The organism is Candidatus Coatesbacteria bacterium, assembly GCA_014728225.1.
In the GTDB taxonomy this organism is placed as follows: Bacteria; RBG-13-66-14; RBG-13-66-14; order RBG-13-66-14; family RBG-13-66-14; genus WJLX01.
Genome location: WJLX01000101.1, coordinates 1 through 50,114 on the forward strand (window position 1 = coordinate 1; position 50,114 = coordinate 50,114).

General features: G+C 66.6%; 43 protein-coding genes and 2 tRNA genes. 13 read left to right on the forward strand and 32 right to left on the reverse strand.

Annotated features, from left to right (window positions below; translation table 11 throughout):
* Positions 1-376: 376 nt before the first annotated feature.
* The gene (locus GF399_06975) at positions 377-586 is read right to left on the reverse strand and encodes a cold shock domain protein CspD (GenBank protein MBD3400058.1); all 210 of its coding nucleotides are present in this window, start codon (positions 584-586) and stop codon (positions 377-379) included.
* Between the two features lie 397 nt (positions 587-983).
* Here GF399_06975 and GF399_06980 point away from each other — a divergent pair, with 397 nt between their 5' ends.
* The 4 genes from GF399_06980 to GF399_06995 all read left to right on the forward strand — a co-directional run bounded on the left by GF399_06980 (position 984) and on the right by GF399_06995 (position 5,894).
* Positions 984-2,648, forward strand: a complete 1,665-nt coding sequence (locus GF399_06980; GenBank protein ID MBD3400059.1) for a formate--tetrahydrofolate ligase — start codon at positions 984-986, stop codon at positions 2,646-2,648.
* Between the two features lie 36 nt (positions 2,649-2,684).
* Entirely contained in the window at positions 2,685-3,455 is a 771-nt protein-coding gene (locus GF399_06985) for a hypothetical protein (protein MBD3400060.1), read from the forward strand.
* 277 nt (positions 3,456-3,732) lie between these two features.
* Complete coding sequence (locus GF399_06990; protein MBD3400061.1) at positions 3,733-4,383, forward strand: hypothetical protein; 651 nt, start codon at positions 3,733-3,735, stop codon at positions 4,381-4,383.
* A complete protein-coding gene (locus GF399_06995; GenBank protein ID MBD3400062.1) occupies positions 4,383-5,894 on the forward strand; it encodes a hypothetical protein in 1,512 nt (503 codons plus the stop codon). Before GF399_06990 ends, GF399_06995 begins: the two co-directional genes overlap by 1 nt.
* Positions 5,895-6,056: 162 nt before the next feature.
* Here the strand turns inward: GF399_06995 and GF399_07000 are convergent, their stop codons facing one another.
* The 6 genes from GF399_07000 to GF399_07025 all read right to left on the reverse strand — a co-directional run bounded on the left by GF399_07000 (position 6,057) and on the right by GF399_07025 (position 12,384).
* Positions 6,057-7,604, reverse strand: a complete 1,548-nt coding sequence (locus tag GF399_07000) for an FAD-dependent oxidoreductase (GenBank protein MBD3400063.1) — start codon at positions 7,602-7,604, stop codon at positions 6,057-6,059.
* A 127-nt stretch (positions 7,605-7,731) separates the two neighbouring features.
* Positions 7,732-8,787 (reverse strand): 23S rRNA (adenine(2503)-C(2))-methyltransferase RlmN, encoded by a 1,056-nt coding sequence (gene rlmN / locus GF399_07005; protein MBD3400064.1) that lies wholly within the window; start codon positions 8,785-8,787, stop codon positions 7,732-7,734.
* Between the two features lie 680 nt (positions 8,788-9,467).
* Positions 9,468-10,802 carry a DUF1015 family protein gene (locus tag GF399_07010; GenBank protein MBD3400065.1) on the reverse strand — a complete coding sequence of 445 codons (1,335 nt, stop codon included), beginning with the start codon at positions 10,800-10,802 and terminating at the stop codon, positions 9,468-9,470.
* Positions 10,803-11,359: 557 nt separating this feature from the next.
* Positions 11,360-11,436, reverse strand: a tRNA-Val gene (locus GF399_07015).
* Complete coding sequence (locus tag GF399_07020; GenBank protein MBD3400066.1) at positions 11,427-11,909, reverse strand: hypothetical protein; 483 nt, start codon at positions 11,907-11,909, stop codon at positions 11,427-11,429. Before GF399_07020 ends, GF399_07015 begins: the two co-directional genes overlap by 10 nt.
* 398 nt (positions 11,910-12,307) lie before the next feature.
* Positions 12,308-12,384 (reverse strand) — tRNA-Ile (locus tag GF399_07025).
* 211 nt (positions 12,385-12,595) lie between these two features.
* Here GF399_07025 and GF399_07030 point away from each other — a divergent pair.
* The 7 genes from GF399_07030 to GF399_07060 all read left to right on the forward strand — a co-directional run bounded on the left by GF399_07030 (position 12,596) and on the right by GF399_07060 (position 18,360).
* The gene (locus GF399_07030; protein MBD3400067.1) at positions 12,596-13,279 is read left to right on the forward strand and encodes a 50S ribosomal protein L25; all 684 of its coding nucleotides are present in this window, start codon (positions 12,596-12,598) and stop codon (positions 13,277-13,279) included.
* A gap of 3 nt (positions 13,280-13,282) precedes the next feature.
* Positions 13,283-13,867: an aminoacyl-tRNA hydrolase gene (locus tag GF399_07035; GenBank protein MBD3400068.1), complete on the forward strand. Its 585-nt coding sequence runs from the start codon at positions 13,283-13,285 to the stop codon at positions 13,865-13,867.
* Between the two features lie 326 nt (positions 13,868-14,193).
* Positions 14,194-16,263 carry a sodium-translocating pyrophosphatase gene (locus GF399_07040; GenBank protein MBD3400069.1) on the forward strand — a complete coding sequence of 690 codons (2,070 nt, stop codon included), beginning with the start codon at positions 14,194-14,196 and terminating at the stop codon, positions 16,261-16,263.
* Positions 16,264-16,373: 110 nt separating this feature from the next.
* Complete coding sequence (gene rpsF, locus GF399_07045; protein MBD3400070.1) at positions 16,374-16,721, forward strand: 30S ribosomal protein S6; 348 nt, start codon at positions 16,374-16,376, stop codon at positions 16,719-16,721.
* Between the two features lie 28 nt (positions 16,722-16,749).
* Positions 16,750-17,208, forward strand: a complete 459-nt coding sequence (ssb, locus tag GF399_07050; GenBank protein ID MBD3400071.1) for a single-stranded DNA-binding protein — start codon at positions 16,750-16,752, stop codon at positions 17,206-17,208.
* 12 nt (positions 17,209-17,220) lie between these two features.
* Positions 17,221-17,475, forward strand: coding sequence for a 30S ribosomal protein S18 (rpsR, locus tag GF399_07055; GenBank protein ID MBD3400072.1), 255 nt, complete (start codon positions 17,221-17,223; stop codon positions 17,473-17,475).
* A 102-nt stretch (positions 17,476-17,577) separates the two neighbouring features.
* Positions 17,578-18,360 (forward strand): 50S ribosomal protein L9, encoded by a 783-nt coding sequence (locus GF399_07060; GenBank protein ID MBD3400073.1) that lies wholly within the window; start codon positions 17,578-17,580, stop codon positions 18,358-18,360.
* A 656-nt stretch (positions 18,361-19,016) separates the two neighbouring features.
* Here the strand turns inward: GF399_07060 and GF399_07065 are convergent.
* The 24 genes from GF399_07065 to GF399_07180 form a co-directional block, all read right to left on the reverse strand.
* Positions 19,017-19,736, reverse strand: coding sequence for a rhomboid family intramembrane serine protease (locus GF399_07065; protein MBD3400074.1), 720 nt, complete (start codon positions 19,734-19,736; stop codon positions 19,017-19,019).
* A complete protein-coding gene (locus GF399_07070; protein ID MBD3400075.1) occupies positions 19,733-20,662 on the reverse strand; it encodes a hypothetical protein in 930 nt (309 codons plus the stop codon). The genes GF399_07065 and GF399_07070 overlap by 4 nt, the downstream gene beginning before the upstream one ends.
* Before the next feature lie 154 nt (positions 20,663-20,816).
* On the reverse strand, positions 20,817-21,218 hold the full coding sequence (locus tag GF399_07075; GenBank protein ID MBD3400076.1) for a hypothetical protein: 402 nt from the start codon (positions 21,216-21,218) through the stop codon (positions 20,817-20,819).
* Entirely contained in the window at positions 21,211-21,588 is a 378-nt protein-coding gene (locus GF399_07080) for a hypothetical protein (GenBank protein MBD3400077.1), read from the reverse strand. The genes GF399_07075 and GF399_07080 overlap by 8 nt, the downstream gene beginning before the upstream one ends.
* A 7-nt stretch (positions 21,589-21,595) precedes the next feature.
* The gene (gene cheB / locus GF399_07085) at positions 21,596-22,738 is read right to left on the reverse strand and encodes a chemotaxis-specific protein-glutamate methyltransferase CheB (protein MBD3400078.1); all 1,143 of its coding nucleotides are present in this window, start codon (positions 22,736-22,738) and stop codon (positions 21,596-21,598) included.
* A 218-nt stretch (positions 22,739-22,956) separates the two neighbouring features.
* Positions 22,957-26,130, reverse strand: a complete 3,174-nt coding sequence (locus GF399_07090; GenBank protein ID MBD3400079.1) for a response regulator — start codon at positions 26,128-26,130, stop codon at positions 22,957-22,959.
* A complete protein-coding gene (locus GF399_07095; protein MBD3400080.1) occupies positions 26,123-26,710 on the reverse strand; it encodes a hypothetical protein in 588 nt (195 codons plus the stop codon). Before GF399_07095 ends, GF399_07090 begins: the two co-directional genes overlap by 8 nt.
* Positions 26,530-27,405 carry a hypothetical protein gene (locus GF399_07100; GenBank protein ID MBD3400081.1) on the reverse strand — a complete coding sequence of 292 codons (876 nt, stop codon included), beginning with the start codon at positions 27,403-27,405 and terminating at the stop codon, positions 26,530-26,532. Before GF399_07100 ends, GF399_07095 begins: the two co-directional genes overlap by 181 nt.
* Before the next feature lie 11 nt (positions 27,406-27,416).
* Positions 27,417-29,711: a HAMP domain-containing protein gene (locus GF399_07105; protein MBD3400082.1), complete on the reverse strand. Its 2,295-nt coding sequence runs from the start codon at positions 29,709-29,711 to the stop codon at positions 27,417-27,419.
* A 162-nt stretch (positions 29,712-29,873) separates the two neighbouring features.
* Entirely contained in the window at positions 29,874-31,016 is a 1,143-nt protein-coding gene (locus tag GF399_07110; GenBank protein MBD3400083.1) for a hypothetical protein, read from the reverse strand.
* Between the two features lie 97 nt (positions 31,017-31,113).
* A complete protein-coding gene (locus GF399_07115; protein MBD3400084.1) occupies positions 31,114-32,169 on the reverse strand; it encodes a hypothetical protein in 1,056 nt (351 codons plus the stop codon).
* Between the two features lie 40 nt (positions 32,170-32,209).
* A complete protein-coding gene (locus tag GF399_07120) occupies positions 32,210-32,662 on the reverse strand; it encodes a hypothetical protein (GenBank protein MBD3400085.1) in 453 nt (150 codons plus the stop codon).
* A gap of 243 nt (positions 32,663-32,905) precedes the next feature.
* Entirely contained in the window at positions 32,906-33,268 is a 363-nt protein-coding gene (locus GF399_07125) for a response regulator (GenBank protein MBD3400086.1), read from the reverse strand.
* A gap of 312 nt (positions 33,269-33,580) precedes the next feature.
* Positions 33,581-33,739: a hypothetical protein gene (locus tag GF399_07130; GenBank protein ID MBD3400087.1), complete on the reverse strand. Its 159-nt coding sequence runs from the start codon at positions 33,737-33,739 to the stop codon at positions 33,581-33,583.
* 41 nt (positions 33,740-33,780) lie between these two features.
* Positions 33,781-34,932, reverse strand: coding sequence for a response regulator (locus GF399_07135; protein MBD3400088.1), 1,152 nt, complete (start codon positions 34,930-34,932; stop codon positions 33,781-33,783).
* Positions 34,933-35,809: 877 nt separating this feature from the next.
* Complete coding sequence (locus GF399_07140; protein ID MBD3400089.1) at positions 35,810-38,239, reverse strand: hypothetical protein; 2,430 nt, start codon at positions 38,237-38,239, stop codon at positions 35,810-35,812.
* A gap of 723 nt (positions 38,240-38,962) precedes the next feature.
* Entirely contained in the window at positions 38,963-39,799 is an 837-nt protein-coding gene (locus tag GF399_07145) for an acetyl-CoA carboxylase carboxyltransferase subunit beta (GenBank protein MBD3400090.1), read from the reverse strand.
* Positions 39,800-39,819: 20 nt separating this feature from the next.
* Complete coding sequence (locus tag GF399_07150) at positions 39,820-40,701, reverse strand: hypothetical protein (protein MBD3400091.1); 882 nt, start codon at positions 40,699-40,701, stop codon at positions 39,820-39,822.
* Positions 40,698-41,645, reverse strand: a complete 948-nt coding sequence (gene fba / locus GF399_07155) for a class II fructose-1,6-bisphosphate aldolase (GenBank protein ID MBD3400092.1) — start codon at positions 41,643-41,645, stop codon at positions 40,698-40,700. The genes GF399_07150 and fba overlap by 4 nt, the downstream gene beginning before the upstream one ends.
* 404 nt (positions 41,646-42,049) lie before the next feature.
* Positions 42,050-43,093: an NUDIX domain-containing protein gene (locus tag GF399_07160; GenBank protein MBD3400093.1), complete on the reverse strand. Its 1,044-nt coding sequence runs from the start codon at positions 43,091-43,093 to the stop codon at positions 42,050-42,052.
* 141 nt (positions 43,094-43,234) lie between these two features.
* Positions 43,235-44,269: an aminotransferase class I/II-fold pyridoxal phosphate-dependent enzyme gene (locus GF399_07165; protein MBD3400094.1), complete on the reverse strand. Its 1,035-nt coding sequence runs from the start codon at positions 44,267-44,269 to the stop codon at positions 43,235-43,237.
* Positions 44,256-44,936 (reverse strand): hypothetical protein, encoded by a 681-nt coding sequence (locus tag GF399_07170; GenBank protein ID MBD3400095.1) that lies wholly within the window; start codon positions 44,934-44,936, stop codon positions 44,256-44,258. Before GF399_07170 ends, GF399_07165 begins: the two co-directional genes overlap by 14 nt.
* Positions 44,875-45,591 (reverse strand): hypothetical protein, encoded by a 717-nt coding sequence (locus GF399_07175; protein MBD3400096.1) that lies wholly within the window; start codon positions 45,589-45,591, stop codon positions 44,875-44,877. Before GF399_07175 ends, GF399_07170 begins: the two co-directional genes overlap by 62 nt.
* Positions 45,588-47,246 carry a DUF1957 domain-containing protein gene (locus GF399_07180; GenBank protein MBD3400097.1) on the reverse strand — a complete coding sequence of 553 codons (1,659 nt, stop codon included), beginning with the start codon at positions 47,244-47,246 and terminating at the stop codon, positions 45,588-45,590. The genes GF399_07175 and GF399_07180 overlap by 4 nt, the downstream gene beginning before the upstream one ends.
* Before the next feature lie 193 nt (positions 47,247-47,439).
* Here GF399_07180 and GF399_07185 point away from each other — a divergent pair, with 193 nt between their 5' ends.
* Together GF399_07185 and GF399_07190 are read left to right on the forward strand one after the other, a co-directional pair.
* Entirely contained in the window at positions 47,440-47,919 is a 480-nt protein-coding gene (locus GF399_07185) for a hypothetical protein (protein MBD3400098.1), read from the forward strand.
* Positions 47,920-48,112: 193 nt separating this feature from the next.
* Positions 48,113-48,637, forward strand: coding sequence for an NUDIX domain-containing protein (locus GF399_07190; GenBank protein MBD3400099.1), 525 nt, complete (start codon positions 48,113-48,115; stop codon positions 48,635-48,637).
* Between the two features lie 223 nt (positions 48,638-48,860).
* Here the strand turns inward: GF399_07190 and GF399_07195 are convergent, their stop codons facing one another.
* Positions 48,861-49,841, reverse strand: coding sequence for a hypothetical protein (locus GF399_07195; protein MBD3400100.1), 981 nt, complete (start codon positions 49,839-49,841; stop codon positions 48,861-48,863).
* Positions 49,842-50,114: the final 273 nt, after the last annotated feature.

Below are 50,114 nucleotides of genomic sequence, written 5' to 3' on the forward strand. Positions count from 1 at the left end.
AGTTTCTTATAGACCCGCCGGCCGTCGGCGTAGCGGTGTAGCTGGTCGGGTCGAGCGCGGCCCGGCGAGCGGCGGCTCGGACGGTCGGGTCGCCGAGCCGGAACAGACGGGCTATCTCACTTATGCGCCCCTCGGCGCAGCTCTAGTGATAGCGGTTGTTGCACCTGGGACGGTTGGCGTGCCGCTCCCGCGACCCGCTCTTCCCCACCACATTGCCCCCCTCGATCGGTGGCGGGACAGCAGACCCGTTCACGACGCTGGAAGACCCCAACTGCAACAGCTGATGTTCATCTTCTGTGATGATCCCACATGATGATCCCAAATGAAATGAGGGCCGGGAAAACCCGGCCCTCTCGGTATGTGACCTGTCGTGGTTCTACGGCTGCTCGGACAGGCGGGTTACGTCGGCGGCCTGCAGGCCCTTGGGACCCTGCTGGACCTCGAACTCAACCTCTTCGCCTTCGAGGAGCGAACGACGGCCGGTGCCGTTGATGGCGCTGTAGTGGACGAACACATCGGGGCCATCGGGCTGCTGGATGAAACCGTAGCCTTTGGCGTCGTTGAACCACTTGACGGTACCACGCATTCTGGAAATCCTTTCCTTGCGCATCGCGTGTTTTTGGTTTTCGGTCTTTGGTGACCGTGCGATGCCGTTCTTGCGATCCCCGCTCAAACGTCTCCCGCCACGGACTTAGGATGTGGGGGATGAGGGGGATGTTCCACACGGGAACCTTGGAATACTAGCAGCCCGACCGAGCCAGGTCAAGGAAAAAGCACGTTTTTCGTCGTCGATGCCCGGATCGACCCGCTTTGAGCCCGCCGGGCACCGGATAACCGGGCCAAAATAGAGCGAGATTATCCCTGATATGTGGCGCGTTTTTTTCTATACTGGGTAACGTCGGATAAGTTGACCTCGAGCTTCACCCCGCCTCCCGCGCCGCGGATTCGGGAATACCCCCCGTAAGGAGTTGTTAATGAGCGAGATACCCGCAGATATCGAGATAGCCCATCGCGCTAGGCCCCTGCCGATCGTCGAGGTGGCCGACAAGCTGGGGCTGGCCCCCGAAGACCTGGACCTCTACGGCAACGACAAGTGCAAAGTGCACCTGGACACCCTGGAGAAGCGACGTCGCGGCGTCGGCAACCTGGTGTTGGTCTCGGCGATCACCCCGACACCGGCCGGCGAGGGCAAGACGACGACGACCATCGGCCTGACCCAGGGTTTGACCAAGCTGGGTAAAAACGCCTGCTGCGCCATCCGCGAGCCCTCCCTCGGGCCGATCTTCGGCATCAAGGGCGGCGCCGCCGGCGGCGGCTACTCCCAGGTCCTGCCGATGGAGGACATCAACCTCCACTTCACCGGCGATTTCCACGCCATCACCGCGGCGCACAACCTGCTGGCGGCGTCCCTCGACAACTACCTCCACCGGCGCCACGACGACATCGACCCCCGCACGGTGACCTACCGCCGGGTGCTGGACATGAACGACCGCGCCCTGCGCGACATCATCATCGGCCTGGGCGGACGCAAACAAGGCGTACCCCGGGAGACGGGCTTCGACATCACCGCGGCCAGCGAGCTGATGGCCATCCTCTGTCTGGCCCAGGACTTCGGCGACCTCAAGGGCCGCATCGAGCAGATGTTCATCGGTATGACCTACAAGCGCGAGCGGGTGCTGGCCAAACAGATCGGCGTCTCCGGGGCGATGGCCATGCTGCTCAAGGACGCCATCAAACCCAACCTGGTGCAGACCCTGGAGGGCGGACCGGCCTTCATCCACGGCGGACCCTTCGCCAACATCGCCCACGGCTGCAACTCCGTGCTGGCCACCCGAATGGCCCTGGCCTTCAGCGACTGGGCGATCACCGAGGCCGGTTTCGGCTTCGATCTGGGCGCGGAGAAATTCTTCGACATCAAATGCGTCGGCGGCGGCTTCTACCCCAGCATCGTCGTGCTGGTGGCCACCTGCCGGGCGCTGAAGATGCACGGCGGCGTCAAGAAGAAGGAGCTCGACGAGCCCAACCCCGACGCCGTGGCCGCCGGGCTGCCCAACCTCGAGAAGCATCTCGAGAACATCGGCAAGTTCCGCCTGCCCACCGTGGTCTGTCTCAACCGCTTCGCCTACGACACCGACGAGGAACTGCAGATCGTGCTGGACTTCTGCCGTGAAAAAAACGTCCCCGCGGCGATCGGCGACGGTTTCGCCAAGGGCGGCGACGGCATGCGCGAGCTGGCCCAGCTCGTCGTCGACCACGCCGAGGACTGCAAGAACCTCTTCCGCCCGCTCTACAAATGGGACTGGCCGTTGAAGAAGAAGATCTTCACCATCGCCCACGAAGTCTACGGCGCCGAGCACGTCGACTACACCAAACAGGCGCGTATCGACCTCAAGTACATCAAGAAATTCGGCTACGACAAGCTGCCGGTCTGTATCGCCAAGACCCAGAACTCGCTCTCCGACAACCCCAAGCTCCTGGGGCGCCCCAAGGACTTCGTCGTCACGGTGCGCGAGATCGAGATCGCCGCCGGCGCCGGCTTCGTCATCCCGTTGACCGGCGACATCCTGCGGATGCCCGGATTGTCCAAGCATCCGGCGGCCAACGACATGGACATCGACTCCCGGGGCAACATCAGCGGTCTGTTCTAGACCGCGCCCGCCCCTGACGCCTCCCCGGAGTGACCCATGGCCCGATACAACAGCGCAATGCGCCGGGTGGTCCGCCGCCGCCTGTGGAGTGACGAGAAGAAGAAAAAACGCCGCACCGCCGTCTTCAGCGGACTGATGATCGTCTGGATGGGCGGCTACATGTCCTTCATCTTCCTGGAGACACTCTGGATCGCCATCGGACTGGCGTCCGCCTGGATCGTCATCTTCCTCGTCGTCGTATTGGGCGACTACGCCGACCGCCTCTTCGTCATCCGCGCCCTGTTCGAGGAGGCCGGGGAACGCTGGGAGAAGTTCTGCGAGGAGGTCGGGGATCCGCCGATCAAGGCCCGGGTGGGCGAAGCCTTCCCCCTGGTCATCGAGCACTACGCCACCATCCGCCAAAGGCTGGGTGAGATCGACGATCTGCCCGCCGACCTCGACGACGTCGTCGACGAGGTCGAGGCCGACGCCCTGGCGCTGGCCCGGGAATGGTTGCGGATGGACAAGGTCTTTCTCCTCTACCAACGCGGCAAGGACATCAACTCCGAACCACTGCAGGGCAAGGCCCGGCAGTTGATGGCCCTGCTGGGCAAGCGGACCGTCGAGTTTACCGTCCTGCTCGAACGCCTCGTCGAGGCCCTCAACCGCCTCGAAGCCTTCGAGCTCGACAGCGAGGTGGCCGTCGAGTTCGGCACCGCGACGGGCCGTTCCGACTTCGGCTTCGTCGAGCACTTCGTCAGCGAGCTGCGCGATTGGAGCGCCTGCCTGACCCGGGCCCAGGAGGAGCTGACCCGGGAGAAGTTCTAGCGCGGGAGACCGTTGAAAACCCAACCCCGCCGAATCTCCCGAACCCGACGCCCGGAACCGGCACGGTTTTTGCAGCCCCGGAACCGCCGGGACGGGTTACGGGTTGCGACCCCGCAAAAACCGTGCCGGTTCCGGGCGTCCAGCGGATCCCGCTCCGTGGAGCCGCTCGTCGGGTTTTCAACGGTCTCCCGCGCCGCTGCCGATCGTCGAGCCGGCTGACGACGTCGGGTTAAATCATCCACTCCGAATACGGACACTCACTGATAAGGGAGGAAGAATGGCGCAGATGGAAGGCTCGGCCCATGCCGAGACGATCGAATACTACCGCTTGACCCTGGAGGCGCGCAAGCGCGACCCTCACGCCGAGCGGGCGGCCCGGATCGACGCCGAGACCCTGGAGATGGTCCGCGAGACGCCGGACCTGCTCGAGATGAACAAGGCCTTCATGGAGGGCGGGCTGGCCTTTCGCTTGACGAGGGCCATCGCCGTCGACGGCGCCCTCTACCAGGCGGCTATCCACCGCAAACTGGGCCAGGAGGAGCTGGCCGAGCACTGGGAACGCCGTGCCAAGGCGCTGGAGTGTGCCGAGGACTACGCCGCCGTCGACGGGATCGCCGAGGAGTGGGGCAAGGAGGAGGGCGCCCTGCGTGAGCGCGACGAGCGGTTCAAGATCATCGTTGACGAGGGTCTGGAGGCCGTACTCAACCTCAGCGCCGGCGAGCCGGGGAGCAAGCTGGGCGAGCTGCAGCGCACCAAGCTGGAGGCCAACCTGAAGGAGTTGCGCGAACGGGCCCCCGGAATGCGTTTTCCGGACCTCCTGACTCTGCCCTTTGTTCGTGACCGGTTGCCCTGGGACGACGCGGCCCTGCGCAAGCTGAGCGAGCTGTTCGAGGGTGTCAACCGTGACGAGTTTGGGGGTGAGTACTGATGGATCCGGCAGTCAAGCAGATGATCGACGGCATGCGGATGGGCATCGACGCCCAGGCGGGCAACGTCAACGATCCGGAGCTGTTGGAGCGGGCCTACGGGATCATCGACAAGATGGAGGCCCTGGCCGCCGAGGGCGGCGACGCCGCCGAGTTCCAGCAGAAGTCCCAGGGTTTGATGACCGAGTACGGCCAGGTGATGAGCGAGTTGGCCACGGCTCAGACCGCCGGCATGGAGCAGCAGATCGAGAACGCCGAGAAGATGGCCGAGGAGCTGGAACCCGTCGATCTCGAGACCCTGGACATCACCGACCTGTCCATCGTCGTCAAGCCCCACCGGATGATCTACGATTCCCAGGTCAAGAACAACCCCAACGTCCCGCATCAACGGGCGGCCTACGAGGCCCTCTTCGCCCTGGCCGAGGAGTGCGCCACCATCCCGGAGTTCAACCGCCGCAGCCTGGCCGAGGGGCATCAACACCACCTCGGGCTCTCCTCGACCTGGGACGCCAACCTGCAGTCCCTCGAGCATGAAATCAAGTATCAGCAACCCGAGATGATCACCTGGGCCCTCAACGCCCTGGAGAAGACGCGGGACTACCCCTCGCCGGAGAACATCAGCTACGCCCTGACCGAGTTAGCCCTGGTCAACGAGCAGCGGATGGCCCGGCGGCGCAACGCCATCCTGCCCTTCACCTGCTTCACCGATGCCCTGGGCGAGTATCTGCTCTGGCCCCATATGCACACCGAGGAGCAGCGCCGGAAGATCCACCGTCTGCTCGAGTTCTCCCGGGAGCTGACGGGTTGGGAGATGGACGAGGCCTTCTATCGTCCATACGTCCGCCGGCGCACCGAAACCGGTCAGGACAAGATCGCCGCGGAGCAGGGCCCCGATTATCTGGGCCTGACGCAGTTGCTGCGTGCCGGCTGGCACCTCGACGCCAAGTACAGTCCCGAGGAGCGCAAGGCCTTCGGGAGTCTGGACGATGTTCCTCCGCCGGACCCCCTGCCCTACCCCTACCGGACCGGCCCAGTGGGTGGTGTCGAGTTGGTTCTCTCGCAACCGGCCTTCGCCCTGCCCTTCGACGAGGCCTACACCGTCCGACTGACGATCACCAATCACGCCGTCGAGCCGCGAACCCTGGATGTCGCCAAGGGGTTGCGTTGCTGGCTGTTCGACGACAGCGGCGAGGTGACCGTCAACCGTCTGCCCGTCGAGCCGCCCGCCGAACTGGCCCCCGGGGCGAATCACGTCGTCGAGGGCGATTTGTACGCCTGGGGCTTGACCCGGGTGGAGGGGCTGCGGCTGGTGGCTTTCGACGTCGGCATCCCCGGCGGGCACGGCTGCGATCTGGCGGAGAAGCATTCCGATCCCGGGCAGTTGAGCCCCTTCACCATTGCGAACTACGTGCTGCAGCCCTTCGACGGTGGGACGGCCACGGCGCCGGCCTTCGTCATGCCCCACCGCCCGGTGCCCGGGTACCCCTTCCCCGTTCCGCTGACCGGGTTGTAGGGAGGGCCGAATGCGAGTACACGGCCGGGTCGGTCGGCCCGGCCGTGCAGCTTCGCTGGGGCGGGATTCGTTAACAACGTCAGGCGGCCCCGCGGGCCGCCGCGAATGAATAAAGCACGGCCGGGTTGCTTCCCGGCCGCCGTTCGATCACACGGTTGATCCTTATTCCGGAGCCTCCTCGGCGCGGAAGGTCTTGCCGTCGCGCTTGCAGAGGATCATCGCCAGGTGGCGGCCGTCGGAGGCCGCGGGGGGCAGTCCGCCGCCGGGGTTGACCCACTGGCCGATCAGGCGGAAGTTCCTCAGCCCGGCCAGGGTCTTGGGCATCTTCATGTTCAGCGCCCGGGGGGTGAACTTCCAGCCCTCCATCGAGCCCTGCCAGTTGTTGGTGTAGCGCTTGAAGGTCAGTGGGGTGGCCACGTCGGTCATCTCGATCTTGCCCGAGATACCGGGGAAGCGCTCCTCGAGACGCTGAACGACCTCGAGGGCTACCTCCTCCTTGGCCTCGCGGTAGGCCTGTTTATCCTCGGCTCTGTTCTTCCACCAGTCGTAGCTGGAGTAGAACATGGTCTTGACGCTGGCGGCGCCCGGAGGGGCCAGGGTGGGGTCGAAGTTCTCGATCGCGACGTGGAGTTGTTCGAAGGTTCGACCGGCGACCACGAGGGGTCGGCTGGGGGTGAAGATGATCCCGTCGGTCAGCGGCGGGATGTCGGCGAAGGTGTCGCGCACGCCCAGGCCGACGAAGACCAGGGGCTCGAAGATCGGCAGCTCCTCGAAGTAGCGCTTCTGTTCCTCGCTGACATAGCGGTCGTTGAGCAGCTCGAAGAAGGTGGAATGGGCGTCGCCGGCGCCGACGATAAAATCTCCGCGCTGCTCGGAGCCGTCGGCCAGCCTGAGGCCGACGGCGGTGTCGTTCTCGATGAGGATCTCGTTCACCCGGCTGTTGTAGGCGATCTCGCCGCCCAGGTCGGTATAGCGACGCTCGATGGCCCGGGCGAAGTCCAGTGAGCCGCCGATGGGATAACCGGTGTTGCCGGCGTGCATCCCGGCCAGAGTCAGCGGCAGGCCGAGGGCGGTCAGGTCGGGCGGGAAGATGTCGCGCAGCGCCGCCCGCAGGTGAGGATTGGTGAAGCGCCGGGCGTACTCGCCCTGACTGATTTTATAGAAGGGCTTGAAGGCCCCCATCACCGGCATCATCCGGAAAAAGCCGCCCAGCTTGCGGAAGGGTCCACGCAGCTCCGGCGGAATCAACACGTCGTCGTCCTTCATCTTCAGCGCGGCCATCTTGCGGATCGAGCCGGCCAGCTCGTCGATGAGCGCGGCGTCCTCGGGGCCGATGCGCTTGAACTCCGCGGCCAGGCGGTCCGGGTCGACGTAGAAGTTGATTTGCCGGCCGTCGGGCAGCTCGTAGCGGGCGAAGGCGTCGTAGAAGACGATCTCGCGGCCCTGGAGGGCGCCCAGCTCGCGCCAGATGCGGTAGAAGGGCGAACCCGGCGCCGCCCCGACCAGCCAGTGGATACAGCCGTCGACGGTGTAGCCCCGGCGCTCCCAGGAGGTGCAGAGCCCGCCAGGCTTGTCGTGCAGTTCGAAGATGGTGACGTCGTAGCCGTTCATCCGCAGGTAGCAGCCCGCCGACAACCCGGCGATCCCGGCGCCGATGATCAGGACCCTGTTGGTGGCCATTTCTGGTGGTTCCCCCGGTTGACCGAACATCTGTTCGGCTGATGTTTCAACAAGTTAGGACAAAAAGACTGAAATTAGTGTCCGCCTACCGAACAACCGTTCGGTTCGTGCGGCTCGCTAAGCTCGGATGCAAAAATAGTCCCGCAGTCGGAAAAACTCAAGGGTCGTCGAGGCTTTTTTCGCGCATCAGTTGACCGCAGGCGGCGGCGATATCCGCCCCCTGGGAGCGCCGCAGATTGGCCGCATAGGCCCCCCGGCGGGTGATTTCCAGAAAACGCTCGACGGCGGCGGCCGGCGGAGGCTCGAAGGGCAGGCCGGGCACCGGGTTGTAGACGATCAGGTTGAGCTTGTGCGGGATACCGTGGAGCTTTTTTACCAACGCCTGGGCCTGGGTCGGGCCGTCGTTGACTCCGCCGAGCAGGACGTACTCGAAAGTGATCCGCCGGTCCGTGGCGTCGTAGTACTCGCGGCAGGCGGCCAGTAGCTCAGCCAGGGGGAAGCGGCGGTTGATCGGCATCAGTTCGTCGCGCAGCTCGTCCGTCGGGGCGTTGAGACTGACGGCCAGCTTGACCTTCAGCGCTTCGGCGGCCAGGCGGCGAATCCCCGCCGGGACCCCCGCCGTCGAAACGGTGATCCGCCGGGCGCCCAGCTCGAGGGGGCCCAGCAGCAGCCGCAGGGCCTTCAGCGTGGCGCTGTAGTTGAGCAGGGGCTCGCCCTGACCCATCAGGACGACGTTGCGCACAGCCGCCTCCTGTTTACGCAGCAGCAGGACCTGGGCGGCGATCTCGTGACCCGCCAGCTTGCGGGTCAGCCCGAGTTGCGCCGTGGCGCAGAAGGCACAGCCCAGGGGGCAGCCCGACATCGTCGACAGGCAGGCCGTGCGGTAGGTCGTCCCGTCTTCGCCGCCCCGGGGCATCGAGACGCATTCCGTGCGCGCCCCGTCGGGGTACTCGAGCAGCAGCTTCAGCGTGCCGTCGGCGGAGCGGGCCTCGTCGATCACCCGGGGCAGGGCGGTGGAGTAGCGTCGCTCCAGCTCGGCCCGCAGGCCCCGGGAGAGGTTGTGCATCGCGGCGAAGGACTCCGCCCCGGCCGTCCACAGCCAGCGCCGCAGTTGCTGAACACGGAAGGCGCGCTCGCCCAATTCGCCCAGCAGTTTGGTCAGCTCGGCGGTCCCCAGGGCGCGGATGTCCGGTTTGTCATCCATGCCGACCATGATAGCAGACGGGACGCCCGGCGTCAGGGGCGGCGGTGCCGCGGCCGGAGCGCGACGGACACCATTATTAATAACCACGATTATCGCCGCGAGCGGCGCTCCCTCCGGTCGCTCCCCGTAGGAGGCAACCACGAGAACGCCGCCCAATAGACGACTGCAATCTTACTCGAAGTCGATCTTGTTGCTCGTCAGCCCCGTGATCATCTTGGGGCGGCGGTGCCGCGGCCGGGGCCGTCACGGTTCTTGCGACGCTGGACCACACCGGGTCCAGCGTCGCAAGAACTCGCGCCGGCCCCTGCGTTGTCTCACCAACGTAACGATCAGGTCCGCGTCGCTGCAGGGGCGGGGCTTTCGACCCCCCGCGGCGGCCATTGCATCAGCCATACCCCTCAACCCGATCATTACCCCAGCGGGGAGGGGGAACCGTCTTACGCCGACAGACCAAGGGGCGGACCGGTCGGTTCGCCCCTGCAGACACCATCCACCATCGACGCAGCAGCCACGCGAAATCGAAGCGGTTGCTCGTCAGCCCGGTGCTCATCTTGGGGCGGCGGTGCCGCGGCCGGATCGCGACGGACACCCTCGAAGACGACAGCGATCAGTGCCGCGAGCGGCGCTCACTCCGGTCGCTCCCCGTAGGAGGCAACCACGAGAACGCCGCTCCAGAGACTCCTGACGGTTTACGCGTGGTCGAAGCGGTTTATCGTCAACCCGGTGATCATTTTTGGATAGAAATCCGTCGACTTCTGCGGCATGCGCTCGCCGCCGCCGGCCACTTCGGCGACCTCCTCGGGTCGCGTCGGGTTCATCAGGAAGGCCAACTGCATCCGACCCTCGTGAACCTGCCGGATGGCCTCCTTGGCGTCGCGGATGTAGGTCACGTTGGTCTGCTTGGCCAGGGCCTCCTGGTCGACGCCCAGCACCTTCTCCAGGATCAATCCGTGGAGCACGGCGCAATCCAGATGCTTGTAGGCCTCGGAGTGCTCGTCGCCGAAGAACTCGTCCAGGGCCTCTTCGTTGGTCAACCGCAGGACGTAGCACTCCTCCTCGATCTCGGTGATCACCAGGCCGAAGGCGATGTGACCCTCCTCGTACTCCAGGGCCAGGCGCTCGAGCATCTCGTCCTCGCCGCCCTGGATCTCGCCGATGACCCGGATCTGGAAGTCCTTCTCCAGCTCGCCGATCAGCCGGGCCGGGTCGATCTTCTCCGCCGGCAGGGAGTGCACCAGCCGGTGGGTGGCGAAGACCGTCAGCCCCTCGGCGAACATGTTGACGAAGGTCATCATCCGTTTGTCGACACTGTGCGGCGGGACGCCGGTCTTGCCGGCGGCCTCCATCTCGCGCCAGTAGTTGACCGCCGTCTCGTAGCGATGGTGCCCGTCGGCGATGAACAGGTTCACCGGCTCGAGGATCCCCTGCAGCTTCTCGATGAACTCGGTGTCGGTGACGATCCAGACCCGGTGGGTCTCACCGAAGTCGTCGACGACCTCGAAGTCGGGGTTGCAGCCCTTCTTCAACCAGTTGATCAGCTCGTCGGTGGCCTTCTTCTCGTCGGGGTAGAGCATGAAGATCTGGCCGAAGTTGGCCCCCGTGGCCCGCATCAGGTTCAGCCTGTCGGCCTTGGGGCCTTCGAGAGTGTTCTCGTGGGGCTTGACGCTGCCCTTGGAGAAATCCTCGAGCTGGGCCAGGGCGATGAAGCCCGAGCGCACCCGCCGCTCGCCCTCCGGTCCCCGGTACTCGATGTCGTAGAGGTAGATCGCCGGCTCATCGTCGCGCTCGAGGATGCCCTCATCGATCATCCGCTCGAACAGCCGGGCCGCCGCGGTGTACTCGTTGGTGCCGTCGGCCGGGCCCTCGTCGGACTTGATCACGTGGGCGATGTTCCAGGGCGAGCGGGTGAAGTACTCCTCGCGCAGGGCGTCGTCGATCTTGTCGTAGGGCTGAGTGACGAGGTCCTTGAGCGCGCCGGCCTGGGCGGCGTAGCGGTAGGCGCGGAAGGGGTAGATCTGGGCCATACTCGGTCTCCTAATGAGGGTAAGTGGTGGTCGGATAAAGCGCTGCTATCTTAGGCGGCGAGGGGCGGAATGTCAATACGGGGGGTGCGTACGGCGCGTTCTCCCGCCGGCAGTCGTGGTATTGGCTTGACGTAGACGGTTTACCGGCCACCTGTACAGTGGGACGAAACACATCCATGTTGAAACTGGCGGGAGAGACGAGATGCTGCAGTGGCTGATATCGGAGTGTCCTTGATGGGTTCGTCCTGACGACAGCGGCCCCACCGGGCGGGGTCAACGAGACATCGACGCCGACGGCTCGTTCAGCAAAATGACCACCGGCCCCACTGGCGACCCCGGCCCACCTTGCGCGAGTCAACCTACGGCGACCCGCACTTACGCTTAGCTACGAAGAAAACAGGTTGACCGATGCTATATAAACGGCGAGTTTGGTGCTTTGGGCAGCTGGGTTTAAGCCTGATCGTCGGGCGCTGACGAAGGAGGGCGAGGCGCTGTCGGCGTAGTCGAAGGCAAAACGACGGCCGGCGGGCCGTCGTTTTGTGTGGAACCAACAAAGATGGTGGGCGATACTGGACTCGAACCAGTGGCTTCCGCTCTGTGAAAGCGGCGCTCTAACCAACTGAGCTAATCGCCCGGGATGCCGGCTGTTACCTCGGCGGGTAGCAGCTCCTTCAAGCGTTGGAGGGCGGCGTCCAGGTCGGTGGTCAACCAGGCGGCCTCGTCATCACCGCCGGGAGTGCTGAAGGACACGACGAGGAGGGGTCGACCCCGGGTCTTGCCGAGGAAGCCGTAGCTCAAGCGTACGGCGGTGATCCGTTCGAGGGGGATGTCGAGGGACGTCCGGCCGACCCAGGGCTCGAAGCGGATACGCATCCGGGTCAGGGCCCAGCAGCCGTTGCCGCGGTTCTGGGCGGGTCCGCGGGAGCGCAGACCAAAACAGTTGGCCGTGGGCTCGAGGTGCAGAACGTCTTCGTCGGTTAGTTCGGCGAGGACGGTGTTCCGGGTGTCGTCGCGCAGGCGGCGCAGGCGTCCGCCGAGCAGGCGCAAGGCCAGGTAGATTATCAGCAGCAGACCGCTTACGGCGAGGATGATCCAGAGCCAGGCCATTGCTGCGTCCCTGTGCTTTGTTTATCCCGTGGCGACCGGCTTCACCCGGGTCCGTCGGGGTCTGCCGGCGGTGCAGGCACCGGAGCGGCTTGCAGCCCGGCCCTCGTCGCAGAAGCGGCGCCTGGGCGGACACGGCCCGCCAATCCAGCTCCCGTCTTGCGGTCGCTTTCGACGTCGGGCGGGCCGTCACGCTATCCAGCCCCCCAATCCAGCCCCCGTCTTGGGTCGCTTTCGACGTCGGGCGGGCCGTCACGCTATCCAGCCCGCCAATCCAGCTCCCGTCTTGGGGTCGCTTTCGACGTCGGGCGGGCCGTCATGATATCCAGCCCCCCAATCCAGCCCCCGTCTTGCGGTCGCTTTCGACGTCGGGCGGGCCGTCATGATATCCAGCCCCCGTTTGGTGGGCCCACCAGGACTCGAACCTGGGACTAACCGGTTATGAGCCGGTGGCTCTAACCAACTGAGCTATGGGCCCGGTGGTTCTAGCGGTGGGCCGGCGGCCGTCCGGGGGGACGGGCGGCGTCGCAGGTGGTATAATACGCCGAAGGCGGGGTGGAGGTCAAGGGGTTCGGGGCTTGCCTGCGACGGCGCGATGTGCTACAATGCGCCCCCTGTAAACGCTCAAGCGGCGGCTTCGCCGTCAAACGCTCGTCACGCCCCGACCGGGGTGTTTGGAAGGACGCAGAATGAAAAGGATCAAACTGGCCGCCAGCAAGCGCGAACCCGGCGGCAAGGGCGCGGCCCGTCGCCTGCGCCGCGACGAGAAGATACCCGCCGTCGTCTACGGGCAGGGTCTGGAGGAGAGCATCCCGGTGGCGATCAGCCATTTCGACGTCACTCACAACATCCACGCTCACGAGGCCCACAACTTCATCATCGACCTCGAGGTCGACGGCAAGGTGCACCCGACGATCATCGCCTCGCTGCAGCAGGACCCGTTGACCGAGGAGTATTACCACATCGATTTCTATCGTATCTCGATGGACAAGGCGATCCATACCAAGATCCCCGTGATCCTCGAGGGCACCGCCCCCGGCGTCAAGGAGGGCGGCATCGTCGAGCAGGTCATCCGCGAGATCGAGATCAGCTGCCTGCCCCTGGAGATGCCGGACCTGATCCCGGTGGACATCTCCCAGCTGGAGATCGGTGATACGGTGCACGTCTATGAAATCGAGCCCCCCGCGGGGGTCGAGTTCCTCGTCGACGGAGAGGACACCATCGTCCACGTCCGCCCGCCTCGTGTACTCAGCGCCAAGGACCTGGGCCTCGAAGAAGAGGAAGAGGGCGAAGAGCTCGAAGAGGGCGAAGAGGGTGCCGAGGAAGGCGAGGAAGGCGAAGCCGGCGAGGACGCCGTGGAGGCCGAGGAGTAGGACTTGCTGGTCGTCGGGTTGGGCAATCCGGGGGCGCAATACCGCGAAACCCGGCACAACATGGGCTTCATGGTTGTCGACGCCCTGGCTTCCTCCGGCGGAAGCTGGAAACGGGTCTGTAAAAGCAAGGTCCGGCGGGGTAACCGGTTGACCCTGGCCAAGCCCCAGACCTATATGAACCGTTCCGGCGAAGCCGTGGAGTGCCTGTTGCGCGCCGAGAACGTCCGCAAAGAAGAGTTGCTGGTCGTCTGTGACGACGTCAATCTGTCCTTCGGTGAGCTGCGACTCAAGCCGTCGGGGGGCGCCGGCGGGCATAACGGCCTGACCGACATCATTGTTCGGATCGGCGAAGGTTTTGGCAGGTTGCGCATCGGTTGCGGCCCCGCGCCGCGCTACGCCGACCTGGCCGATTTCGTCTTGAGCCCCTTCACCCCGGCCGAAGAAAACGAGCTGCCGTCGATTATCGAGCGGGCCGCCGCCGCCTGCCTGTTGTTGGAACGGCTGGGTTACCAGCGCGCGATGAGCGAAGTCAACCAGCGGTTGGAAAAGACCGAAGCCGATCAGGACACCGGCGATCCGACCGATTGAGCGCCCAATAGCGGTTATCCGATCCGGAAACCTTTGAAAACCGCTCGCCAGACCCCGGGGCCGGGTCGCCGGTCGCGCCGGAACTGGCACGGTTTTTGCAGTTGCCGTACCGCTGAGACGTTTCACAGTCTTCGACGCCGCAAAAACCGTGCCAGTTCCGGCGGCGAAGTCGCTGATCGTCGCCGGTCGTGCTTTTCAAAGGTCTCCGGCGTTGATCGTGTGTGAAGCGGACGTTACGTCTGGTTTTGGGGTCGCACCTTGGATTATCGGGGACGGATACGTCACCAGACAAGCGAGAACGCTTGCAGCAGTGAGGTAGGATTATGATGTTGACGTGGCCGCTGGTGGGCGGCGGGGTGGCGCTGGCGATGGTGGTTTTCTTCGCCTGGCGCGTCCTGCGCAAGCCCCAGGGCGACGAGCAGATGATCCGCATCTCGCGGCAGATCCGCGAGGGCGCCGGTGCCTTCCTGCGTCGCGAGTACATCACCGTGGGCATCATCCTGGTGGTGATCGCCGGCGGGATGAGTTTCACCAACCTGGGCTGGAAGACGGCGTTGAGCTTCTTCTTCGGCGCCGTGGTCAGCGGTCTGGCGGGTTTGATCGGGATGATGATCGCCACGCGGGCCAACACCCGCACCACCCAGGCGGCGCGCAGCGGGATCAAGCCGGCCCTGGGCGTGGCGGTTTCCGGCGGCGCGGTGATGGGCCTGTCCGTCGTCGGTTTGTCCCTGTTGGGTCTGGCCGGGGTGATCGCCCTGTTGGCGCCGGAGCTCTACTCCCTGGGCGAGGTCTCGACGACCCTGCTCAAGCAGGAAACCGGCGTGATCAACGGCTTCGCCATGGGGGCCTCGCTGATGGCCCTGTTCGCCCGGGCCGGCGGCGGCATCTTCACCAAGGGCGCCGACATGGCCGCCGACCTGGTGGGCAAGGTCGAGGCCAACATCCCGGAGGACGATCCGCGCAACCCGGCGGTCATCGCCGACAACGTCGGCGACAACGTCGGCGATGTGGCCGGGCTGGGCGCCGACCTGTTGGAGAGCTACGTCGAGAGCATCATCGCCAGCATGGCCCTGGCGGCGGGTATCGCCTTGAGCGCCACGGACCGTACGCTGATGATGCTGCCGCTGCTGATCGCCGCCGCCGGGGTGATCTGCAGCATCCTGGGGATCACCTTCACCAAGCTGATCGGGCGCAAGAACCCGCGGCTGGCGCTGACCGGCGGAACCTACGTCGCTGCGCTGCTGACGATCGGCGCGGTCTATTTGATCGTCAGCAACCTGATGCCCGAGGCGGGCTACCGGATCGGGCTGCACGTCTACGGTCAACTGGGGCCCTTCTGGGCCACGGTGGCCGGGATCGTCTCCGGCATCCTGATCGCCCTGACCAGCGAGTACTTCACCTCGAGCGACTTCCGTCCGGTCAAGAAGCTGGCCGAGGCCAGCCAGACCAACGCCGCGGTGACGGTGACCGAGGGCCTGGCCGTGGGGATGGTCTCGATCGTTCTGCCGATCCTGATCCTGGCCGCGGCGGTGATCTTTTCCAACCACCTGGCCGGGATGTTCGGCGTGGCCCTGGCCGCCGTGGGGATGCTCTCGACCAGCGGGATGGTGATCACCGTCGATTCCTACGGCCCCATCGCCGACAACGCCGGCGGCATCGCCGAGATGAGCAAGCTGGATCCCGAGGTGCGGCGGATCACCGACCACCTGGACGCCGTCGGCAACACCACCGCCGCCATCGGCAAGGGCTTCGCCATCGGCAGCGCCGCACTGGCCGCCTTGGGGCTGCTGACGGCCTACATCGCCGCCGTCGGGGGCATCGATAACATCTCCCTCTCCGATCCCAAGCTGCTGGCCGGTTTCCTGATCGGCGGTATGCTGCCCTTCTTCTTCTCCAGTACGCTGTTCCGCGCCGTGGTGCTGTCGGCCAACCGGATCATCTTCGAGGTGCGGCGGCAGTTCCGCGAGATTCCGGGGCTGCGCGAGGGGCGGGAGGATGTGCTGCCCGACTCGGGAAGCTGTGTCGACATCTCGACGCAGGCCGCCCTGGTGGGAATGATCGTCCCCGGGCTGATGGCGGTCATCGCCCCGGTGTTGATCGGCTTCTTCGTCGGTCCCTTGTGCCTGGCCGGGCTGCTGATCGGCGCCATCGTCACCGGTTTGATGCTGGGTGTCTTCACCGCCAACTCCGGCGGCGCGATGGACAACGCCAAGAAGTACATCGAGGAAGGCCACTTCGGCGGCAAGGGCTCGATCGCCCACAAGGCCTCCATCGTCGGCGACACCGTCGGCGATCCGCTCAAGGACACCGTCGGTCCCTCGATCAACATCCTGATCAAGCTGATGTCGGTCATCAGTCTGGTCATCGCCCCGTTGCTGGATACCACCGGCCTGTAGCGGACCGCTCTTTACAAGGACGGGCGCCCTATTGTAACCTTCGATTTCCGTGCGCTGCCCGCGAGGGTCGACCGCGATCAACCAGAACGACATAGAGAACACCATAGAGAATGACAAATCCGGTCGCGGCTATCCTGCTCGGGACTACTCCGGCCGTTGCCGATTCGCAAGAGGAAGCGATGCGCAACTACGAAACCACTGTTCTGCTGCCGGGTTCGCTCTCCGAGCAGCAGGTGGAAGACAAGAAGGACCAGCTCCGCGGGTATTTCGGCGACGAGGCCGAGATCGAGGACCAGGGGGTCCAGAAGCTGGCCTACAAGATCAAGCACAACCGGGACGCCCACTACCTGCTGGTGCGTCACCGCAGTGAGCCGGCCCAGATCGACCAACTGCGGAACAAGCTCAAACTGGACGAGGAGATCCTGCGTCATCTGATCATCGCGCCCGAGGACGATTGAAGCGCCCTCCGCGTGGGAGGTTATGAGCATGGCGAGTTTTAACAAGGTTATCCTGATGGGCAATCTGACCCGGGATCCCGAGCTGCGTTACACCGCTTCGGGACAGGCCGTGGCCTCCATCGGACTGGCCGTCAACCGGGTTTACAAAACCTCCTCCGGCGAGAAGCGCGAAGAAACCTGTTTCGTCGATTGCACCGCCTGGGCCCGCAGCGCCGAGATCATCTGCGAATACAAGCGTAAGGGCGACCCGTTGCTCGTCGAGGGACGGCTGCAATACGATACCTGGGAAGACCGTGATACCGGTAAAACCCGTTCCAAACTGAAAGTCGTTATCGAGAACTTCCAGTTCATCAGTCGCGGCGGCGGTGCCGGCGGTGCCGGCGGAGGCGGCGGACGCTCCTACGGCGGTTCCGACCGTGGCGGCGCCCAGCCCTCCGGTCGTGACGAGGGCATGGAGCCCCTCTCCGACGACGATATCCCCTTCTAGGAGTCAAAGCACGTGGCCAAGAAGAAGAAAACCAAGAAGAAACGACCCCAGCGCAACCGGCCCTGCCGGTTCTGCCGCGACGGGATCGACAAGATCGACTACAAGGACCTGGAGATCATCCGGCGTTACATCACCGAGCGCGGCAAGATCCGCGCCCGCCGGACCACGGGCACCTGCGCCAAGCATCAGCGCCAGATCGCCCGGGCTATCAAGCGCGCCCGTATCCTGGGCCAGGTACCCTTCCGTCTCGAGTACTACCGCCACTAGGAAGGCGCCGTACCCTCCACCGGCCGAGGTCGGCCCCCCGCGACGCGATTATCTACGTCGGCCGCCCAGCGGTCGAACGTTGGAGTTGACCAAAGGAACACCATGGAAGTCATCCTGCGCAAGGACGTCCCCAACCTGGGCAACCAGGGCGATATCGTTACCGTCAAGCCCGGTTACGCCCGCAATTACCTCATCCCGCAGCAGTTCGCCATGCCGCTGACCAAGGGCGCCCGGCGGCAGATCGAGGCCGAGCACGCCGCCCGCCGCCGCCGCCTCCAGGCGCGCCGCGACGAGCACCAGGCCCTGGCCGACAGCATCGACGACAAGAGTTTCACCGTCGCCGCCAAGGCCGGCGAAACCGGCCGCCTCTACGGCTCCGTCGGCGAGAACGAGATCGTCGAGCTCCTCGACACCGTCATGGGGCTCAAGATCGAACGCGCCATGGTCAAGCTCGACGACCACATCAAGCAGGTCGGCGTCTACCACGTCCCCATCCGCTTCCAGGAGGGCATCGAGCCCCAGATCAAGCTCTGGGTCGTTCCCGAGGGCGAAGAGGCCGTCGGCCTGCCCGAGGACGCCCCCGCACCCCAGCTCTTCGTCGGCGGCACCCAGAGCCTCGACGTCGCCAAGGCCCACGCCCGCGAGCTGGTCGGCGCCGCCGTGCCCGACGAGGAACTCCCCGCGGCTCCCGCCGGCGAGGAACCCGAGGAAACCCTGGCCGAGGCCGCCGAGGATGCAGGCGACTCCGACGACACCCCGGAAGCTCCGGACGAAGCAACCGAAGTCGCGGCTGAAGACGCCGCCACCGGGGACGTCACTGCCGAAGACACTGCCGAAGACACTGCCGAAGACACTGCCGAAGACAAAGAAGACGAGAAGGCCTAGCCTTCCCGGAAGTCCGGTTGCCAGCGACGACGGGCCCCGCGGGGTCCGTCGTTTTATTGGGCCTCAGCTAACCTGAGCGGACCACTCGAGCAGTTGAACCTGCAGGTCGTCGAGACAACTGTCATCATTGCCGCGCCTGTAGTAACGATATGCCGTATCGCGCCGGCTGCCCGGGTCCTTGGGCCACAAGAACACTCGACCGGAATGAACGAGCGCTCTCATGAAGGTCAGCTCGAGACAGCTTCGCCTGTCTTGGGCGATGTGGACATTTCCCGCCGCATCTCTTGCAGTTACATCTTGCAGTTGCATCGACCAGCGGCCACCTTGCATAATATCCCGGCAGCTCATTGCACCACGGTGAACACCTCAGAACCGAGCCAGCAGCTCTGGATGAGCAGGTAAGCAACCCGCCGGGCCGTTGCCCGCCTATCCAACCACCGCCCGACAACCCTTGCCGTTCAGCACCTCCGACCCGGGCCGCAATTCACCGCCGGCGCCGCGCAGCGGGGGCCCGCCCGACACGATGAGCCGATCGGTTCGTGAGCTCAGCAACCGTGAAACACGCCTATGACGAGGCCCGGCGCGGTTCTTGCCGCGCCGGACGCCGGCGTCCGGCGCGAATGCAAGAAGCGTGACGGGCCGGGGGCGGGGAAGGGTTAATCGTTGTCCCCGTAGACCACGATGTGCTCGGGATGCTCCTCGATGGGCCGGAAGCGTTTGCGGTTGAACCACAGGTAGGCCGCCCCGGCGAGGAAGCCGCCGATGTGGGCGAACCAGGCCACCCCGCCGGAGAAGTCGGCCACGATGGCCGTCCAGCCGTTGAAGAGCTGGACGATGAACCAGAAGGGCAGCACCAGGAAAGCCGGCAGGCGCACGGCCCAGAAGATGATCACGATGGGCACCAGGGTCAGGATCCGCGCCTTGGGGAACAGCACCAGATAGGCCCCCAGCACCCCGGCGATGGCCCCCGAGGCGCCGATGACCGGGCTGGCGCTGGTGGGGGCGAAGATGAACTGGATGAAGGTCGCCGCCAGGCCGCACAGCAGATAGAAGACCAGGTAGCGCAGATGACCCAGCCGGTCCTCGACGTTGTCGCCGAAGACCCAGAGGAAGAGCATGTTGCCGGCGATATGGATGAACCCGCCGTGGAGAAACATCGACAGGAAGGGGGCGTAGAACAGCCGGGCGATGCGGATGCCGCGCAGGGAGAGGTGGATGGTGTAGTCGGCGGGGACGAAGGCGTTCTGCAGGAAGATGCCGCGCAGCTTGTCACCCATGAACAGTTCCAGCAGGAACAGCCCGACGTTGAGGGCGATGATCGCCGTGTTGACGTAGGGGAAGCTGCGATGCTCGATGTCATCCTTGAGCGGGATCAAGGCTGTTCCTCACCGGTTATGGCGGCGGCGATCGTCGGGCCGCGGTACAGGCCGTCGTCGGCGACGGCCCACAGCCGACCCGCGTCGTCGGCGGTCAGCTCGCGGAGTGTTTTCGGGGAACCGGCGACGGGTCGCCAGTTGAGCAGCTCGCCGGGGCTGCTGTAGACTCCGGCGGCACGGATACCGGCGGTGGAGATCAGCAGGCGGCCTTCGTCGCGGACCAGGGCGGTGATGTAGTTGTACTCCGGTCCCCGGCCGCGTTCCTTGGTGAACGATCCGCCGCCGTCTGCGGAGCGGTAGAGGCCGTGGTACATCGAGCCCAGGTAGAGGGTCTCGGCCGCGGGGTCGTAGTCGAGCAGGGTGATCCGCTCGGCCTCGAGGGGGGTTTCCCTGGAGCCCGCAACCCCTTGCCAGCTTTCTCCCTCCAGGCGCCAGAGCCCGTCGCCCAGGGTCCCGGCGTAGATCACATCGTCGACGGCGGCCACGGCGGTGACGGCGTGATCCGGCAGACCGGCGGGCAGCGCCGCGAGGACTCCGGGGGCGGTGAGGCGGTGGACCATCCCCACTCCGCCGACCAGGAGGCCGTCTGTGTCCGCGGCCAGGGACCACAACGGCTCGTCGAAGGCGGTGTGGTCGAGTCGGCCGCCGGGCTCCAGCGTCCATAAACCGGCGTCCGTGGCGGCGTAGAGGATACCTTCGTGGGTCAGCAAACGGTGGATGTTGAGGTCTTCGCTGCCCGAAACGCGGTTCCAGCCGTCATCCCCGTCGCGCCACAGGCCGTCGCCCAGGGTGCCCACGAGGAGTCGGCCGTCGTCGTCGAGGACCAGACAGCGCAACTCGGCGCTCGTCGGGAGTTCGACGAACTCCCAGACATCGTCACTGTCGCAGGCCGCGGCGAGGCTGAGGGCGACGGCTAACGGGAGCAACGTAAAACTGGAGACGTTGTTTTTCATTGCGACCGAGTTTACCAGAGGTCGGGGACGGTAACAAGAGTCCGGCTGCGGCGGAGCCTACAAACAAAGAGACGCAAAGACACGGCTCCCGGCCGTGTCTTTGCTGTTTCGGCTTCCAGTCGGATTTTCAGTCCAGTCCCCGGCGAATCAAACGGCGGTGGTCGAGGAGGAGTACCCGACTCGCGGCGTCCTGCAGCGCTCCCCGGATCACTCCGTCGTCGTGCGGTTCGAGTCCCTCGGCGTCAATGGTCGTCAGCTCACCGGCCTCCTCGGCCAGCAGCACCACGGCGCCGTTGCGGTTCTCGACGACGACGCCGTAGGGGTAGTCGGCCTCGACGGGTCCTTCGAGGACCAGGGCCGCCAGGGCCCGGCCGTCGTGCAGCGTCAGTCCGGCGCAACGCTCCGGCGGGTTGGGCGCGGGGTGCAGTCGGGGGGCGCGCAGGATCTCGCCCACGCCGACCAGGCTGACCGCCCAGCGCTTGCCCGCCAGGGGAAAGACCAGCAACCGCAGTCGTGGCCCGTCAAGCATCACCCTCCTCGGAGTCGAAGGCCGCCGGGTTCAAGACGATGCGTGGTCGGCCGTGGATCTCGACGACGCCACGGAAATAGGCCGTTGGCGCCCGGCTGGCCTGGGTCGGGAAGGGGCTCAGTTCCTCGGGCGCGGCGGCGACGATGTCGCCCAGCTCGTCGATGTAGAGCACGACCTCAGCAACGCCGCCGCGCAGGCGCAACAGTTTGTCGAAGGTCGCCTTGGGCCGACGCTTGCCCCGCCGGCCCAGCTCGCGCTGCCAGGGGCCGAAGCGGGGCCCGCCCTTGCCCGGGTTATCCTCGATGCGGGCCAGCTCAGCCACCGCTACGGCGTAGGCCAGCTCTTCGATCTCGAACAACAGCAGGTCCATCGCTACCTCAGGGTTGACGGCCGGCCAGTTGCAGGAATAAGGCGCCCAGCTCGAAGGCGGAGACGGTCGCGGCCCGGACACCGGCCTCGAGCACGGCGGAGGGCATGCCCCAGACGACGGAACTCAGGCGGTCCTGGACGTAGGTGGTTCCGCCGGCACGCTCCAGCTCACGCATCCCGGCGGCGCCGTCGGCACCCATGCCGCTGAGGATCACCCCGGCGGCTCCGGCTCCGTAGGCCCGGGCGACGCTTTCCAGCAGCACCGTGGCCGAGGGGATGTGCCCGGCGACGGGATCGGCGGTCAACAGGCGGAAGCGTCCCTTGTCGTCGACCTGCAGGTGGGAGCGCGGGGCGGCCAGGTAGATCCGGCCCGGGATCACCCGCTCGCCGTCGACGGGCCTTCGAACCTCGAGGGCGCAGACGCGCTGGAAGATCCGCAGCAGCTCCTCGTAGAACGACGGGGTAATGTGCTGGACTACGGCCACGGGAACGGGATAGTCCGCCGGCAGGGCGGCCAGCAGTCTACGCAGCAGGGCCGGTCCCCCCGTCGAGGCGCCGACGGCGATGAAGCGCACCGGGGGGTCGACGTCGTCCCGGGGCGGCGGTTGACGTCGTTTGGTCGGCGCGGCGGCGCGGGGCGCTACGGCCGTCGTCGGTGACGGTTCCGGGGTGGTTTTTTCTGCCGCACGTTCGCCAGTTTCCCGCCGTTCCAGGGGGGCGAAGCGCACCGGGCGGATGCGCGAGGCCAGCAGAACCTTGGCGATCAGCTCCTCGGCGATCAGGTGCAGGTCCAGGGAAACGCTGCGCGAGGGTTTTAGTACGCAGTCGATGGCCCCCAGGCTTAACGCCTCGACGGTGTAGGCGGCGCCCTGTTTGGTGTAGGAGGAGACCATCACCACGGGCACCGGATTGGTGTTCATCAGCCGTCGAACGGCCTCGATGCCGTCCATGCGCGGCATGACCACGTCCATGGTCACGACGTCGGGCCGCAGCTCGTTGACCCTGGTCAGGGCCTGCGCACCGTCGGCGGCGAAACCGACGACCTCGAGCCGGGGATCGGCGTCCAGCAGGTCGGCCAGGGTGCGCCGGACGAAGTTGGAGTCGTCGACCACCAGGACGCGGACGCGCTTGGGGTTCGTTGCGGAGTTCACCTCGGCGAGACCTTTGAAAAACGTTTACGGCGCTTTCGCGGCCCTGCATGGCCGGAACCGGCACGGTTTTTGCGGAGTTTGGCGCCTGCGGCCGTCCGGAGCGCGGCGGGGCTGCAAAAACCGTGCCGGTTCCGGCGTTGGGGTTCGCGTGGCGGCGGGGCGGTCTTCCCGGCGGTCGTTTTTCAAAGGTCTCGCCGCTGACGGTCGGAGCTGGGACCTCAGCGACCGCTGAGTTGGAGGAGCTGCTTGACCAGGCGTTCTTCGTTGAAGGGTTTGGTCAGGAAGGTTTCCACTCCGAGTTCCTGGGCCCGCTGACGGTGTTTCTCGCCGGTGCGGGCGGTCAGGATCATCACGGGCAGGTGGCGGGTGCGGGAGTTGCTCTTGATCTCGCTGATCAACTCGTAACCGTGCATCCGGGGCATTTCGAGGTCGGTGAGGACGCAGTCGATCTCCTCGCGCTCCAGGATGTCGAGGGCTTCGAGGCCGTCGGCGGCGGTCAGCACGCTGAAGCCGCGGCGGGAGAGCATCCGGCCGACGAAGTTGCGGATGCTGACCGAATCGTCGACCAGCAGGACGCGGACGCCGTAGCCCACGCCGGCGGAGTCCGGGGTCAGGGTGAGTTTCTCGCGGCGGGGTTTGGTCCGGCGCGGGGCGGGTTGGTCATCGACGACGGTCTGATCGGGTCGTTGGAGCTCGGTCGTCGGTGTCGTCGGAGGCTCTTCGGTTTCGAGGGGCGCAGCGGGACGGCGTTGCGGGGCGCGCCCGATCAGGTCGTCGGGGTTGATGATCAGGGCCACGCTGCCGTCGCCCAGGGTGGTGGAGCCGCCGAACATCGGCAGGTTCTTCAGCAGCCCGCCGGTGGGCTTGACCACCATCTCCTGCTTGCCGACGAGTTCATCGACGACGAGACCGACCCGGCGCTCGCTCTGGCGCACGATCACCAGAAACTGGTCCGTCGTTTGCGAGGGCAGGTCGAAGAGTTCGTCGAGGCGCCGCAGGGGCAGCAGGTCGTCGCGGTGGCGGTAGACCTCGCGTCCGGAGAGGCTCGTTAGGTCATCGGGGGCCAGCATCAGGGTTTCTTCGACTTCGGTCAGCGGCAGGGCGAAGGTCTGGCCGCCGACGGTGACGAACAGCCCCTCGCTGATACCCAGGGTCAGCGGCAGGGTGAGGATGAAGCGGGTGTAGGCGCCGGGCTCGCTCTTTAAGTCCAGAGTGCCCTTGATTTCCTTGAGCCGTTTGGCGACGATGTCCAGGCCGAAGCCGCGCCCCGCGGTCTCGGTCAGCTCGGCGGCGGTGGAGAAACCGGGGCGGAAGATCAGTTCGCGCAAGGTATCGTCGTCGGCGGAGTCGAACTCCTCCCGGCTGATCAGGCCCAGTTCGAGGGCCCGGCGGCCGACGGCCCGGGGATCGATGCCCGCGCCGTCGTCGTAGACCTCGAGCACGACGGAGTTGCCCAGGTGGTAGGCCTCCAGGCTGACCGTGCCGCGGACGGGCTTGCCGAGGGCCCGGCGTTCCTCCGTGGTCTCGACGCCGTGGGCCACGGCGTTGCGGATCAGGTGGGTGATCGGCGTCAGCAGGTCGTCGAGGAGCTTCTTGTCGATCTCGGTCTGCTCGCCGCTGACCTCGAAGTCCAGTTCCTTGTCGTAGTAGCGAGCGATGTCCCGGGCGGCGCGGCGGAAGCGGGTGGCCACGCTGGCGAAGGGCACCATCCGCACCAGGGTGACCTCGTCCTGGATGTTGCCGGCGATCAGGGACAGCTCGTTGAGGTGTTCGGAGAGCAGCCCGACGGCCCGCTGGTAGTTCTCGTTCAGGTTGGAGAAGTCGGAGCCCTGTCCGCTCAGGTCGCGGTTGAGGGCGTCGAGCTCGCTGAAGCGGTCGAACTCGTGGGGCGAGAAATCACTGATCGTCGAATGCCGGGTCCCGGCGTCGGCGCCCGCGGCCGCCCCGACGCCCCGGGCGGCGTACTCGTTGAGGCGGCGGGCGGCGGCCTGGAGCTCGGCGAGCTGTTCGGTGTAGCCGTCGGAGAGGCCGGCCAGCTCGGTGATGATCTCGTCGATGCGCGTCCGGGTGATCACCAGCTCGCCGGCCAGGTTGAGCAGGACGTCGAGGCGGGCCGGATCGACCCGGAAGCCGTGGGAGCGGGCGACGCCGGTGACTTCGGCGCGCGGAGCCGCGGCCTCGGCGGGGGTGCGTTCGAGCTCCTCGAACGCGCCGAGCAGCTCGGCCACCCCGGCGGTCAAATCGCGGATCCGCCGGTGGGTCTCCTCTTCGGTGACCACCTCGCGGCCCTGCTCGATGACGGTCTCCAGTAGCAGGGCGGCGGTGTCGGTCAGCTCGAAGAGCAGATCGATGCCGTCGACGGGCACGGCGTGTTCCAGCTCGTCGGCCCGGCTGAGCAGGTCCTCCATCGCTTTGGCGGTGCGGCTCATGGCGTTGAAGCCCAGCATCGCCGCGGCGCCCTTGAGGGTGTGGGCCTCGCGCATCAGCTCGCGGATCAGCTCGAGGCTGTCGGTTTCGTTCTCCAGCAGCAACAGGTTGGAGTTGAGCTGGTCGATCAGCTCCTCGGCCTCCGCGGTGAAGATGTCGAGCATCTCGGAGCGCACACCGCCGTCAGCGTCGGACACGGCGGCGGCCGGTTCGGCTTCCTCCGGCGGGGGCTCGACCGGGGCGGCGGCTTCTTCCCGTCGCGGTTTGTAACCGCCGAAGAGTTGTTCGGCCAGGCTGTCTTCCTCGACGGGCGGTTTCTCGACTGCGGGTTCGGCGGCGGCCGGTTCGTCGGGCCGACCCGCGGCGGCGGCGAAGGCCGCGCGCACGGTGTGGACGGCCTCGGCGCCCGGAGGCGCACCGGCGCGGCGGGCGTTCTCCAGCTCCTCGTAGGCCGCCTGCCAGAGAGAGTTTACCCGCTCGTCGTCGTGGTTCTCCCGCAAACGGCGCAGCAACTCGACCAGGGCGGTGACGACCTCGGCGTCCGGCGCCTCGGCCTCCAGGGCGTCGGCCAGCTCGGCGCCGCGCTCGAGCAGCTCCCCGAGGGCTTCCTCCGTCGGCGGCTCGGCGCTCGGCAGGTCGGCGAGGCGGTCCAGGGCCTCCTCAACGGCGGCGGGATCTCCCTCGGGCAGGGCCTCGAGGTGGGCGGCCAGGCGCTCCAGCAACACCACCAGGGCGGCGGGGACCTCCTCGGCGGTTAAATCGAGCTTGCCGAGGCGTTCCCGCAGGCGCTCGAAGAAACCTTCCTCGCGGTCGAAGCCGCTCCAGAGTGAGGCCTGCAGACAGCCGTCGACGGCGCGCAGCAGCTCGGGACGCTGCGGTTCGTCGGCGGTCAGCTGCACCGCCAGCTCCTCGAGCAGGGGCTCGAGCTGGGAGCGGTAGTCCTCCAAGGGCCGTTGGTCAGTCATCGTCTCGTTTCCCCGGTTGGTCGTCCAGGTCGGCGAACAGCCTCTCCAGTTCCGTGATCGCCTCGTCCTCCTGCAGGTCGCCCGTTTCGTAGCCCGCGATCATCTCGCCGAGGCGCTCCCGCCAGCGGGCCAGGGCCTGCAGTTCAGCCCGTTTGATCCGGCGCTCCTCGAAGAGGTACTCCTGCAGCCGCTGCTCACCCAGACGGGCGGCCCGGGCGGTATTGTCCAGCCCCAGGCTCAGCGCCGAACCACGGACCGTGTGGGCCAGCCGGTAGAGCTCGTAGTTGGCGTCCTCCACCAGCTCCAGCTCCGGATAGGTCGCCAGCAGCTCGGCGAACCGCCCCAGGTTGGCCCCGGCTTCGGCGATGAAGGTCTGGATCAGCTCGTATCTCGTCCGACTCACGCGCCTTCCCCCCGCCGTCGGCGAGTGCGCCGACTCTTGCGGTAGAGCGGCAATCCGGCGAAATCGACCAACCGAAAGCGCTCGCTGATGCCGAACAGGCTCTCGGAATGGCCGATGAACAGGTAGCCGTCCTCGACCAGGCCGCGGTGGAGCAGTTCGGCGATGCGTTGGATGCAGTCGACCTCGAAGTAGATCAGGACGTTGCGGCAGAAGATGACGTCGACGGGGGCGTCGAAGGGCGGTGGACGCAGCAGGTTGTGACGGCGGGGCCGCACGATCCGGCGCAGGGATTCCCGCAGTCTGCCGAGGTCGGATCCCAGCGGTTCGAGATACCTCTGGCGCAGTCCGGCGGGGATGCGCTCCAGCTCGGAGCGGCGGTAGATCCCGGCGGCGGTACGCTCCACGGCGCGACGGGAGAGGTCCGTGGCCCAGACCTCCAGCTCCCAGTCCCGCCGCGTTCCCAGCACCTCCCGAGCCGTCATCGCCAGGGAATAGGGCTCGTGGCCGCCGGCGCAGCCGGCGCTCCACAGCCGCAGGGTTCGCCGGTCCGCGAAGCCCTTGCGCGAGATGATCGCCGGCAGGACGTACTCCCGCAGCACGTGGAACTGGGGCTCGTTGCGGAAGAAGGAGGTCTCCTGGACCAGCAGATCCTCGAGCAGGGTTTCGTACTCCTCGCCGTCGGACTGTAGTTGGAGGCGGTAGTGGGCGGGGTCGTCGAGCCCCAGGTGCTTCATCCGCCGGGCCACCCGGTTGGCCAGCTGGTAGAGCCGGCCCTTGGAGTAGGCCAGTCCGCTGCGCCTCTGCACCAGTTCGCGCAGAGACTCAAGCTGCGCCAGCTCGGTGCCGGTCAGTCTCTCGACCAGATCGGCCATGCGGGGCCCGGTTAACCTTCCTCACCTTCGTCGTTGACGAGGAACTCGTCGGGGACCTTGAAGTTGGCCAGCTCGGCGAGCAACTGTTCGGAGATCTTGCCCAGGTCCTCGGCGGCCTGGAGGGACTGGTTGACGCCGACGAGGTTCTGTCGGGTGACCTCGCTGATCTCCTCCATCGACTGGACGATGCCTTCGGCGCCCTTGGCCTGCTGCTTCGAGGCCAGGGAGATCTCCTGGATCAACTGGGCCGAGGCGTTGACGTTCTCGGTGATCTCGGTCAGCGAGCCGCCGGCCTTCTCGGCCAGGTCGGCGCCTTCCTCGACCTGCCCGGCGCTGGATTCCATCAGTCGGACGGCCTCGGCGGTCTCGCTCTGGATGCCCTGGATCAGGGTGGCGATATCCTTGGTGGCCTTGGCCGAGCGCTCGGCCAGCCGGCGGATCTCGTCGGCGACGACGGTGAAGCCGCGGCCGGCCTCGCCGGCGCGGGCGGCCTCGATGGCGGCGTTGAGCGCCAGCAGGTTGGTCTGGGTGGCGATGTCGTCGATGACCTCGATGATCTCGCCGATCTCGACGGAGCTCTCCCCCAGGGCCTTGATGCGCTCGGCGGTGCCCTGGACGGTCTCGCGGATGGCCAGCACCGCCCGGACGGCCTCGCCGACCTCCTTCTCGCCCTCGGAGGCGATCTCCGAGGCCCGGTTGGCGGCCTCGGCCGTGGCGGCGGCGTTGTCGGAGACCTGAGAGATCGAGATGCTCATCTCCTCGACGGCCGAGGTGACGTTGGCGATCTGTTCGGCCTGGATCTCCGAGGAGCGGCTCATCTGCTCCGTGGTGGCGATGATCTCGCTGGAGGCCGAGACCACGCGGGAGGATGTCGTGTTGACCCGGGCCATCAGCCGGCCGAGCTGTTCGATCATCAGGTTGAAGGAGTCGCCCAGGGAGCCGACGACGTCGGCGGTCACCTCGGCCCGTCCGGTCAGATCGCCCTCGGCGGCGTCGGAGGTGACGGCCAGCAGGCGCATCATCGAGGCGTTGAGCGCCTCGCGTTCGGTCTCGGTCTGGATCAGCGCCAGGATGCGGTCGAGCATGGTGTTGAGCGATTCGCCCAGGGCCTGGAGCTCGTCGCCGGTCTGGATGTCGACGCGCTGTTGGTAATCACCGGCCGCGATATTCTCGGTCACCTCGGCCAGCTCGGTCAGCGGCTTGGTCAGCCGGGTGCCGAACAGGACGCCGGCGCCCACGGCCAGCACGATGGTCACCGCGGCGATGATGATCGCCGTGTTGCGACCGGTCTGGGCGGCGGCGACCGCCTCGTCGTACTCGATCTCGGCGATCAGGCCGTAGGTCAACTGGGCCTCCTGCACCCGCTCCCAGGCGTCCAGGCCGCGGATGTCCGGCCCGATGGGCACCTCGTAGTAGACGCCCATGACCTCCTCGCCGCGGTAGTTGGTGTAGACGCCGCGGTGGGGGTCGGTCAGCAGGATCTCCCTCTCGGCCAGCTCCCGGGTGGCCCGGGTGTCGATGGCCTGCTCCAGGATCGTCGATTCCTCGCCGAAACGGGAGTCCGAGCGCATCAGGTTGTCCGAGCCGACGATGTAGGTCTCGCCGGTCTCGCCCAGCATCTCGGAGCGGATCAGCAGGGAGTTGATCCGCGCCGGATCGATCTGCACCGCCACGGCGCCGATGATCGTCGTCCCCCCGGGGGCGCGCACCGGGGCGGCGATGAACATCGCCGGGTTGCCCGTCGGCTGGTAGATCTCGTAGTCGACGACGTTGGTCTCCCCGGTCAGCGCCGTGCGCACGCAGACGCCCAGGTTGGTGTCCTTGTAGGGCCCGCCCTTGAGGTTGGTGCCCATCTCCTCGCCGCGCAGCACCGAGTAGAGGACGTCGCCGTTGGTGGCCACCACGTAGACATCCTTGTAGCCGTAGTTGGAGCGGAACTCCTTGAGGAAACGGGAGTAGGGCTCGATGGTCTCGGTGTAGAGCGGGCTGTCCACGTCGCGGCCCAGCTCGACGAACAGGGGCTGGACGAACTGCAGCATCTCGAGGGTGCTGAAGTCCCGGCTGAGGACGGCCACGTCGGAGAAGCGGTCGTAGAAGTAGTTCTCCAGGGCGTCGCCGCGGGAGACGCCGATGGCCTCGAAGCTGTCCAGGGTCTGTTGCTCCTGGGCGTCGGCGTTGATGGCGGTGATGACGATGGTCAGGCCGGCCGCCGGGATCAGGGTCAGCAAGACCGCCATCAGGATGATCTTGCCGCGGACGGACATCCGCCGCCAGAACAGCAATGATTTCAGGGAGAACTTAGCCATCTGCCTCTACCTCCAGCGGTCGACCTTGCTGATTGTTAACCTAATCCGGTGCGATGAGAAGGGATGAGTGCGGGTGCCGCGGTCCGACGGGGGCTGGGGCGGCGGGGTCGGTCGGGTCGGCCCCGCCGCTGTCTCTTCGCCAACAGCAGCCTGACGTTCAGCCTAACCTTCCTCGTCTTCTGCTTCTTCTTCTTCGGCGGGTGCCGCCACCGGGGTGGTCACCGGCGGGCCGGACTGGACGATCTCGCAACTGCGGTGCAGGTCCTCGGGGATGGTTACACCCAGCCGGGCGGCGGCGGTTTCGTTGATCAGCCGGGCGCCGTCGACATTGGTCTCGATCGGCATGGTGCTGATCGGTACGCCGTTGAGCACCTTGATCACCATCTCGACGGCCAGCTCGCCGTGATCCGTGCCGGTGATGCAGTCGCCGAGGAGGGCGCCGTCGTCGCGGACGGTAAAGGCCCAGGTGGCCGTCGTCGGCAGGTCGGTGTTCCGCAGCGTCCACTCCAGCACCTCGGGTCCGGTGATGTGGTCGCCGTTGGCCCGGCTCAGGGTGTGGTAGACGGTGAGCATGATGAAGTCCGCCGTGGCGTTGGCCTCGGCGACGGCCTCCTTCCAGACGTCGAACTCGCCGATCTGCTCCTCCATCACCACCTCGATGCCGTAACTGGGCGCCTGCTCCTTGTAGTACTCCATGTGGGGCGGGGCCACGGTGGCGTCGTCGTTGAGCAGGGCCATCCGCGTAGCCTCGGGGTAGAGCTGGCGCAGGATCTCGATGGTGCCGGCGAAGCGGGCCTGGTGCAGACAGCCGCTGATATTGTGACCCGGATTGTCCAGGTTGTCGGCCACGCCGTAGTGGTCGACGGGGTCGTTATTCACCGCGGCGAAGACCACGGGGATGTCCTTGTCGAGCATCTGGACGCCGAAGTACTCCATCGCGTTGTCGGCGATCAGGATCACTGCGTCGGGTTGCTGCTCCTCGACGTAGGCCAGGGTCTCGCTCCCGGCCCGGGTCATGAACTCCACATCGGGGTTGCGCTTGGTGTCCATGTAGTAGTACTCGAGGTTGTAGTCCTCGCCCTCCACCCAGCGCGAGTCGGCGAAGGCGGTCTCGATGCCCGCGTTGACCTCCTGGACCCAGTTGTACTCCGGATGGTAGCTGTGAACCACCAGGATGTCGTAGACCGCGCCGGCGTCGGCGTCGGCGTCGGTTGCCGGATCGCCGTCCTCGTCGCAGCCCGTACTCCACAGCAGCGCGAGCAGCGCGGTTAGAACCAGCACTAAGATGGCTCTCGGGTGCTTCATGGTTCCTCCTTGATTTTGCTGGTGATGGACGAAGCCGCCGTCCAGGCCGTCAATCAAGTCGAACCGGCTCCCCTTCGCCGACGAGGCGGGTTGGTTCCTAGAAGACGGTGCAGCTGGCGCGCAGCGAGTCGGTGACTTCGATACCCCAGCGTTCGGCGGCGGCGGCGTTGACCATCCGTTCGCCGTCGACGTTCTCGACTACGGAGATGGTCCCCGGTTCGCGACCGTTCAAGTAAACGCCGATCAGTTTGGCGACCTCTTTGCCCTGGTTGACACCGTTGATGGCCTCGGCGCAGAGGGCGCCGCCCTCGACGGACCAGTCCCAGGTGCCGACGACGGGGATCGGCGAGTTCTCGACGGTCCAGGCCAGGACCTCGTTCTCGTCGATGTGCTCGCCGGCTGCGTTCTCGATGGTGTGATAGAGGGTCAATTGAATGTAGTCGGCCGTTTCGGCGGCGGCGGCCACGGCGGCCCGCCAGTCCTCGAAGGTGCCGACGGCCTCGTCGTAGACGACGTCCAGACCCAGCTCGGCGGCCTGGGCCGTCATCCGCTCGATGACCGGCGGCGCCGTGGTGCCGTCATCGTAGATGAAGGCCACCGCGGCGGCCTCGGGACGCATCTCGCGCAGCAGATCCAGGGTGCCGGCGAAGCGCTCGCGCTCCAGGCAGCCGGTGATGTTATGCCCGGGCTTGTCGTAGCTGTCGACGATGCCGTAGCTCTCGACGGGATCGCTGTTGACGCCGCAGAAGAACACCGCCCGCTCGCCGTCCAGCAGCTCCTCGCTGACGTAGGTCTGGGCGTTGTCGTCGACGGTGATCACGATGTCGGCGTCGAGTTCCTCGATCTTCGCCAGGGCGTCCGCGCCGGCCCGCTCGAATTCCTCGGCGGGGATACGCTTGGTATCCATGTAGAAGTATTCGAGGAGGTAGTCCTCACCCTCGGTCAGGCCGGCGTCGGTCAGTTCGGCCTCCAGGCCCTCGTTGACGTCGGCGACCCACTTGTACTCGGGATGATAGCTGTGAACGACGAGAAGCTGCGACGGAGCGTCCGCGGTCTCGTCCTCGGCGGTGACGGTTTCCTCCTCGCCGTCGCAACCGGCGAAGACGATCAGCAAAGCGAAGCTGAGTAGTATGACGAGGGCAATCCGTTTCATCGAAAGACAACCTCCAGGGGTTGGCCCGCGGCCCGTTCCCCTAACGATAGGGGGCGAAGGCCTCCAGGCGGGTTAGTTCGACGGCGTCCAGGACGCTGACGGGGCCGCCGCCGCGATTGTAGATGCCGATCAGCAGTTTGGGGCGCGGCAACTCCGTCGGCGGCGGCAGCAGTTCAGCGGTGTCGAGTTCGGTGATATCGGAAACGAAGTCGACCAGCAGGGCGAAGGCGGATTCGGGCTCCGGCTCCAGCACCAGCACCCGGTTGGCGGCGCCCCGGTTGCGCCGGGTCAGCTCGAACAGGCCGCTGATCTCCAGCAAACCGGTGACCACGCCGCGCAGGTTGAACAGGCCCAGCACCGTCGACGGCGCGCCGGGGACCGGCGTGACCGACGGCGGGAAGATGATGTCGGTGACGACGGAAACGTCGAGGGCGAAGGTCTCGCCGCCCAAGCCGAACTCGACGAAGCGTCGCCGCTGCGGGGCTTCAGACACTACTCACCTCCGGCTCGTCGACCGGTCTCCGTACTGCGTTTAAGCCGTTCGAACCGCGGCCTCGATCACCGAGGGGGCGATAAACCGAGCTGGTTCTCGACGACCTGCTCGACGACCTGCTGGACGACCTGCTCGACGACTTGCTGGAACTCCTCGGTCTCGAAGGGTTTTAGTTATCTACCTCACAGCTTCGACGGGTGTTTACCGGCCCCTGGGGCTCTGGTCACCCACCCCGGGGCGACCCTAGCCGAGCTGGTTCTCGACGACCTGCTGGAACTCCTCGGTCTCGAAGGGTTTTGTTAGATACTCGTCGGCGCCCTGGCGCAGGCCCCAGAACTTGTCCGAGTCCTGGTCCTTGCTGGTCAGCATGACGACCTTGAGTTTCTCGGTCTTGGGGTCGGAGCGCAGGTCGCGGCAGACCTGGAAGCCGTTCATCTTGGGCAGGATGATGTCCAGGACGATCAGGTCGGGCAGCTCGCTCTTGGCCATCTCCAGACCGGCGGCGCCGTCGGTGGCTTTGATAATATCGTGGCCGAGGGGTTCCAGAGCCTCCAGGACCAGCTCCATGTCGACACTCGAATCCTCGACGACCAGTATCTTTGCCATCGGTTCAACCTACCTTTCACTGGGGTGGTTCCGGCGGGAGGGGGGCCCGCCACCGGGGTTTCCGGCTGGGGTCGTCGACCGACGGGGTCGCTCCCCTGAACGGTCGGGACGCCAAGGCGGCCGACGACGTAAGAATCTCTCTAGTTCAAAGTTGCAAGAAGTGTGCCAATCACGAATCGTCCGGGCCTTCGTCGGGGGTCTTGGAGCAGCGGAAGGGGAAGATTAAGTATAACAAACCGGAACCCTGGGTGCTTTGTCTCAACGCGGGGACGGTCTTTGGTGATCAAAACGGCGACCGGGGCGGCGGCTGTCTCAGTCCTGCTTCATGTAGGCGTAGAGGCCGAGGTCTTCCCAGAGGGCGAAGCGCTCGTGATCCTCCTCGCTGATGGCTTCTCCGTAGGGGTCGACGGGGTGGGGGTAGCGACGCTGGATATCCTGCCAGCGGGCGATCTCTTCTTCGGAGAGCGACATGCGACCCACCTCCGGGGTTGTGGGGGTAGACTGGTGTTGGATCAACCGGTGCGCTGCAGCTTGCGTTCGACCAACTTGCGGGCGATGCGGGTCAGCTCCTCCTCCTTGAAGGGCTTCTCCAGGTAGACGTCGGCGCGGACCAGGCGACCGCGGAGCTTGTCGGTGAAACCGGTCAGCGAGGTCAGCAGGATCACGGGCACGTCGGTGGTACGGGCGTCCTTCTTGAGCTGGCTGCAGACCTCGTAGCCGTTGCGCCCCGGCAGCATGACGTCGAGGACGACCAGATCGGGAGGTTCGGCGACGGCCTTCTCGATGGCGATTTCGCCGTCGGCGGCCTCGAGGATGTCGAAGCCGGCCTCGGAGAGGACGTAGCTGACCAGGTGGCGCGAGGTGATACTGTCGTCGACGACGAGGATGCGGGACTTGCGCTCACCGGCCTCGCCGCGTTTGACGATGCCCAGGTTGAAGAACACCGCCACCGCCTTGAGCACCTCCAGGCGGGAGTGGTGGGACAGGCTGAGCAGATTGTTGACCGTGCGGCGGTTGTTGATCAGCTTCAGGCAGTCCCATTCGACCTGGGAGAACTCGATGTCGTCGGCCAGCTCCTGCTGCTGGATCATCAGCGGGATGTCCAGAGAGCCGATGAGTTCGAGGAGGGACTGCTCCTCGTCGGTGATGCGGGCCACCTCCAGCAGCAGGTTGTCGACGCTCATCGGCTCGGCGAAGCTGCGGGGCAGCTCTTCGTCGTCGATATAATAGACCAGGATGTCCATGTCGTCGGCCAGCTCGCCGTTGATGTGGCGGCGGCTGCCGCGATGCCGGCCGAAGAGGTCCTTGGCCAGCTCGACGGTGCGCAGGCGGAAGGCCTGTTCGACGTGCTCGGCGGTGACGATGCCCTTTCTTATCAGCACCTCGCCGATGACCCGGCCGTTGGCCCGCTGGCGCATTTGGGCCAGCTCGTTCATCAGCAGGCTGTTGGTGATGGCGCCGATGCGCACCAGGTAGGCGCCGATGGGCTCGATCTGGCCCGGGGAATCGGCCCAGATGACCCGGCCCGAGCGCAGGTAGAAATTGACCTCCAGCTCGTTGCTCTTGATGCTGCAGCAGATGGTTTCGCGCTTGAAGCGCAGCAGCTCGAAGATGTCGGGCAGGGACAGCCCGGAGTGGGTGCCTTTCAGGATTACGCGTTCCATCGGGATTGTGCCCCCAAAGCGAAAGACATCATTTTTCGTCGGACGGGTTGGCTGATAACGTCGTTCCGTGGTCTGGCCGGGTTCTGTGCGTTTCGATTGTTCAGGAAGAGGCCCACTGTGTCAGGCGGGTTCGAAGCGGGGATAATGGTCCAACTTCGTCTGTAGACGATAGAAGGCGACAATCTGAAGTATAACTGCGACTAGGTATCTTTTCAAGTAGTGACTGGCTGATTATGACGTAGACGCTTGATCGGAACGCAGGTACCTATAGCAGCGTCGCTGAGTCGCAAGCCACACTCGGCTTTCCCTCGCCGGGACCGCCCGACGGCGGACTGCCGGCGGGATCGGCGCCTTCGGTTGGTGGTTGTCGCCGGGGGAGCGGCGGAAAGTGCCTGCTCCTAACCCGTTCAGGACCAACTTGTCAGGATTGTTACTCGACCGGCGTTGCGGCGGCCCGTTAAACCGCTGCTCGCGCTGTCATCCAGCAGTCTGCGCCATTATCCGGCGGTCTCCGTTTCCCGCGCAATGTTCCAGCAACGTGAGTGCTGCCTGTCGCTTGTTTCAAGCGCTGGGAAAAGACCCCTCGAGCATCTCGGCCCCATCCTATCAGAATGGCTTGCTTTCTGACCAGCGCTTATCCATTCTGACAAGAAAACCGCTGGATTCCGCCGGCCGACCATCGGGGTCGGGGTTGGCCTTGTGGGCCTGGCTTCTCCCACCCCAAGCGCGAGGAGCGCTGAAGGATCACCGGTCCAGTAGTAATGCAAGAAGTGTGCCAAGGGAGCGGATTGCTCTTGTTGATAATCCCGCCGTGGGGCGGGGTTCACCTTCGGACCGACCCGCGGCGCGGTGCGGGCGCCGTCGGCCGCTGGATGAGCTAATAGAGCTCCGGGCGGCCCTCGATGCGGATGTCCGGGATGTCCTTGATGTCGACCAGGAACCATACCCGGATGATGCCCCGGCTCTCCTCCAGGCGCAGTCGGGCCTCCCAGGAGTGCAGATCGCGGTAGATGGAGAAGGACTGGCTGACTAGGTCCCCGGTGACCAGATCCAGGTTGTTCTGGTAGGTCAGCCGCCAGTGGTCGGTCAGGTTGAAGATGGCCTGCAGGTTGAGGAACTGCAGGTCGGGCGAGCCGTACAATCCCTTGGTGAAGTCGTAATTGACGCCCAGGCGCCAGCCGGCGTCGATGCGCTGCTCGAGTTCGCTCTCCGGCAGGTCGGTGTCCAGGGGATCGTAACCCGGGATGTCGTCGACGGGGTCCAGGTACTCGTTGTCGTCAAGGTCCGCCTTGGCGCCGCCGCCGGAGAAGGCCAGCCCGGCGGTCAGGTCGAAGCGGTTGAGCTCGCCGCTGTAGAGGTCGTGGGAGGTCGACAGGGTCAACCGGGCGTTGTACCACTCGGCGAAGTTAGGCGTCAGATAGACCCGGCTGGTCAGGTCGCTCCAGGGCTCCTCGAGCTCTTCGTCGGCGGCGGGCAGGGGAACGCCGAGGTTGGTGTCGCTCTCCTCGACGCCGTAAAGGGCGTAGCTGGTGTTCAGGTCCCAGCGCAGCAGCTCCAGGGTCTCCACCGCCGTCGGGTTCGCCGTCTCGTCACCGGTTTCCGCCTCGTCGACCTCGTACTCCGTCCCGGCGCCGGCGCCGAAGTGGATCTTGATCCGGTTGGTCAGCCCGAGGCCCAGGATCGTCGAGCCGTTCTGGGTCTGGCCGCCGGCAGGTACCAGCTCGTCGTCGATCTCCGGTTTCCAGCTCAGGCTCGCCGCCGGTTCGACGATGTGGCGCACCTCGTCGTCGCCGGGGTAGAACAGACCGTAGAGGCGGGTGTTGAAGCCGATCCCGGCGTTGTAGAGCGGCTGGAGATGGTTGAGGGAGCCGTCGGCGGCCCGCCGGTACCAGTCCAGGCTGCCGGCGGCGAAGGGGGTGAAGTTGAAGAAGCGGAACAGGCTGAACGGCCGGCTCAGCCGCAGGCTCAGGTCGATGTTGCGGAAGGGGCCCGAGGTCGAGTTGAGCCGGTTGAGGTAGGTCAGCGAGCCGGAGAGATAGGCGCCGGTCTCGAACAGCTCGCTCTGGGAAACGGCGGCACGCACCCGGGGCACCGTCCAGGTCACCGGACCCAGACCGCCCTCCTCGTCCTCCTCGGCGTCGTAGTCCACCAGACTGGCGCTGTGGTCCAGGTCCAGCCCCAGGCTGAAGCGGTCCCAGGAGCGCGACAGGGAGAGGAAGCTGCGCAGGCTGCTCTGGGTGCGGTCGTCGACGTCCTCGGCGTAGAGGTAGTCGGTGTAGCGATCCGTGCGGGCGTCGATCTGCAGCAGACCGTCGATGTCCCAGGGCAGGTCCTGGCGGTGGCGGGCGCTGACCGACCACCACTCGCGACCCGTGCTGCGGTCCTCGTCGTGAACGGCCTGGAAGTAGTTCAGGCCCCAACGGGTGCCGTAGAGGTAGCGGGCTTCGAGCTCCTGGCGCCAGCCGCGCTCGGTGTCGTAGTCCAGGCCGAAGGTGGCGTCGGCGTAGTCGTTGATGGCCCAGTAGTAGGCGTTGCGCAGGGTGAAGGCGTTGCTGGAGCGGTAGGCCAGCCGCGGGGCCAAAAAGCCGCTGCGCCGCTCGCCGCCGAGGGGGTAGTAGTAGTAGGGCGCCGCCATCACCGGCACGTGGCCGATGAACAGGATGATCGGCTTGGCGACCACCTTGTCGCCGGCGTAGACCTTGAGCCGGGGGCAGTAGAAGTGGTACTCCGGGTCCTCGGGGCGCTTGGAGGTGGTGAAGGTGCCGTTGGCGATGTGCAGCACATCGCCTTCCTGTAGTTTCAACCGTTCACCGGTGGCGAAACCCTTCTCGACGCCGGTGACGCCGTCGTAAACCAGACCGCGTCCGCTGGCGAAGCTGTAGCGCATCCGCTCGCCGTCGACACGCTCGTCGCCCTCGATCAGCACCGGGGCGCCCAGGGCCTCGACCTCGCCGCCGGCGGCCTCGTAGACGACGGTGTCCGCCGCCAGGCGCATGTCCTCGTAGGCCACCCGGGCGTTGACGTTGAGGATCAGGCGCTCCTCGCGCACCCGGTACTCCAGCCAGCCCGTCTCGGCGTCGACGGCGAAGCCGATCTCCCCCGGCGGCAGCTCGTCGACGAAGAAGAAGTCCGTCCGCTCGTCCGCGTCGCGCTCGGCGGAGCCGTCCACTTCGCGCTCGCTCCAGGCCAGAGCGGCGGCGCCGGCGGGCTCCGGCTCCGGCAGACGGGGTTCCGGCACCGGCGGGCCCGGTTCCCGGGCCGCCGCCGACAGGACCGCGACGAGGATGATGGTCAGGGTTTGGCGCATGGCTATGCAACAAGCCGCCGCCGACGTCCGGCGACGGATTCGGGGTCCACGGTGGCTGTGGTGAGAACGACGGGGAGTAGTCACCGCCCCCGGGACGGCGGCCCTATCCCGGCGTCAAGCGATAACAGTCAGGCGTTACCCACGCTGCTGAACCTTTCCGCTGCGCGCGGCATGGTTTTTCAGCAACGGTGAAGGCTGAAAGGGCCATCGGGGCAGCGGATTGGCCGACAGCCTTGGCAAGCCGGTCGAGGACCAGTTCCAACCGCTTGGCCTTGAACCAGGTGGTAAGCAGGTAAACCCGGAGGAAACCGTTAGCGACAGGCGGCGGCTCGAACAGTCCCGGAGCGCCGGAGCCGGTTTCGCGATGCTGAAGCCCTCCCGGTTCCGCCCGGCAACACAAAACAAGGGGCATGACCCGCACGCTGCCAACGCCTTGCTCAGCAGTGGTTACAGGCATGTAGCGGCTCGTTGCCGTCAAGTGATCCCGCCAGTTGTTATCCGGCTGTCTTCCGGCCGTGGAGGCAAGCATCCAGCGGTGGTCGGCGGAACGGACCCCGGCGACGGCCGTGCCAATGCCGGGACACAGCTTGAGCCGGCAGTGCTCGAGGTTGTCACTACGGCGCGGCCGACGAGGGGTAGACTGACGAACACCGTAGGCCGAGCGCCGCGAGGGTGGGCGATCATCGGTCTCTACGCGCCTAGCTCGGTCCGGGAGCGAAGGGCTTATTGCCCGTTCCCGCCGTCCAGCAGGCGCAGCAGCAGCGCCAGGGTGCCTTTCAGCTCGTGGCGGTGGCAGATCAGGTCGACGAAGCCGTGCTCGAGCTGGAACTCGGAGCGCTGGAAGCCCGGCGGCAGTTTCTGCTTGATGGTCTGCTCGATGACCCGGGCCCCGGTGAAGCCCATCAGGGCCTGGGGCTCGGCGATATGGACGTCGCCGAGCTGGGCGAAGGAGGCCATCACCCCGGCCGTCGTCGGATCCGTCAGCACGACGAGGTAGGGCAGATCGGCGGCGCGCAGCCGGGCGCAGGCCGCCGAGGTTTTGGCCATCTGCATCAGCGACAGCAGACCCTCCTGCATCCGCGCCCCGCCCGAGGTGCAGACCATCACCATCGGCAGCCCCTCCTCGACGGCGCGCTCCATCGCCCGGGTGACCTTCTCGCCGACGACGGAGCCCATCGAGCCGCCGATGAAGCTGAAATCCATCACCGCCAGGCTGACGGGCAGACCCTCGAGCTCGGCCAGGCCGCAGATAACGCCCTCGCCCTCGCCGGTCTTCTCGATCGCCGCCCGCAGCCGCTGGGGATAGGGCTTGCGGTCGACGAAGTCCAGCGGGTCGACGGAACGCAGCTCGGCGTCGTGCTCGGCGAAGCTGCCCTTGTCGGCCAACTGGAAGACCCGCTTGCGACCCGGCACCTTACCGTGGTAATCGCAGTGGGGGCAGACGTAGAGGTTCTCCTCGAGCTGCTTGGAGTACAGGGTCTCGGCGCAGGAGGGGCACTTGACCATCAAGCCGCTGGGCACGGCGGGCCCGCGTCCGCTGGGAGGCTTCTTCTCGGTCATCGAACTCCTCGGTTGGTGGTCTAGAAATCGGGGCTGAGGGCCAGGCGCAGGCTGAATTCGGCATCCGCATCGTCGGCGGCCCACAGGGCGGCGGCCAGTTCGACAAAACCCAGACGGCAGCTCAACCCGGCGCCCCAGATTTGGCTTTCAACGCGGTAACCGCCGCTGAGGACCAGCTGGAAACTCTCGGCGGCTATCGGGGTCAGCGTCAGATGCCCTCCGTAATCGTACTCTCCGCTGGTGGCGGCGTAGCGGACTTCGACGGCGGGCAGGAGCCAGGACAATCCGCCGTAGGCGAGTCCGGCGCGCAGCAACCGTTCGCTGAAGATGCGTCCGTCACCGATCTCCAAGCCGGGAGGGATCAGGTTACCTGCGGCGAAACCCAGCCGCCAGCCGTCGTCGAAACGGGCCTGAAGGCCCAGGTCGAGGCCGAAGCCGTTGTCGGCTTCGGCGGGGCTCTCGAGGGAGAGGGTCTTGAGGTTGACCCCGAGCGCCAGAACGTCGCCCACGGGAACACCGACCTGTACGGCGGCGATGGATTCGCGATAATCGCTCCCGTCATCACCGAGGTTGTCGAGGGAAAAACCCAGAGTGGCCAGGGTGTTGGTCTGTCCCAGAGTGGCCGACTCGGTACGCATCGGCTTGACCACGGCCATACCGTAAGTGCCGAATACGACGCCGGAAGAGCCGGCGCCGCCTCCCCGCAGCAGGATGTCCGCCCGGGGGGCGAAGCCCAGCACCGCCGGGTTGATCAGGCCCAGGGCCGGGTCGTCGGCGACGACGCCCTGCCAGGCCCGGCCGAGGTAGGCCGTGCCGCCGGCGTAATCCTCGATGGGATAGGCCGCCACGCCGGCCGAGACCAGCACCAATACCGCCAAACTGAGAGAGCGGGCACGTTTCATCGGCCATCCCAGCCGTAGAGCTCGGCCTTGCCGCTGGAGCCCAGCAGTTGCATCTTGTGGCGCACGACCTTGGTGATCGCCGCGCGGGCCGGGCCCAGATACTTGCGGGGATCGAACTGCTTGCGATCCGTATCCAGAATCTCACGTACCGCGCCGAGCATGGCCAGGCGCAGGTCCGTGTCGATGTTGACCTTGCTGACGCCCATGGTGACGGCCTTGCTGACGGCCGCGTCGGGAACACCCTTGCTGCCGCCCAGCTCGGCCCCGTGCTTCTCGGCGCGCTCGCGGACCCAGTCGGGCACGGCGCTGGCACCGTGGAGGACCAGAGGGACGTCGACCTTGTGGCGGATCTGTTGCAGGCGCTCGAAGTCCAGCTTGGGCGCGCCCTTGAACTTGTAGGCACCGTGGCTGGTGCCGATGGCCACGGCCAGGGAATCCACCCCGGTGCGCTCGACGAACTCGGCCGCCTGGTCCGGATCGGTCAGCACGGCCTCACCCGCAGCGACCTCGACGTGCTCCTCGATGCCCTCCAAACGGCCCAGTTCGGCCTCGCAGGAGCAGCCGCAGGCGTGGGCCAGCTCGGCGGCCCGCTTGCTGGCGGCCACGTTCTCCTCGAAGGGCAGCTTAGAGGCGTCGATCATGATGCTCGAGAAACCCGCGTTGATCGCCTGGACGCACTTGGCGTAGTCGGCGCCGTGGTCCAGATGGATGCTCAGCGGCACGCCGCTCTCGAAGGCCGCGGTGCGGGCCATGCCAACCAGGTAGGCCGCACCGGCGTACTTCAGCGCTCCGGAGCTGACGGCGATGATCACCGGCGACTGCTCCAGCGCGGCGGCCTCGACGATCCCCTGGAGGATCTCCATGTTGTTGATGTTGAACGCCCCGACGGCGAAGCCCTTCTCGTAACCCACGCGCATCAGATCATCGTTATTGTACAGCGGCATCGCTGACCCCCCTAGATCATTGTTGGCAAGCTGTCTCTCGATCGGTATCGGCGATTATAACACGGCCCCCGCCGGGCGGCCAGCGGGGGGTAAGCTTGCCGACCATCGGACACCTCGCCCGCCCAGCAGCGCCCGCGCCAGGCCCTGGAAAAGCGGCCGCGGGTCAACCGCAACCCCCCAGGAACACCGCGCCGCCGGAACTGGCACGGTTTTTGCAACTCGGCGACCGTTGGAGCGTTCCTCAACGGTTCGCCTCAGCAAAAACCGTGCCAGTTCCGGCGGCGGAGGTTTGTCGGTAGTCGTGCCGCTGTTCCGATACCCGCTTTTCCAGGGCCGGGCACGTGGGGGTGGGGGTGGTGATCAGCGCAGCGCAGAGCGGGCATCGCTTTGTCGGAGTAAGGTAGTTACTCGACCACCGGGTTGTCGGCCAGGGGCTTTTCCGGGAAGTCGCCGGAGACGACGTACCCCAGGGGCTTGGGCCAGCCTTGGTTCACCCCGCGTCGCAGGGCGTCGGGCAGCCAGGCGGGCAGCAGGTCTTCGAGGTCGTTCAGGGAGCGCCAGTTGAAGCGCAGCTCGTAGTCTTTCTCGCGGTGCAGTGGCTTCAGCTCGCCGCCGCGGACGCGGCAGAGCCAGTAGCAGCCCAGCTCGTGCAGGCCTTCGGGGGCGAAGCAGGCGTCGCGGAAGAAGTTATCGTTGACGTAGAGCAGGCGCAGCGGCCGGATCCGCAGGCCGGTCTCCTCGGCGACCTCGCGAACGATGCATTCGGTCAGCAGTTCGTCGGGTTCGAGGGCGCCGCCGGGTAGGGCGAGGTGGCGTCCGTTGTCGACGACCAGCAGGTTCCAGTGAGCGTCGAAGATCAGGGCGACGGAGCGCACCCGGATGCGTCCGGGATGCCAGGCCTGCCGGCCGGTGACCCGATCGGCGATGCGGTTTTGCGTACCGACGAGGTGCAGGTAGCCGCCGGATTCGAGCCGGCCCCAGTCGGTGTCGAGGACCCGGGCGATGCCGGCCGGGTAGAGGCGCAGGTCTTCGAGTTCGGCGCGGTGGCGGAAGGCGACCTCGGTCATGATCGCCGCCTCGGGGGAGTCGGGGTTCTCGAAGCCGAGGGCGGGTTGGCCGTCGATGTCGGCGTGGAAGTAGAGGCCGAGGTTGTGCAGGGGTCGGGCGTGAAAGGGGTCGGGGAAGAAGGTTTCGGCGACGTAGGCGGGCTTGCCGACGGCGGCGGGGCGGCTGGTTTCCTCGCTGAGTTCACGGCGCAGGGCGGTGGTGGCGGGTTCGCCGGTCTGCTGGCCGCCGCCGGGCAGGCTGTGGAAGTCGCGGCCGTTGATGCGGTAGCCGCTGACCAGCAGCTCCCGGCCGCGGATGACGATCCCGGCGACGCGGATGCGCAGGCGCAGCTTACCGGGGCGGCAGGGGATGTCGAAGGCGCGGCTGGGGTCGTGGCTCATGGTCGGGGATCGTCGTTGAGTTAGGTCGCCGCCCGGGTCGCAGAGTGAAAGGGGTGTCGGCTGCCGGGCTGGAGCGGTCGAATTGGCTGTCGGGTTCGGAGCCGTTTCATCCCGGTCGAGAGCGGTCTCGTCCGCTCCGGGTCAGCGGAAGCTCAGCCGGGCCAGGATCTCGCCGGCGCGTTCGATCTGCTCCGAGTCGACGTCCTTGTGGGTCACCAGGCGCAGCTTGTCGGGACCGAAGGCGAAGAAGGCCAATCCTTGGGCGGCGGCGGCCTCGACGATCCGTCCCGGCTCGACGCCCTTCAGTCGGGGAATGATGATGTTGGTATGCACGTCGGCGGGGTCGATCTCGGCCCAGTCCGCGGCGGCCAGCACCTCGGCCAACCGGCGGGCGTGGGCGTGATCCTCGGCCAGCCGGGTGACGTTATGTTCGAGGGCGTGGAGCCCGGCGGCGGCCAGGATACCGACCTGGCGCATCCCCCCGCCGCAGATCTTACGCAGGCGATGGGTCTCTTCGATGAAGTCGGCCGGTCCGGCCAGGATCGAACCCACGGGGCAGGCCAGGCCCTTGGAGAGGCAGCTCATTACCGAATCGGCCGGTGCGGCCAGCTCGGCCATCGTTTTCCCCGTCGCCGCGTGGGCGTTCCACAGCCGGGCGCCGTCGAGGTGAATTTTCACCTTACGTTTGTCAGCAAACCGGCGCAGGGAAAGGAATAGTTCCTGATCGGCGATCAGGCCGCCCAGGCGGTTGTGGGTGTTTTCCAGGCACAGCAGGCTGGTGCGCGAGGAGTGGAAGGCGCCGCTCTTGTAGGCGGCGGCGACGGCGGCGGGGTCCGGGGCGCCGCGCAACGTCGGCACCTCCCGGACCAGCACCCGGGCCAGGAAGGCCGGTGCGCCGTACTCGTACTCCAGGATGTGGCACTGGGCGCCGCAGATGATCTCGTCACCGCCCCGGGTCCAGGCGGCCACGGCGATCTGGTTGGCCATCGAGCCCGAGGGGGTGAACAGGGCGGCCTGTTTGCCGACCAGCTCGGCGTAGCGTTCCTCGAGGCGCTTGACCGTCGGGTCGTCGCCCAGCACGTCATCGCCGACCTCAGCCTCGTACATGGCGCGGCGCATCGGCTCATCGGGTCGGGTGACGGTGTCGGAGCGCAGATCGATCTCAATCTTGGGCATCGCTTTCCTCCCCGTTTTCGGCGTCACGACGCAGGTGACGGATGAACTTGACCAGATAGGTTGCCAGGGAGGCGGCGATCAGGGCCAGTGAAAGCCAGACCGTCAGCTCCTCCAGCCAGTCCAACCCGGTGCGCAGGGTGTAGACGATGAGGGTCGCGCCGACGGTGAAGGCCGCCGCCTTTCCCAGGTAGTTGGACATCGGCACGTCGCGCAGACGCTGCTTCCAGATCAATCCGCCGGCGAGGATCGCCACGTCGCGGCCGATGATCACCGCGGCCAGCCAGAGGGGAAAGCCGCGATGGATGACCAGCATCACCGTGGCCCCGGCCATACAGACCTTGTCGGCCAGGGGGTCGAGGATCTTGCCGAACTCGGTGACGGCATTCCAGCGGCGGGCCAGGATGCCGTCGAGGGCGTCGATCAGCATGCCGAAGAGCATCACCCCGGCGGCGGTCAACGGGGCCCAGGCGTCGGGCAGGCTGATCAGGTACATCGCCAAGGGCAGGACGAGCAGCCGGGTCACCGACAGCAAATTGGGCAACAAGCGCTTGACGCCCCGCGCCGGAGGACGGTCGCTGTGGGCCTCGGGGCTGTCGAAGAGACCCTTAGTCATCGTCGCCGTCCGTTTCTTCGTCGGCGGCGTCGACCTCGAGCGGCGGCGGCACATCGAAGCCCTCCGCACCGGCGGGGGCCTCGACGGCGCCGGGACCGGAAACCTGGAGGGTGTAGTCCACCTCCAGCTCCAACTCGTCGAGGATGATCCGTCGGGCGCCCTGATGCAGTCGCTCCAGCTCGGCGTGGAAGGCGGGCTCACGGGCCCGCCGTGCCGAGACCAGCAGGGCGCCCTCGAAGGCCACCAGCCCGATGAAAGCCACCGCCAGGCTGATCCAGGCCAGGGTTTGGCCCAGGTCCTGGTCCTCCAGCAGGTACAACAGCATGAAGACGGGGATCAGGGCAAAGATCAGGTAGATGAACAACCGACCGGCCATCGTCCAGAGGATCCGTCCCCAACCGGCGTCGGCGCCGGTGTGGGAGGCCATCCCGCTCTTGAGGGTCAGGGTCTTGTAGTCGCCGGAGAGCTCGACGCGCACCCAGGCGTAGAGCGGATACCAGCGGGCGCGCAGGTAGGCCCGCAGGTCCGGGTACTCGCGCATCGACTTGGCCTTCTTGTGGGTGTAGAGATCGAAGCGCCGCCGATGCTGCGGCAGGGGGGAATCTGCAGACGCCAACCAGGATTTGAGCCGTTCCAGGGCGCCGAAGTAGGCGTCCTCGCCGAGAGGTTCGGCGGCGCGCAGCAGACTCTGGTGGGCGATGTCGCTCATCGCAGCTCCTCCCAGGCGGCCCAGACGAAGGGCGTCGTCGACTCCCGCCGGGAGAGCAGCTCCTCGGCCGCCGGATCGACCCCGCCGGCGTCGAGCTGCCGCAAACCCTCCAGCAGGGCCAGGCAATACTCGTGGTGCTCGTTGTAGCGCCGCCGGGCGTAGTCCTTGGCCGAGTGGCCGTGGACGAGGAAGGGCCAGTCCGAACTCTCCAGCAGCAGCAGTTCCCGGGCGGCCTGGGCGAGAAAGCGCCGGGCCAGCTCGCGGTCTTCACCGACGTGGCCGCGGGCGGCGGCGGCCAGGCGGTCCTCGGCGTCGTAGACCAGCTCCCAGAAATCCGCGGTGTGCTCGTCGAGCCAGACCCGGTGGAAACCGTCGTAGCCCCAGGAGCCCTCCTGCAGCACCACGGGCCGGGCCGGGTTGCGCTCCAGGGCCGCGGCCGGGGTGACGGCCTCCAGCCGGGGCGAGTCGGCGATCCCGCGCAGCACCCGCTCCAGCCAGGCCGGACCCTCGTGCCACCAGTGGCCGAAGAGCTCGCAGTCGAAGGGCAGCGCCAGCACGGCGCGCTCGCCGGGAGCCTTGCGGGTCACTCGCTCCAGCAAGCCGACGAAGTGGGCGGCGTGCTCCTCGACGGCGGCGGCCGCCGCCTCGGGCTCGTAGGGCGCCTTGTGCCCCACGTAGACCTCCTTGCCGGTGACCCGCCAGTAGCGCAGACCGCTGGGCCAGCGCCGCCGATGGAACTCCCGGTAGCGCGGGTCACCCGGGTAGCCGAGGAAGCCGTCCCAGACCTGGCGGTTGGCTTCGAAGTCCCGGGCCAGCAGCTTGAGCGAACTCCCCTCCAGCCGGGTCACCCCGTAGGGCTGGCGATCCGGGTAGGGGGTGTGGTGGTGCTCGCGAAAAGCGGCGTAGTGGGCCTGGACCTCGGCGCCGCCCGGGGTCTGTGCCGCCGGCTCGGCACGCAGCAGATGGCCGTCGACGAAGGTGTAGCCGACGTCGTGGCCCGTCAAGGCCTCGCTGGTGGCCCGCCGCGGGCGCGGTTGGTCGTCGGTGTGGGCGCGGCGCCAGGGCCGCGCCGGACGGTAGGCGCACTCCGGGGTCCAGAAGCCGCCCCGCCAGTCCGGCGCCCAGCGCTGGAAGCTCAGCAGGCCCAGACGAACCTGGCGGTCCAGGGCGTCGTCGCGGCCCAACAGGGGCAGGTAGCCGTGGGTGGCGCAACTCGCGGCGGGTTCGATCCACCCCCCCGTGGCCAGGTCGCGGACGATACCCGGCAGGTCGCGCCGCCGGCTCTCGAAGAAGCGGGTCTGGGAGACGAACCCGGCGGCCCAGTTCCGGGCCAGGGCGGCTAGTTCCTGCTCGCCCTGCTCCTCGAAGGCGACGGCGTCCTGCTCCGCGGCGACGGCGTGGCCGCGCAGGTACTCCAGCAGGCCGCTCTCGCAGCGCGGATCGCCGAGCTGTTCGGCCAGGGGCGGGGTGAGGCCCAGCCCCAACGCGAAGGGCACACCCTCCTCGGCCAGGTCATGGAAACGGCGCAGCAGGGGCAGATAGACGCCGGCGGCAGCCTCGTAGAGCCAGACCGAGCCGTGGGGCCAGGTGCCGTGGCCCAGCAGATAGGGCAGGTGGGCGTGAAGGTAGAAACAGACGTTGCCGTGGTCGGCCATCGAGCGCTCCGGTGTTTGAACCCGACAATCTTAAAGCCTGGCCCAGTGTTTAACAAGGCTTCCGTGGCGACCTGCGACGACCACTTCCACCCCGACGCCGCTTCTGCTATAATCATTGGTCGATACAAGTATATTTCAGCACTTTACAGCTGGAAGCCGCCGTCGACAACCACCAATAAAGCCCCGAATCAGGATGCAGACCCTCGATGAAAAGGAAGTCGTCCGCTGTCGCAAGGAGGCTTACAAATTCCTCGCCCGGCGTGAGCATTCGGCCCATGAGCTGGGCCGCAAGCTGGCCCGGCGATTCGCCACGGCGGTGATCGAGCGCATTCTGGGCGAATTGGCCGCGGAGAAGCTCCTCGACGATCGGCGCTTCGCCGTGACCTACGTGCGCGACCTGCTGCGCCGCACCCCCTGTGGGCTGCGGCTGATCCGGCGGAAATTGGCCGAGCGCGGTGTTGACGAAGAAAACGTCAGCGCCGCCCTGGACGAGTTGGCGCCCGACGAGGGGCTGCTCATCGAGCAGGCCGCCCGGGAGAAACTGGCCAAGCTGATCAGATATCCCCGCGAGGTCGCCGCCCGGCGGCTGCTCAGCCACCTCAAGCGCCGGGGCTTCCCCCGCGGTCTGGCCCAGTCCGTCACCCTGGAGCTGCTGGAGGACTGGCCGGAGTAAAACCCCGTCGTATCGTTCTCGACAAGAACCGGGACGCTCTTTTTCAGCCGGGTCGGCGCAGCGCGACCCGGTGAAGCGCAATCGGGGAGCCCGCCGGCTCCTTTCTTCGAGCGGTTCTTCGAGCGGTTCGTTGAGCGGTTCGTCGATCGGTTCGTCGATCGGTGCCGCGGTGAACTAACAACCCGGGAGCGCGATGCACGAAGCGACCCTCAACAGCCGCCACGTCTACTCCGGTCGGGTGCTCCTCGACGTCCGCGTCGAGGAGGTCCGGCTGGACGACGGCGCCACGGCGACCCGCGAGCTGGTCGAAGTCGCCGAGGCCGTTCTGCTGCTGCCGATCCTCGACGACGGCCGGCTGGTCCTCATCCGCCAGTACCGCAAGGGGATCGAGGCCGCCCTGCTCGAGCTGCCGGCGGGTAAGCTGGACCCCGGCGAGGAGCGCGAGGCAGACGCCCGGCGTGAGTTGGCCGAGGAAACGGGTTACCGCTGCGCCCGCCTCGAGTACCTCGGACCGATCCACACCAGTCCCGGCTTCTGCAACGAGACCATCCACCTCTACCGGGCCCGGGGCCTGGAGCACGTCGGCCAGCACACCGACGCCGACGAGCGGATCGACGTCCTTACCCCGACCCCGACCGAGGTCGAGCAACTGCTGGACGAGGGCGCGCTGACCGACGCCAAAACGCTCTGCGCCCTGCTGCTGCACGGACGCCGGTAAGCCGGGGTACGGAGCCCCCGGCCTATCGGTCACTCGGCAATGACACGGACAAACGAACTACTGGTAGTTCGGTAGCATTTGTTCGTCCCGGCTCCGGCGCGCCCGCCGTCGACGAGCCCGGGAGCGGTGCGCGTTTTTGCGAGGACGGAGCCGCCCGGCTCCGTCCTCGTTGCAAAAACCGTACCGGCCCGCCCCTCCCCGCGGACATGAGGGTGTACTCGAGCTAGTCGTGACCCAGGTAGGAGCGCAGGTACTGGGTGCGCTCGTAGGCCTCGGGACGGGGAGCCCGCTCCTCGGACAGCAGACCGACGAAGTCCTCGACTTTGTCGTAGTCGTGGCGTTCCATCCAGTCCTCCAGCCCGGCCAGCAGCTCCTTGACGAAGCCCAGCCCCTTGAGATAGAAAACCGAGGCCGCCTGGACGGCGTCGGCGCCGGCCAGCAGCAGGCTGACCAGGCCCTCGACGGAATGGACCCCGGTGTTGCCGCAGAGGCTGCCCGGTACCTTGCCCGCCAGGTTGCCGATCCAGCGCAACGGCCTGCCCAACTCGACGGGATGGCTGGGCAGCAAGTCGTAGCGCAGTTCGCGGTTTTCGATATCAATCCGTGGGCCTAACGGGCGGTGGAAGAGGACGATGCCGGCGGCGCCGTCGTCGAGGAGATCCATGATCAAGCGCTCGGAAACGCCGTGGGGACCGAGCTTGAGGGCCACGGGGATCTCGACCCGCTCGACGACCGAGGCCAGAATCCTGCGATAATGGGCGGCCAGCTCGGCCGGCTCGGCGCCGGCGAAGATGGCGCCCATCGACAGGTTGAGCTCCAGGGCGTGGGCCCCGGCGGCTTGAGCCTCCCCGGCGTATTGCGGCCACCATTTGCCCGACAGGCAACTGATGCTGGCGATTATCGACACGCCGAGGTCCCTGGTCTTCTCGATCAGCTCGACCATGGTCCGGGTGCCGTAGGTCAGCGAAAGATCGGCGTCGGCGTAGGCCTGGGACTCGGGATGAGCGCCGTCGTAGAGAGAGTCCTGCAGCTCGGCACCCTCCTCACGCAGCTGCTCCTCGTAGAGGCTCTTCAACACCACGGCGCCGACACCGGCGTCGACGGCGCGCTCGACGCCCTCGGCGCGGGCGGTCAGGCCGGAGCTGGCGGCGATCAAGGGGTTGCGCAGCTCCAGACCGAGGTAACGGGTGGCCAGTTCGGACATTCTTCAACTCCCGGGGTTGTCCGGTGGTGACCGGCAAGGTATTGTTGAGACGTTGTAACAATCATAAGTATAGCCTGCTTCCGCGGGAAAAGCAACGGCAACTCCCGCCGACAACGGGAGAATAAGCCGCTGCCGTCGCTCTCAACACGGCGCCGCCGGCGGAGAGCTTCAACAATCGCTGGGTCTACAAACTCCCGGCCCGCCGGAACCGGCACGGTTTTTGCATCTCGGCGACCGTTACAAACGATGATAACGGTCGGCCTCCGCAAAAAC

What these genes read in the sequence shown, in the direction of transcription:
- GF399_06975 (MBD3400058.1), bottom strand. Translation starts at nt 586, where the DNA reads ATGCGTGGTACCGTCAAGTGGTTCAACGACGCCAAAGGCTACGGTTTC.
- GF399_06985 (MBD3400060.1), top strand. Translation starts at nt 2,685, where the DNA reads ATGGCCCGATACAACAGCGCAATGCGCCGGGTGGTCCGCCGCCGCCTG.
- GF399_06990 (MBD3400061.1), top strand. Translation starts at nt 3,733, where the DNA reads ATGGCGCAGATGGAAGGCTCGGCCCATGCCGAGACGATCGAATACTAC.
- GF399_06995 (MBD3400062.1), top strand. Translation starts at nt 4,383, where the DNA reads ATGGATCCGGCAGTCAAGCAGATGATCGACGGCATGCGGATGGGCATC.
- GF399_07000 (MBD3400063.1), bottom strand. Translation starts at nt 7,604, where the DNA reads ATGTTCGGTCAACCGGGGGAACCACCAGAAATGGCCACCAACAGGGTC.
- rlmN (MBD3400064.1), bottom strand. Translation starts at nt 8,787, where the DNA reads ATGGTCGGCATGGATGACAAACCGGACATCCGCGCCCTGGGGACCGCC.
- GF399_07010 (MBD3400065.1), bottom strand. Translation starts at nt 10,802, where the DNA reads ATGGCCCAGATCTACCCCTTCCGCGCCTACCGCTACGCCGCCCAGGCC.
- GF399_07020 (MBD3400066.1), bottom strand. Translation starts at nt 11,909, where the DNA reads ATGGCCTGGCTCTGGATCATCCTCGCCGTAAGCGGTCTGCTGCTGATA.
- GF399_07030 (MBD3400067.1), top strand. Translation starts at nt 12,596, where the DNA reads ATGAAAAGGATCAAACTGGCCGCCAGCAAGCGCGAACCCGGCGGCAAG.
- GF399_07040 (MBD3400069.1), top strand. Translation starts at nt 14,194, where the DNA reads ATGTTGACGTGGCCGCTGGTGGGCGGCGGGGTGGCGCTGGCGATGGTG.
- rpsF (MBD3400070.1), top strand. Translation starts at nt 16,374, where the DNA reads ATGACAAATCCGGTCGCGGCTATCCTGCTCGGGACTACTCCGGCCGTT.
- ssb (MBD3400071.1), top strand. Translation starts at nt 16,750, where the DNA reads ATGGCGAGTTTTAACAAGGTTATCCTGATGGGCAATCTGACCCGGGAT.
- GF399_07060 (MBD3400073.1), top strand. Translation starts at nt 17,578, where the DNA reads ATGGAAGTCATCCTGCGCAAGGACGTCCCCAACCTGGGCAACCAGGGC.
- GF399_07075 (MBD3400076.1), bottom strand. Translation starts at nt 21,218, where the DNA reads ATGCTTGACGGGCCACGACTGCGGTTGCTGGTCTTTCCCCTGGCGGGC.
- GF399_07080 (MBD3400077.1), bottom strand. Translation starts at nt 21,588, where the DNA reads ATGGACCTGCTGTTGTTCGAGATCGAAGAGCTGGCCTACGCCGTAGCG.
- GF399_07090 (MBD3400079.1), bottom strand. Translation starts at nt 26,130, where the DNA reads ATGACTGACCAACGGCCCTTGGAGGACTACCGCTCCCAGCTCGAGCCC.
- GF399_07100 (MBD3400081.1), bottom strand. Translation starts at nt 27,405, where the DNA reads ATGGCCGATCTGGTCGAGAGACTGACCGGCACCGAGCTGGCGCAGCTT.
- GF399_07105 (MBD3400082.1), bottom strand. Translation starts at nt 29,711, where the DNA reads ATGGCTAAGTTCTCCCTGAAATCATTGCTGTTCTGGCGGCGGATGTCC.
- GF399_07110 (MBD3400083.1), bottom strand. Translation starts at nt 31,016, where the DNA reads ATGAAGCACCCGAGAGCCATCTTAGTGCTGGTTCTAACCGCGCTGCTC.
- GF399_07115 (MBD3400084.1), bottom strand. Translation starts at nt 32,169, where the DNA reads ATGAAACGGATTGCCCTCGTCATACTACTCAGCTTCGCTTTGCTGATC.
- GF399_07125 (MBD3400086.1), bottom strand. Translation starts at nt 33,268, where the DNA reads ATGGCAAAGATACTGGTCGTCGAGGATTCGAGTGTCGACATGGAGCTG.
- GF399_07130 (MBD3400087.1), bottom strand. Translation starts at nt 33,739, where the DNA reads ATGTCGCTCTCCGAAGAAGAGATCGCCCGCTGGCAGGATATCCAGCGT.
- GF399_07135 (MBD3400088.1), bottom strand. Translation starts at nt 34,932, where the DNA reads ATGGAACGCGTAATCCTGAAAGGCACCCACTCCGGGCTGTCCCTGCCC.
- GF399_07140 (MBD3400089.1), bottom strand. Translation starts at nt 38,239, where the DNA reads ATGCGCCAAACCCTGACCATCATCCTCGTCGCGGTCCTGTCGGCGGCG.
- GF399_07145 (MBD3400090.1), bottom strand. Translation starts at nt 39,799, where the DNA reads ATGACCGAGAAGAAGCCTCCCAGCGGACGCGGGCCCGCCGTGCCCAGC.
- GF399_07150 (MBD3400091.1), bottom strand. Translation starts at nt 40,701, where the DNA reads ATGAAACGTGCCCGCTCTCTCAGTTTGGCGGTATTGGTGCTGGTCTCG.
- fba (MBD3400092.1), bottom strand. Translation starts at nt 41,645, where the DNA reads ATGCCGCTGTACAATAACGATGATCTGATGCGCGTGGGTTACGAGAAG.
- GF399_07160 (MBD3400093.1), bottom strand. Translation starts at nt 43,093, where the DNA reads ATGAGCCACGACCCCAGCCGCGCCTTCGACATCCCCTGCCGCCCCGGT.
- GF399_07165 (MBD3400094.1), bottom strand. Translation starts at nt 44,269, where the DNA reads ATGCCCAAGATTGAGATCGATCTGCGCTCCGACACCGTCACCCGACCC.
- GF399_07170 (MBD3400095.1), bottom strand. Translation starts at nt 44,936, where the DNA reads ATGTGCCGCCGCCGCTCGAGGTCGACGCCGCCGACGAAGAAACGGACG.
- GF399_07175 (MBD3400096.1), bottom strand. Translation starts at nt 45,591, where the DNA reads ATGAGCGACATCGCCCACCAGAGTCTGCTGCGCGCCGCCGAACCTCTC.
- GF399_07180 (MBD3400097.1), bottom strand. Translation starts at nt 47,246, where the DNA reads ATGGCCGACCACGGCAACGTCTGTTTCTACCTTCACGCCCACCTGCCC.
- GF399_07185 (MBD3400098.1), top strand. Translation starts at nt 47,440, where the DNA reads ATGCAGACCCTCGATGAAAAGGAAGTCGTCCGCTGTCGCAAGGAGGCT.
- GF399_07190 (MBD3400099.1), top strand. Translation starts at nt 48,113, where the DNA reads ATGCACGAAGCGACCCTCAACAGCCGCCACGTCTACTCCGGTCGGGTG.
- GF399_07195 (MBD3400100.1), bottom strand. Translation starts at nt 49,841, where the DNA reads ATGTCCGAACTGGCCACCCGTTACCTCGGTCTGGAGCTGCGCAACCCC.